44 protein-coding genes and 3 pseudogenes (2 of these 47 cut by a window edge) are annotated in these 57,671 nt (G+C 63.7%); 32 read left to right on the top strand and 15 right to left on the bottom strand.

Going from position 1 to position 57,671, the window contains the following annotated elements; all coding sequences use genetic code 11:
* Window positions 1-1,159, bottom strand: the 5' portion of a protein-coding gene (locus OXH74_RS11955) for an MFS transporter (protein ID WP_375741365.1). 101 nt of this gene lie to the left of the window's left edge; only the first 1,159 of its 1,260 coding nucleotides appear in the window; the start codon lies at window positions 1,157-1,159; the stop codon falls past the left edge of the window.
* 283 nt (window positions 1,160-1,442) lie between these two features.
* Here OXH74_RS11955 and OXH74_RS11960 point away from each other — a divergent pair, with 283 nt between their 5' ends.
* Entirely contained in the window at window positions 1,443-2,240 is a 798-nt protein-coding gene (locus tag OXH74_RS11960; RefSeq protein WP_375741366.1) for an SDR family oxidoreductase, read from the top strand.
* A 154-nt stretch (window positions 2,241-2,394) separates the two neighbouring features.
* Here OXH74_RS11960 and OXH74_RS11965 read toward each other — a convergent pair whose 3' ends face one another.
* From OXH74_RS11965 to OXH74_RS11980, 4 genes are all read right to left on the bottom strand, one after another.
* The gene (locus OXH74_RS11965) at window positions 2,395-3,177 is read right to left on the bottom strand and encodes an SDR family NAD(P)-dependent oxidoreductase (protein ID WP_375741367.1); all 783 of its coding nucleotides are present in this window, start codon (window positions 3,175-3,177) and stop codon (window positions 2,395-2,397) included.
* A complete protein-coding gene (locus tag OXH74_RS11970) occupies window positions 3,174-3,995 on the bottom strand; it encodes a molybdenum cofactor biosynthesis F family protein (protein ID WP_375741368.1) in 822 nt (273 codons plus the stop codon). The genes OXH74_RS11965 and OXH74_RS11970 overlap by 4 nt, the downstream gene beginning before the upstream one ends.
* A 147-nt stretch (window positions 3,996-4,142) precedes the next feature.
* Window positions 4,143-4,802, bottom strand: a complete 660-nt coding sequence (locus tag OXH74_RS11975) for a LuxR C-terminal-related transcriptional regulator (protein WP_375741369.1) — start codon at window positions 4,800-4,802, stop codon at window positions 4,143-4,145.
* 52 nt (window positions 4,803-4,854) lie between these two features.
* Window positions 4,855-6,192: an aspartate aminotransferase family protein gene (locus tag OXH74_RS11980; RefSeq protein ID WP_375741370.1), complete on the bottom strand. Its 1,338-nt coding sequence runs from the start codon at window positions 6,190-6,192 to the stop codon at window positions 4,855-4,857.
* 259 nt (window positions 6,193-6,451) lie between these two features.
* On the opposite strand from OXH74_RS11980, the gene OXH74_RS11985 reads away from it, so the two are divergent.
* The 3 genes from OXH74_RS11985 to feaR all read left to right on the top strand — a co-directional run bounded on the left by OXH74_RS11985 (window position 6,452) and on the right by feaR (window position 10,513).
* Window positions 6,452-7,939, top strand: coding sequence for an aldehyde dehydrogenase family protein (locus tag OXH74_RS11985; RefSeq protein WP_375741371.1), 1,488 nt, complete (start codon window positions 6,452-6,454; stop codon window positions 7,937-7,939).
* A 38-nt stretch (window positions 7,940-7,977) separates the two neighbouring features.
* Entirely contained in the window at window positions 7,978-9,387 is a 1,410-nt protein-coding gene (locus tag OXH74_RS11990) for an APC family permease (protein WP_375741372.1), read from the top strand.
* A 175-nt stretch (window positions 9,388-9,562) separates the two neighbouring features.
* Entirely contained in the window at window positions 9,563-10,513 is a 951-nt protein-coding gene (gene feaR, locus OXH74_RS11995) for a transcriptional regulator FeaR (RefSeq protein WP_375741373.1), read from the top strand.
* A 159-nt stretch (window positions 10,514-10,672) separates the two neighbouring features.
* Here the strand turns inward: feaR and cra are convergent, their stop codons facing one another.
* Complete coding sequence (gene cra / locus OXH74_RS12000; protein WP_215379623.1) at window positions 10,673-11,665, bottom strand: catabolite repressor/activator; 993 nt, start codon at window positions 11,663-11,665, stop codon at window positions 10,673-10,675.
* Window positions 11,666-11,873: 208 nt separating this feature from the next.
* On the opposite strand from cra, the gene ptsP reads away from it, so the two are divergent.
* From ptsP to OXH74_RS12015, 3 genes are read left to right on the top strand one after another with little or no spacing between them, the layout of a single operon-like run.
* The gene (ptsP, locus tag OXH74_RS12005; RefSeq protein WP_375741374.1) at window positions 11,874-14,735 is read left to right on the top strand and encodes a phosphoenolpyruvate--protein phosphotransferase; all 2,862 of its coding nucleotides are present in this window, start codon (window positions 11,874-11,876) and stop codon (window positions 14,733-14,735) included.
* Window positions 14,735-15,691 carry a 1-phosphofructokinase gene (gene pfkB / locus OXH74_RS12010; RefSeq protein ID WP_375741375.1) on the top strand — a complete coding sequence of 319 codons (957 nt, stop codon included), beginning with the start codon at window positions 14,735-14,737 and terminating at the stop codon, window positions 15,689-15,691. Before ptsP ends, pfkB begins: the two co-directional genes overlap by 1 nt.
* Window positions 15,688-17,442 (top strand): PTS fructose-like transporter subunit IIB, encoded by a 1,755-nt coding sequence (locus OXH74_RS12015; protein ID WP_375741376.1) that lies wholly within the window; start codon window positions 15,688-15,690, stop codon window positions 17,440-17,442. Before pfkB ends, OXH74_RS12015 begins: the two co-directional genes overlap by 4 nt.
* Window positions 17,443-17,534: 92 nt before the next feature.
* On the opposite strand, the gene OXH74_RS12020 is transcribed toward OXH74_RS12015, so the two are convergent.
* From OXH74_RS12020 to OXH74_RS12045, 6 genes are all read right to left on the bottom strand, one after another.
* Window positions 17,535-18,464, bottom strand: a complete 930-nt coding sequence (locus OXH74_RS12020) for a MurR/RpiR family transcriptional regulator (RefSeq protein ID WP_375741377.1) — start codon at window positions 18,462-18,464, stop codon at window positions 17,535-17,537.
* Between the two features lie 227 nt (window positions 18,465-18,691).
* On the bottom strand, window positions 18,692-19,456 hold the full coding sequence (locus OXH74_RS12025) for an ABC transporter ATP-binding protein (protein ID WP_375741378.1): 765 nt from the start codon (window positions 19,454-19,456) through the stop codon (window positions 18,692-18,694).
* Window positions 19,457-19,475: 19 nt separating this feature from the next.
* Window positions 19,476-20,588: a succinylglutamate desuccinylase/aspartoacylase family protein gene (locus OXH74_RS12030; protein WP_375741379.1), complete on the bottom strand. Its 1,113-nt coding sequence runs from the start codon at window positions 20,586-20,588 to the stop codon at window positions 19,476-19,478.
* Window positions 20,589-20,599: 11 nt separating this feature from the next.
* Window positions 20,600-21,298: an ABC transporter permease gene (locus OXH74_RS12035; protein WP_375741380.1), complete on the bottom strand. Its 699-nt coding sequence runs from the start codon at window positions 21,296-21,298 to the stop codon at window positions 20,600-20,602.
* Window positions 21,299-21,314: 16 nt separating this feature from the next.
* The gene (locus tag OXH74_RS12040; RefSeq protein WP_375741381.1) at window positions 21,315-22,004 is read right to left on the bottom strand and encodes an ABC transporter permease; all 690 of its coding nucleotides are present in this window, start codon (window positions 22,002-22,004) and stop codon (window positions 21,315-21,317) included.
* Window positions 22,005-22,093: 89 nt separating this feature from the next.
* Window positions 22,094-22,870, bottom strand: coding sequence for an ABC transporter substrate-binding protein (locus OXH74_RS12045; protein WP_375741382.1), 777 nt, complete (start codon window positions 22,868-22,870; stop codon window positions 22,094-22,096).
* Window positions 22,871-23,303: 433 nt separating this feature from the next.
* On the opposite strand from OXH74_RS12045, the gene OXH74_RS12050 reads away from it, so the two are divergent.
* Both OXH74_RS12050 and OXH74_RS12055 read left to right on the top strand, forming a co-directional pair.
* Entirely contained in the window at window positions 23,304-23,438 is a 135-nt protein-coding gene (locus OXH74_RS12050) for a hypothetical protein (RefSeq protein ID WP_375741383.1), read from the top strand.
* A gap of 339 nt (window positions 23,439-23,777) precedes the next feature.
* Entirely contained in the window at window positions 23,778-24,494 is a 717-nt protein-coding gene (locus OXH74_RS12055; RefSeq protein WP_375741384.1) for a response regulator transcription factor, read from the top strand.
* Window positions 24,495-24,780: 286 nt separating this feature from the next.
* On the opposite strand, the gene OXH74_RS12060 is transcribed toward OXH74_RS12055, so the two are convergent.
* From OXH74_RS12060 to OXH74_RS12070, 3 genes and pseudogenes are all read right to left on the bottom strand, one after another.
* A complete protein-coding gene (locus OXH74_RS12060) occupies window positions 24,781-29,133 on the bottom strand; it encodes a DUF5801 repeats-in-toxin domain-containing protein (RefSeq protein WP_375741385.1) in 4,353 nt (1,450 codons plus the stop codon).
* A gap of 558 nt (window positions 29,134-29,691) precedes the next feature.
* A pseudogene (locus OXH74_RS12065) lies at window positions 29,692-29,889 on the bottom strand (hypothetical protein); the annotation flags it as partial.
* A gap of 23 nt (window positions 29,890-29,912) precedes the next feature.
* Window positions 29,913-30,854 carry a carbon-nitrogen hydrolase family protein gene (locus tag OXH74_RS12070; protein WP_375741386.1) on the bottom strand — a complete coding sequence of 314 codons (942 nt, stop codon included), beginning with the start codon at window positions 30,852-30,854 and terminating at the stop codon, window positions 29,913-29,915.
* A 104-nt stretch (window positions 30,855-30,958) separates the two neighbouring features.
* On the opposite strand from OXH74_RS12070, the gene OXH74_RS12075 reads away from it, so the two are divergent.
* The 23 genes and pseudogenes from OXH74_RS12075 to iaaH all read left to right on the top strand — a co-directional run.
* Window positions 30,959-31,642: a winged helix-turn-helix transcriptional regulator gene (locus OXH74_RS12075; protein ID WP_375741387.1), complete on the top strand. Its 684-nt coding sequence runs from the start codon at window positions 30,959-30,961 to the stop codon at window positions 31,640-31,642.
* Between the two features lie 1,315 nt (window positions 31,643-32,957).
* Window positions 32,958-33,161, top strand: a pseudogene (locus OXH74_RS12080) (GTP 3',8-cyclase MoaA); the annotation flags it as partial.
* 359 nt (window positions 33,162-33,520) lie between these two features.
* Window positions 33,521-34,480: a 3-carboxyethylcatechol 2,3-dioxygenase gene (gene mhpB, locus OXH74_RS12085; protein WP_375741388.1), complete on the top strand. Its 960-nt coding sequence runs from the start codon at window positions 33,521-33,523 to the stop codon at window positions 34,478-34,480.
* A gap of 1 nt (window position 34,481) precedes the next feature.
* Complete coding sequence (locus OXH74_RS12090; RefSeq protein ID WP_375737662.1) at window positions 34,482-35,339, top strand: alpha/beta fold hydrolase; 858 nt, start codon at window positions 34,482-34,484, stop codon at window positions 35,337-35,339.
* A gap of 25 nt (window positions 35,340-35,364) precedes the next feature.
* Window positions 35,365-36,159 carry a 2-keto-4-pentenoate hydratase gene (mhpD, locus tag OXH74_RS12095; protein ID WP_375741389.1) on the top strand — a complete coding sequence of 265 codons (795 nt, stop codon included), beginning with the start codon at window positions 35,365-35,367 and terminating at the stop codon, window positions 36,157-36,159.
* A 31-nt stretch (window positions 36,160-36,190) separates the two neighbouring features.
* A complete protein-coding gene (locus OXH74_RS12100) occupies window positions 36,191-37,129 on the top strand; it encodes an acetaldehyde dehydrogenase (acetylating) (RefSeq protein ID WP_375737660.1) in 939 nt (312 codons plus the stop codon).
* 11 nt (window positions 37,130-37,140) lie between these two features.
* Window positions 37,141-38,160, top strand: a complete 1,020-nt coding sequence (dmpG, locus tag OXH74_RS12105; protein WP_375741390.1) for a 4-hydroxy-2-oxovalerate aldolase — start codon at window positions 37,141-37,143, stop codon at window positions 38,158-38,160.
* A 1,005-nt stretch (window positions 38,161-39,165) separates the two neighbouring features.
* Window positions 39,166-39,468: pseudogene (locus OXH74_RS12110) on the top strand (HAMP domain-containing protein); the annotation flags it as partial.
* Window positions 39,469-39,480: 12 nt separating this feature from the next.
* A complete protein-coding gene (locus OXH74_RS12115) occupies window positions 39,481-40,332 on the top strand; it encodes a methyl-accepting chemotaxis protein (RefSeq protein WP_375741605.1) in 852 nt (283 codons plus the stop codon).
* 223 nt (window positions 40,333-40,555) lie between these two features.
* Complete coding sequence (locus OXH74_RS12120; protein WP_375741391.1) at window positions 40,556-41,599, top strand: YCF48-related protein; 1,044 nt, start codon at window positions 40,556-40,558, stop codon at window positions 41,597-41,599.
* Window positions 41,600-41,634: 35 nt separating this feature from the next.
* Complete coding sequence (locus OXH74_RS12125) at window positions 41,635-44,010, top strand: RND family transporter (protein WP_375741392.1); 2,376 nt, start codon at window positions 41,635-41,637, stop codon at window positions 44,008-44,010.
* 57 nt (window positions 44,011-44,067) lie between these two features.
* The gene (locus OXH74_RS12130; protein WP_375741393.1) at window positions 44,068-45,675 is read left to right on the top strand and encodes a DUF1302 family protein; all 1,608 of its coding nucleotides are present in this window, start codon (window positions 44,068-44,070) and stop codon (window positions 45,673-45,675) included.
* A 20-nt stretch (window positions 45,676-45,695) separates the two neighbouring features.
* A complete protein-coding gene (locus OXH74_RS12135; protein WP_375741394.1) occupies window positions 45,696-46,964 on the top strand; it encodes a DUF1329 domain-containing protein in 1,269 nt (422 codons plus the stop codon).
* Between the two features lie 139 nt (window positions 46,965-47,103).
* Entirely contained in the window at window positions 47,104-48,210 is a 1,107-nt protein-coding gene (locus tag OXH74_RS12140) for an alcohol dehydrogenase catalytic domain-containing protein (protein ID WP_375741395.1), read from the top strand.
* A gap of 107 nt (window positions 48,211-48,317) precedes the next feature.
* Window positions 48,318-48,863 carry a cupin domain-containing protein gene (locus OXH74_RS12145; RefSeq protein WP_375741396.1) on the top strand — a complete coding sequence of 182 codons (546 nt, stop codon included), beginning with the start codon at window positions 48,318-48,320 and terminating at the stop codon, window positions 48,861-48,863.
* 469 nt (window positions 48,864-49,332) lie between these two features.
* Window positions 49,333-50,337, top strand: a complete 1,005-nt coding sequence (locus OXH74_RS12150; RefSeq protein WP_375741397.1) for an AraC family transcriptional regulator — start codon at window positions 49,333-49,335, stop codon at window positions 50,335-50,337.
* Between the two features lie 159 nt (window positions 50,338-50,496).
* Window positions 50,497-51,834, top strand: coding sequence for a Rieske 2Fe-2S domain-containing protein (locus OXH74_RS12155; RefSeq protein ID WP_375741398.1), 1,338 nt, complete (start codon window positions 50,497-50,499; stop codon window positions 51,832-51,834).
* 55 nt (window positions 51,835-51,889) lie between these two features.
* Window positions 51,890-52,753, top strand: coding sequence for an alpha/beta fold hydrolase (locus tag OXH74_RS12160; protein ID WP_375741399.1), 864 nt, complete (start codon window positions 51,890-51,892; stop codon window positions 52,751-52,753).
* Window positions 52,750-54,153, top strand: coding sequence for an amidase (locus OXH74_RS12165; protein ID WP_375741400.1), 1,404 nt, complete (start codon window positions 52,750-52,752; stop codon window positions 54,151-54,153). The genes OXH74_RS12160 and OXH74_RS12165 overlap by 4 nt, the downstream gene beginning before the upstream one ends.
* Window positions 54,154-54,447: 294 nt before the next feature.
* Window positions 54,448-55,476: an FAD-binding oxidoreductase gene (locus tag OXH74_RS12170; RefSeq protein ID WP_375741401.1), complete on the top strand. Its 1,029-nt coding sequence runs from the start codon at window positions 54,448-54,450 to the stop codon at window positions 55,474-55,476.
* A 10-nt stretch (window positions 55,477-55,486) separates the two neighbouring features.
* Window positions 55,487-56,812 carry an acetylornithine deacetylase gene (locus tag OXH74_RS12175; protein WP_375741402.1) on the top strand — a complete coding sequence of 442 codons (1,326 nt, stop codon included), beginning with the start codon at window positions 55,487-55,489 and terminating at the stop codon, window positions 56,810-56,812.
* Window positions 56,813-56,827: 15 nt separating this feature from the next.
* Window positions 56,828-57,565, top strand: coding sequence for an aspartate/glutamate racemase family protein (locus tag OXH74_RS12180; protein ID WP_375741403.1), 738 nt, complete (start codon window positions 56,828-56,830; stop codon window positions 57,563-57,565).
* 23 nt (window positions 57,566-57,588) lie between these two features.
* Window positions 57,589-57,671, top strand: the 5' portion of a protein-coding gene (iaaH, locus tag OXH74_RS12185) for an indoleacetamide hydrolase (protein ID WP_375741404.1). 1,363 nt of this gene lie beyond the right edge of the window; only the first 83 of its 1,446 coding nucleotides appear in the window; its start codon is at window positions 57,589-57,591; the stop codon falls past the right edge of the window.

The raw sequence follows: 57,671 nt of genomic DNA on the forward strand, positions 1-57,671 counted from the left end.
CCATGGCGATAGGGGCGCCGAAGTGTTCGGCGAGGATGCCGGCGAGCAAGCCGCCAATGGCGTCGAAGCCGAAGCGCGTCGAGGTATAGAGCGCCACCACGCGGCCGCGCAAGTGCTCCGGCGCGAGACTCTGCAGGAGGATGTTGGTGCCCACATTGCAGGTGGAAATACCGAAGCCGAGCACTGCCATAGCCAGCAGCGACAGGGCCAACTGGGTGCTGGCGGCAAACCCGAGCAACGCCGCACCGCTGGCCAGGGCGCAGGCCATGATGGCCTTGACCAGGCTGGGCAGGGCGTGGCGATTGGCGAGGAACAGGGTGCCCAGCAGCGAGCCCAGGCCTGCCGCACCCCAGAGCCAGCCGAGGGTGCGCGCGTCGCCGGCGAAGATGTCCTTGGCGAAGACGGGTAGCAGAACCGCGTAGCTGGACGCGGTGAGATTGATCACCAGCACGCTGACCATCATCAGGCGGATTACCGGCCGGCTGGCAATGTAGCTCAATCCTTCGCGGAACACATGACTGGTGGAGCCTTGGGCGCGCGGTGTTGGCGCCATGCGGATTACCAGCAGCCCAGCGGCCAAGCCCAGGTAGGAGAGGGCGTTGAGGGCGAAGCAGGCGGCCTCGGTGGTAAAGCCCAGCAGCAGCCCGGCCAGCGGCGGGCCGATGAAGCGCGACGAGTTGAACAGCATGGCGTTGAGCGCCAGGGCGTTGGGCAGGTCCTCCTTGCCGCTGACGAACTGGCTGAGCAGGGATTGGCGCAGCGGAGTGTCGAAGGCATTGAGGATGCCCAGTAACGCTGCCATGGCGACGATCAGCGTCGGGCCGATCAACTCGGTCGCTGTGAGTACGGCCAGGCCGATGGCCTGCAAGCCGAGCAGGCCCTGCACGCCGATCAGCAGGCGGCGCTTGTCATGTCGGTCGATCCAGGCACCGGCCAGCGGACCCACCAGCAATTGCGGCAGCAGTGCGGCAAAGGTGGTGACGCCGAGCAGCGCGGCCGAGCCCGTGAGGCGGTAGATCAACCAAGCGAGGGCCACCTGTTGCAGCCAACTGCCCAGGGTGGAAATTGCCTGGCCAGCAAAGTACAGACGGAAGTTGCGATGGCGCAGGGCGCGGATAGCGGGCGGCCAGGCGCGGGAGTCGGACGTCGAGGATTGCACGGGACGGTTCACTGATCGAGGAATGGTTAATATCTTAACGTGATTTATTTGCCGTGGTTCTTTGTAGGGGCGAATTCATTGGCCCTGCAGCCCTCGTAGGGTGCCCGGCGCGCACCTGAGATTGGGCGAGACATACCTCACCGCAGGCCTTGGCATCGGCTGTGGTGAGCACTCTGCGCACTCTAGGGCATGGCAGCCACGTGCAAGGCGCTGGCAGCGGGGGGCAAGCAAGGGGTACGAGCCGAGCGCAAGCTTGGACTTTCGCCTTCTGGGGAGTTAGCCCATGCCGAGTGTTCCTTCGTCTGTTTGTTGCAATTTCAATGACCGCGTGGTGCTGGTCACCGGCGGTGCCCAGGGCATTGGCCAGGCCATCGTCCAGCAGTTCGCGGCTGCTGGTGCCCAGGTGGTGATCGCCGACCTGCGCGGCGAGCAGGCCGAGGCCCTGGCGGCGGAATTGCGAGCGCGGGGCTGGCAGGCCAGTGCCGAGGCAGTGGATCTGGCCCAGCCGGAAGCCATTGCTGCACTGATGCGGCACCTCGAAGCGACCCATGGGCGGCTGGATGTACTGGTGCACAACGCCGGCTACTTCCCGCTGACCGACTTTGCCGAGATCACCCCGACGGTGCTCCAGCGCACGCTGGATGTGAATCTCTCGGCACTGTTCTGGCTGACCCAGGGCGCGCTACCGCTCTTCACCCGGCAGGGGCATGGCTGCCTGCTGGTGACGTCGTCGGTGACTGGCCCGCGCGTCGCCTATCCGGGGCTGACCCATTACGCGGCGGCCAAGGCTGGGGTGAATGGCTTTATTCGTGCGGCGGCGCTGGAGCTGGCGCCGCTGAAGGTGCGCGTGAACGGTGTGGAGCCGGGCATGATCCGCACGCCCGCCATGGACAATCTGGGCGACGCCGTACTGAGCGCGCGCATTGCCGCCGCCGTGCCGCTTGGGCGCCTGGGAGAACCCGATGACATTGCCTCGGCGATGCTCTTTCTCGCCTCGGATGCGGCGGGATACATCACCGGTCAGACGATAGTGGTCGATGGCGGGGCGACCTTGCCGGAGGTGACAGTGGGGTTGGGCTGAGGCTCGTGGCATTGGGGGCATGGATTCACTCGCGAAAAATGCTGAAGGCCTACCTTTCACGGTCCGATCGAAGGGCCGCACCCCTCACCTCCGCCCCTCTCTCAAGGGGAGAGGGGCGTAGTCCGTGGAATCTGGCTTAACCTCCTTGTGGACTCTAGATCCGCTCGAAAGCCAGTGTCGGCACATCGACGATGCTCGAGCCGCCATCGGCTACCAGGGTGGCACCGGTGATGATCGAGGCGTCGTCCGAGAGCAGGAAGCGGCAAGCGCTGGCGATCTCGGCGGGATTGGCGGGGCGACGCAACGGCACCTCGGCGGTGACACGGGCGTAGGCCGCGTCGAGGCTTTCACCGTGATGCACCATCAGAGGCTGCATCTCCGCATCGGCCATCGGCGTGCGCACCCAGCCAGGGCAGATGGCATTCACCCTGACACCTTGCGGGCCATAGTCCCGCGCCAGGGAACGGCTCAGGCCGAGCAGGGCGTGCTTGGCGGTGGTGTAGCCGCACACGCCGGCGCCCGCTGCCAAGGAGGCGATGGACGCCATCAGCACGATGCTGCCGCGTCGTTCGACCAAGGCTGGCAGGCAGGCTCGAGCGCTGTGGAAGGCGCTGTCGAGGTTGCTGCGAAGCGCGGCCTGCCAGGTGTCGTCAGAGGTTTCCGTAGCGCTGCCCAAACCATGGCCGCCGGCACTGGCGACCAGTCCGTCTATGCCGCCGAAGCGGTCGATGATCTGCCTGATGAAACCTCGCCAGTCGGAGCTGCTGGCAGCGTCCCCGGCCAGCACCAGGCCAGCGCATTCGGCGGCGACCTGTTCCAACGGTTCGCGGCGTCGGCCGACCAGCACCAGGTTGGCGCCCTCCGCCGCCAGGCGGCGCACACACGCCGCGCCGATGCCGCTGCCGGCACCGGTTATGACGATAGTCCGGCCCTTCATGGCTGCGGGTACTCGGTGCGGTTGAGCACGCTGCAATACGAGCTGACCGGGAAATTCGACAGCTGGCCGAAGTCGCCGCCGGCGTAACCGCAGATCTTGCCGTCGCTGCGGTGCTGCTGCAGGTCGATGAGCAGCACGCCGAGGGTGGGGATGATCTTTTCGCGCCAGACGAACAGGTAGAGCTCATCGGCGATCTTCAGGTAGTGGCAGCGATCGGTATCGGCCAGACCCTGTTCGACACCTTTCAGGCACTGCCAGCTGTAGAAGTTCTCGTTGAGATAGAGGTGTTCATAGACCTCGCTGGGGCTGTAGCGGTAAAGGTTGCGCAGGCCCACCAGCTCGCGGGTCGGGGCGTGCGGGCAGCAGCCTTCGCTGTATGGGCGGTCGAGGCTGCCGTGGAGGAACTCGGCTTTCACGCAGGTCAGCTCGCGGCCGGAGAGCGCCTTGCTGAACAGGTCGCCACGGCTTTCCGCTTCACTGGGCATCTGGCCGATTACGGCCGTGAAGGCCGCGTGGGCGATATCCAGCACCAAGCTGACGGACAACGTGCGCCCGTCTTCCTGCTTGAGGAAGTCCACCAGGTACAGACCGTCGCGTATCGAGGTGGCGCGGTAGGGAGCCTTTCCGCTGGCGCTGCCATCTTGCATGGTCCAGGCCAGACGCTCGGCGCCAAAGTGGTGTTCGATCTGCCAGCCATTGGCGAAGTGCAAAGTGAAGGCCTTGTCGGCGAGATCGGCCAGGTTCGGCAGTATGAAGGCATCGGGCGCAAAGCCATCAGCCAGGGCGCCTACGGTGATCCATTCGGGTTGGGTGGTCATGGGGCATCTCCGGGTGGGTGGGGGGATGGCCCATGCTCGCTGGTGCGGGGTGGGCGGGGTATCAACCGGATGGTTGATGGGCGAGGTATCCATAGAAGCGAGCTTGTTCGCAAACACATATTGGGCATTTCGCGAGCAAGCTCGCTCCTACGGAAACAGGCGTCGCACCAACTCCGTACGGCTGCGTGCCCCCGTCTTGCGGAACAGGTGGATGAGGTGGGTTTTCACCGTCGCCAGGCTGAGGTCGAGCTGGCGGGCGAGGTCCTTGTTGGTCTGGCCTTCGCGCAGCAACAGAGCGATTTCCTGTTCGCGCGCGGTGAGGTTGGCGAGAGGGTTGGCGACCGTCTCCCTCGCTCCAGGTGCATGCCGTGCAGCCAGTTCCAGCAGGCCCTGCAGCCCTTGCAGGCAGTCCAGTTCACGTGTGGCAAAACGGCCGAGCTCAACAGTACGCAACAGGGAGACGCCAGCCACCGGACGGCCCTGGTCGCGGGCGATCACTTCCACCACATCGCAGATGCCGTGGCGCTGCAGGAAACCTTGATAGACCTGGCGCTGCTCACGCGGCTGGCGGGTCATGGCGTCGTGCAGGGGGAGCACCGGGCGACCGCTGTCGACGCAGAGAGCGGGTTGCAGGGGGTCGAATTCGCGGTAGTGGCAGAGGTAGTCGCGGTGGGTGCGGGCATCCATCCGCAGGAGCCGGAAGTCTCGGGCCTGGAGGCGGCTGTCGACCTGGTAGAAGGCGAGGAAGGATGCCGGGACCACCCGGCTGAAAGCCAACAGGCACTGCAGGCCGAAGTCATTGTCCACGGCATGCTCCCTGAGAAGGCCGGAGCGCAGTAGGCTGCGCTCCGGGAGTCGGTTACAAGCGCGCTTCCTGGAAGCCTATGGCCAGCGCGTTGACGATGGTGTCGACCTGCTCCTGCTGGATCACCAGCGGTGGCGACAGGATGATCTTGGTGCCCACCGGGCGGACCATCACACCATTGTTGCGGGCGATTTCGGCGACGCGGTTGGCGTAACCGCCCATGGGGTCGATTGGCTCGCGGGTGGTCCTGTCGCTGACCAGGTCCAGTGCCACCATCAGGCCCTTGCCGCGCACCTCACCGACCGCAGCGAAGCGCTCGGGGAAGGAAGCAAGGCTGCGCATCAGGTAATCGCCCTGTTTGGCGGCGTTGGCCGGCAGGTTTTCCTTCTGCACGATGTCCAGGTTGGCCAGGGCGGCGGCGCAGGCCACCGGGTGCCCGGAGTAGGTGTAGCCGTGCATGATCGCGCCGGTGAAGTTGCCATTGGCGGCGAAGGCCCGCTCGATGCGCTCGTTGACCACGGTGGCGCCCAGCGGGATGTAGCCTGAGGAGATGCCCTTGGCCAGGCACATGATGTCCGGCTTCACGCCCCACAGGCGGCTACCGAACATCGAGCCGGAGCGGCCGAAGCCGGTGACGATTTCGTCGGCGATCAGCAGCACGCCGTACTTGTCGCAGACCTTGCGGATCAGCGGCCAGTAGTTCTCCGGTGGGACGATCACACCGCCCGCGCCCTGGATCGGTTCGGCAATGAAGGCGGCCACGGTGTCCGGGCTCTGGAACTGGATCTCGCGCTCGAGCAGGTCGGCGCAGATCTGGCCGAGCTCTTCCGGGTCCTGGCTGTAGGGGTTGCGGTAGAGCCACGGCGTGTCGACGTGGAAGCAGCCCGGCAGCAGCGGCTCGTAGTTGCGACGGAAAACCGTATTGCCGTTCACCGAAGCGCCGCCGAAGTGGGTGCCATGGTAGCCCTGGCGCAGGGAGATGAACTTGGTGCGGTCGGCCTGGCCTTGCAGCTTCCAGTATTGGCGGGCCAGCTTCAGCGCGGTTTCCACGGCGTCCGAGCCGCCGGAGCTGAAGGCCACACGGCGCATGCCTTCCGGCTCCAGCATGTCGACCACCAGGCGCGATAGCTCTTCGGCGCGCGGATGGCTGACGCCGTCGAACAGCTGGAAGTACTCCAGCTCGTCCAGTTGGGCGGTGATGGCGGCCTTGATCTCGGGGCGGCCGTGCCCGACGTTGACGTTCCACAGGCCGGCGACGCCATCCACCAGGCGGTTGCCCTTGTCATCGATCACGAAGCAGCCGTCGCCACGGACGATGCGGATGGGTTCGCGTTGCTTCATCTCATTCGGGTGAAGCATGGGGTGCCAGAAGGCGTTGTCTTTAGTGCTCATGGTGAATTCTCCTCCGATGCACATACGGCGACTGCGTGGTGCCATTAGTGCCGCAACGGCCCATGGCTGTCTTGACTCTGCCTGCCAGGGATATTGCCCCACGCTGCCGTGGCCGGGGCGGAATGCCGAGCGGCTGGCAGCCAGTGGCAAGTGGCCCGGCAGGCTCGGTCAAGAATGCCCACTGGGTTTGGCGCAGAGTGCTCTCGACTATCCGTAATACCCGGCTGCCCAGACGGCCGAGCGACATAGAGGAATCGAGATGACCGTTGCCCTAGACCCCCGCGTTGCTTCCTTTCTTCAGGCTCGTCATGGCCTGTTGATCGACGGCAAGTCACGCCCTGCGCTTTCCGGTGCCGAGATGCCGGTGTTCAACCCCGCCACGGGTGAAGAGCTGGCGCGTGTTGCCGTGGCTGGCCAGAAGGATGTTGACCTGGCCGTGGCTGCTGCCCGCAGTGCCTTCGAGGGCAGCTGGGCTGCGCAACGACCGGCTGACCGTGAGCGGCTGCTGCTGAAACTGGCCGAGCTACTGGAGGCCTACGGCGAAGAGCTGGCGCAGCTGGAAACCCTGAACAACGGCAAGTCGATCAACCTGTCGCGGGCCATCGAGGTCGGCGCGGGCGTCGAGTACACCCGCTACATGGCCGGCTGGGCAACCAAGATCGAAGGCAAGAGCCTGGATGTGTCGATCGGCGCCATTCCCGGCGGCAAGTTCCGCGCCTACACGGTGCCGGAACCGGTGGGCGTGGTCGGCGCCATCGTGCCCTGGAACTTCCCGCTGATGATGGCGCTGTGGAAGGTCGTCCCGGCGCTGGCCTGTGGCTGCACCGTGGTCCTCAAGCCCGCCGACGAAACACCGCTCACCGCCCTGCGCCTGGGCCAGCTGTGCCTCGAGGCGGGCATCCCCGCCGGGGTGGTGAACATTGTCACCGGTGTGGGCGCCGAAGCTGGTGCGGCGCTGGCCGCGCATCCGGGCATCGACAAAGTGGCGTTCACCGGCTCGACCCAGATCGGCAAGTTGATCGGCCATGCCGCCGTGGAAAACATGACGCGCTTTACCCTGGAGCTGGGCGGCAAATCGCCGGTGATCGTGCTCGACGACACTGCCCTCGATAACGCTGCGGCTGGCGCAGCCGGGGCCATCTTCTTCAACAATGGTCAGGTCTGCACCGCTGGTTCGCGCCTGTATGTGCAGCGCAAGTCCTTCGACCAGGTGCTGGAACGCCTGCATGGCATCGCCAGCAGCCTCAGCATTGGCCCGGGCCTGGATCCGGCCGCACAGATCAACCCGCTGATCTCCGCCAAGCAGCAGCGCCGCGTGCTGGGGATGATCGACAGCGCACGCGCTCAGGGTGCCAGCGTCATCTGTGGCGGCGAGCAGCACGGTGAGCAGGGCTTCTTCGTCAAGCCGACAGTGATTGCCAACGTGCGCCCGGACATGCAGGTGGTGCGCGAGGAAATCTTCGGTCCGGTGCTGGTGGCCACCGCCTTCGACGAGATCGACGAAGTGGTGAACCTGGCCAATGACAGCCCCTACGGCCTGGCCGCGAGCATCTGGTCCAACGATCTCAAGCAGGTCATGGGCCTGATCCCGCGCCTCAAGGCCGGCACCGTGTGGGTCAACGCGCACAACCTGTTGGACCCTTCCATGCCCTTCGGCGGTTTCAAGCAGTCCGGCATCGGCCGTGAGATGGGCCATGCGGCCATCGAGGCCTTCACCGAAAACAAGTCCGTGTGCATCGCCTACTGACGGCGTGAGCCCGACCATTCACCTCGAGGAAAACAACAATGAACAAGAGCTCCCCGAACACCGTCGGTGTAGCGCTGCCGGCAGCAGGCAGCGAGTCTGCACGCCCGGCGAGGAAGACCATCGGCTTCGCCACCATGATCGCCATCTGCATCGGTGTCGTGGTGGTCCAGGGTGCGATGATGTCGGCGCTGCAAGGCATGGGCTTTGGTGGCTTGGGCTTCCTGGCCGCCTTCGCGGTGGCCTTCATCCTGGCCCAGTGCTACGTGCTGACCTTTTCCGAGCTGTCGCTGATGTTTCCCCAGGCTGGCACGCTGGCCACCTACACGCAGAAAGCCATCGGTCATTTCCCGGCCATAGTCGCGGTATTCGCAGGCTATGTGATCGTCGCGATGTTCGGCCTCTCCGCCGAGTTGCTGCTGGTGGACGCCATTCTCGACAAGCTGTTCCCCGGCGTCTTCCCGACGACCCTGGTGCCGCTGAGCATCCTGGTGGTGCTGGCGGTGCTGAACATCCTTGGTACCGACGTCTTCGCGCGCATGCAGAACGTCTTCACCTTCGCCATGGTGGCGGCGTTGCTGTTGGTCGGCGTCAGCGCCCTGGGCGGTCTGGCCGAGCCAGCGCCGACAGGTTTCGTCTCTGATGTGGACTGGAGCTTCGCCGGCATCCTCGACGGCAGCTTCATCGGCCTGGTGACCCTGGCCATGTGGCTGATGGTGGGCGCCGAGTTCATCTGCCCGCTGATCGGCGAAGTGCGTCGTCCGGAGCGCAATATCCCGCGCTCGATGATGCTGTCACTGACCCTGACCTTCACCATCTTCGTGATCTTCTGCATCGGTGCCAGCCGCTACCTGTCGGTGGCAACTCTGACCACCTCGCCGCTGCCGTATCTGGACTACGTGTTCGCGGTGTTCGGCAAGGGCGCGGTGATCATTGCCACGGTGATGGCGCTGACCGCCACCTGCAGCACCGTCAACACTGTGCTAGCCGCTGTGCCGCGGATGCTCAGCGGCATGGCCGAGAACGGCCAGGCCTTCCCGCAGATGAAGGTGCTGCACAAGCGCTTCGGCACGCCGTGGATCGCCATCGTTTTCGTCGCGGTGATCATCGCCCTGCCGTTCCTGCTGATGGGGCCGGACTCGATCATCACCCTGTTGATTGCGGCCTCCACCAGTTGGCTGCTGGCGTACATCATTGCCCACATCAATGTGATCGTGCTGCGCCGCCGCCACCCGGAGCTGCCGCGTCCGTTCAAGACGCCGTTTTACCCGTTGCCGCAGATCGTCGGCATCCTTGGCATGGGGTACGTCGCGCTGAACAACTCGCCGTCGCCGGAGATGACCCAGACCGTCTACCTGCTCACCGGCGTGGTGTTGGCGGTGGTCGGCCTGATTGCGCTGGTGTGGGTCAAGCTGGTCATGAAGCGCAAGCTGTTCGAGCCGGACATCTGAGTTAACTGATGCAGGTTGGGCTCCGTCGCACGGAACGCCAACCGAAAAGGGCCGTTCAGCGGCCCTTTTTTTCGTCTGCAGTTGCACTGACGGGGCGGGCTTGCCGGATAAACATTAACATGTTAATTATGTGGCCATAACGACAAACCGGCCCGAGCCGATTCGGAGGTGCCCCATGGCTACGCACGTCTCCTGTTCGCACAGTTTCGATTCCTGGGTCCGCGCCCTGCAGGGTGTATGCGGACGCTTCGAATCGCGTCGCGCGCTCAATCACGGCTTGTTCATCGGTGACATCGCCCGGCAGGACCTGGCCGGTCTCGAAGTGGCGCAGATCCGCACCAACGCCGGAATGATCAGCCGACAGCGCACCTCGGCCGACCACGAAGATGATCGCTTCTGTTTCCTTGTCGTCCAGCGCAGCGGTCGCGCCCAGTTGCGCCAGGCCGGGACAAGCATAGAACTGGCGCCTGGCGACATGGCGCTGATGGATTCGGCCAAGAGTTGCGAGATTCTGCCGCATGGGCTGATCGAGCATGCCTCCTTCCACCTCTCACGCGAGGAGGTCTGTCGCCACCTGCCGGACGGTCAGCCGAAGTTCGGCAAGCTCTCGCAGCACTGTGCCAGCGGCCGCATCCTGCGCACGCTCGTGGAGCAACTCTGTGGCGGGGAACTGGATAATTGCGCCGGCCTGGAGGAGGGCGGTGCCTTGCAGGAAGCGCTGATCGCCCTGCTGGCGCCGACCCTGAAGCAACAGCCGGGCTATGCCGGTAGTGAGTTTGACGGTTCGCACAACGCTGGCCTGCGTAGCTTGGCGCAGCGGCTGATCGACCAGTCCCTGTCCGAACCCAACCTCACCCCGCTGTCCCTGGCCAGGCAGTTGAATATCTCGGTGCGCCAGCTTTATCGGCTGTTCGAGGAGCAGGGCGACAGCGTCTGCCGCTTCATTCAGCGCTCACGCCTTAAGCGCAGTGCCGCTGACTTGTGCAATCCGCGCCTGCGTAACGAGTCCATCACCGATATCGCGTTTCGCTGGGGCTTCACCGATTCGGCGCACTTCAGCCGCACCTTCAAGAAGCACTTCGAACAATCACCACGGGAATACCGAGCGAGTGCGATCAATGGGTGAGGGCTTGGCGCTTTCTGCGTGAGTGGTTGTTAGCCTGTAACCGGCACGCTCAGCACCTTTGTAGGAGCGAGCTAGCTCGCGAAGCTCTTGAGCGGTGCCGTTCGCCAGCGAGCTGGCTCCTACAGACCGAGCAGCCCCCTCCGGGAAGGGGGAGACACGCTACTGCGCAATCCGCTCCTTGAGCATCCGCGGTACCGCCCGCACGCCGGGCTGGTAGCGCTCCTGCTCTACCGCCGCCAGGGCCAGGCGCAGGACCTGATCGGCGATCAGTTCGTGCTGCTGGTACATGGAGTTCACCGGTAGCGGCAGGAAATCCAGCAACTGCGTATCGCCGAAGGTGCCCACCCGCAGTTGGTTCGGCCAGTCTCCGCGTTCACGCAGCACATCCAGCACGCCTGCCAGCAGCACGTAGGCCGTGGTGATCAGCACATCCGGCAGCTGATCCATGCGCTCCAACAGGTCATGCATCAGCCGGCGGCCGCACTCACGGCTGAACTCTTCACCATGCTCCATCGTCACCTTGCAATCGAGTCCGGCAACCGCCTCGCGGAAGCCGGCGCTGCGCTCGGCGCTGGTGACCAGTTCGGGCCGCGCGCCGAGCAGGGCGATATGCCGAGGCGCCGGGTGCAGCAGGCTGCGGGTCAGTTGCAGGCAGGCCTCGCGGTCGTCGCTGACCACCGAGCTGAAATGCTGCGGGTCCAATTCGCGGTCGACAGCGATCACCGGCAGTCCTTCGTCCTGCAGTCGGCGAATACTGTCGTCATCAGGCGGCAGGCAGCTGGCGACGATCAGCGCATCGCAGCGGCGCGAGCGGAACAGCTTGAGCAGCTGGCGCTCGCTTTCCGGCTCGTCGTCCGAGCTGGCGATCAGCAGTTGATAGCCGCGGGCTCGGGCGCCCTGTTCGAGCAGCTTGGCCAGGCGCGCATAACTGGGGTTTTCCAGGTCCGGCAGGATGAAGCCGAGGGTGCGTGTCTGTCGGCTGCGCAGCCCGGCCGCCTGGGGGTTTGGCTTGAAACCGTGCTCGTCGACCACTGCTTGCACACGCTCCACGGTCGCCGGGCTGATGCGCTTCTGCTCGGCCTTGCCGTTGATCACGTAGCTGGCCGTGGTCACCGAGACGCCGGCCAGGCGAGCGATATCGCTGAGTTTCAAGTTCGCGGCTCCTGTTATGCGTATGTGTTTCATCGGGCGGGCTTCAAGAAACGAAGATTATCGAGTAACGTGCCCATTGAGTTTAGTGAAACGATTCAGCAGGTGTTCTGTCTACGCTTTAATCGATCGCCGCGACGATTGGTGATGACACTGCTGAAGGCTTGGCGATAACGACAAGAAGGGCTCAAGGCCCGTGTGAGGTGATGCAATGCTCGAACTGACCGCAGGACAGGTCTCCATGGGACTGTCGGCGCCGGACAAGGCCGCTGCGCTGCAAATGCTGGCCGGACAGCTCGAGGGGGATGGGCTGGTCGCGCCCGGATACCTGGCCGGGCTGCAAGCTCGCGAGGGGCAGGGCTCCACCTACCTGGGCCAGGGCATCGCCATCCCCCATGGCACCCCGCAGACCCGCGACCTGGTCCATCGTACCGGCGTGCGCCTGATGCAATTCCCCGAAGGCGTGGATTGGGGCGATGGCCAGATTGTCTACCTGGCCATTGGCATCGCCGCCAAATCCGACGAACACCTGCGCCTCCTGCAGATCCTTACCCGCGCCTTGGGCGAGGCCGACCTCGGCAGCGAACTGCGCCGCGCGCAGGGCCCGGAAGAAGTGCTCAAACTGCTGCAGAGTGCCCCTCAGGAACTGGCCCTGGACGACCAACTGATTGGCCTTGGCGTGCCAGCCGAGGATTACGACGAACTGGTGCTGCAAGGTGCCCGCCTGCTGCGTCGGGCCGATTGCGTTGGCAGTGGCTTTGCCGCCGCCTTGCTGCAGGGTGATCCATTACCCCTGGGCGAGGGCCTGTGGTGGCTGCACAGCGACCAGGCCGTACAGCGCCCTGGTCTTGCCTATCTGACGCCCGACAAACCATTGCGCTACCTGGACCAGCCGCTCAACGGCCTGTTCTGCCTGGCCAGCCTGGGTGACGCACACCTGGCGTTGCTGGAGCGCCTCTGCGCTTTGCTGATCGAAGGCCGTGGCCGCGAACTGGCGCGCGCCACGCAGCGTCGCGCGGTGCTTGAAGCCCTCGGCGGCGAGGTCCAGCCCGACTGGCCGAGCTTGCGCCTGCCACTGGCCAATGCTCATGGCCTGCACGCCCGCCCCGCGAAAGAACTGGTTCAGCTAGCCAAGGCTTTCGAAGGCGACATTCGCGTGCGGGTAGCTGATAGCGGCGTGCCTGCGGTGTCGGCCAAGAGCCTGAGTAAGCTACTGAGCCTCGGCGTTCGCCGTGGCCAGGTGCTCGAGATCCTCGCCGATCCCGGTATCGCCGAGCAGGCGCTGCCGGCCTTGAAGGCCGCCATCGAACAAGGCTTGGGTGAGGAGGTGGAGCCGCTGCCCGTGGGTGAGGCGCAGGCCCAGGAGCCCGAGCCGGAATCCGTGCCGGTGCAGGCGCCCCCGGCAGGCAGCCAGTTGCAAGCCGTACCGGCCGCACCAGGCATCGCCATCGGCCCGGCCCATATTCATGTGCGCAAGGAACTGGACTACCCGCTGCGCGGCGAATCGCCGACCGTCGAGCGTGAGCGCCTGCAGCAGGCCTTGGCGCATGTACGCGCGGATATCGAGGCGCTGGTGCTGCGCAGCGAGGCCAAGGCCATCCGCGAAATCTTCATCACCCACCTGGAAATGCTCGCCGACCCTGACCTCGGCGACGAGGTGGAGACCCGCCTGAAGCAGGGTGAAAGTGCGGCCGCCGCCTGGATGACGGTGATCGAAAGCGCTGCCGCCCAACAGGAAAGCCTGCACGATGCGCTGCTCGCCGAACGCGCCGCCGACCTGCGTGACATCGGTCGCCGGGTGCTTGGCCAACTCTGCGGCGTGGAGGAACTGGCGGAGCCGGACGAGCCCTACATCCTGATCATGGACGAGATGGCTCCGTCCGACGTGGCGCGGCTGGACCGCAACCGCGTCGCCGGCATCCTCACCGCCCGTGGTGGCGCCACCTCCCACAGTGCTATCGTCGCCCGCGCCCTGGGCATTCCGGCGCTGGTTGGTGCCGGCGCTGGCGTACTGCTGCTGGCGCCGCAGACCCCGTTGCTGCTCGACGGCCAACGCGGTCGTCTGGTGGTCGCGCCAGATGCGGAACAGCGTGAGCGCGCACAGCAGGAACAGGAAAACCGCCAGCGGCGCCTGCACCTGGCCGAGGCCCACAAGCTGGAGCCGGCCACCACCCGCGATGGTCACGTGGTGGAGATCTGCGCCAACCTGGGCGACAGCAACGGCGCCGCCAAGGCCGTGGCCCATGGCGCCGAAGGTGTCGGCCTGCTGCGCACCGAATTCATCTTCATGGCCCATCCGCAGGCGCCGGACCTGGCGACCCAGGAGGCTGAGTACCGTCGCGTATTCGACGCCCTCGACGGCCGCCCGCTGGTGGCCCGTACCCTGGATGTGGGTGGTGACAAACCCTTGCCCTACTGGCCGGTGCCGGACGAGGAAAACCCTTTCCTTGGTGTGCGTGGCGTGCGCCTCACCCTGCAACGCCCGCATCTGATGGAAACCCAGCTGCGGGCGCTACTGCGCGCCAGTGATGGGCGGCCGCTGCGCATCATGTTCCCAATGGTCGGCAACATCGATGAGTGGCGCCAGGCCCGCGACATGACCCTGGCCCTGGTCGCGGAGATTCCCCAGGCCGATCTGCAGCTGGGCATCATGGTCGAGGTGCCCTCGGCGGCACTCATCGCCCCGGCGCTGGCCCGCGAGGTGGATTTCTTCAGCATTGGCACCAACGACCTGACCCAATACTGCCTGGCCATCGACCGTGGCCATCCGACCCTTTCCGCCCAGGCCGACGGCTTGCATCCGGCGGTGCTGCACCTGATCGACATGACCGTGCGCGCCGCCCATAACCAAGGCAAATGGGTGGGCGTGTGCGGCGAGCTGGCGGGCGACCCGCTGGCCGTGCCCTTGTTGGTGGGCCTTGGCGTGAATGAGCTGAGCCTGTCTGCTGGCGGTATCGCCGAGGTCAAGGCGCGGGTGCGCGAGATCAGCCGCTCCGCCGCCCGGGAACTGGCCGCCAGCGCCCTGGCCCTGGACAGCGCAGCAGCCGTGCGCGCCCTGGCGGAGCGCTTCTGATGGCACGCATCCTCACCCTTACCCTGAATCCGGCGCTTGATCTGACCCTGCGCCTGGTGCGTCTCGAACCTGGCCAGGTCAATCGCAGCCTGGCCCAGGTCAGCCATGCCGCCGGCAAGGGCCTGAATGTCGCCCAGGTGCTGGCGGACCTCGGCCACCGCCTCAGCGTGACGGGCTTCCTCGGCGCGGATAACCCGGAAGCCTTCGAGGCGCTGTTCGCTCGCCGTGGCTTCGTCGATGGCTTCGTCCGCGTCCCCGGCGAGACCCGCAGCAACATCAAGCTCGCCGAGCGCGATGGCCGCATCACCGATATCAACGGACCCGGACCGCAAGTGAACGAGCGGGCCCAGGTCGAACTGCTCGACCGTCTGGACCAACTCGCCCCTGGCCATGACGTCGCCGTGGTGGCGGGGAGCCTGCCGGGCGGCGTCGACCCCGCCTGGTTCGGCGAGTTGTTGCGCCGACTCAAGCGGCACGGATTGAAAGTCGCCCTGGACAGCAGCGGCGAGGCCTTGCGAGCCGGCCTGCTGGCGACGCCCTGGCTGGTCAAGCCGAATACCGACGAGCTGGCCGAAATCTGTGGCCGTCCGCTGGAGGCCGGCGATGCGTTGGCCGCCGAGGCTGCGCACCTGCGGGCGCTGGGCATCGATCAGGTGGTGATCTCCCAAGGCGCCCGGGGCGTGTCCTGGTTCGGCCCCGATCTGGCGCTCCAGGCGCTGCCGCCCAAGGTCACCGTGGTCAGCACCGTCGGGGCCGGCGACACGCTGCTGGCGGGCATGGTCCATGGACTGCTCAGCAGCTGGTCGGCCACGCACACCCTGCGCCACGCCACCGCCATCGCTGCCCAGGCGGTCACCCAGGTCGGCTTCGGCCTGGGCGACGCGGTGCAACTGCAACAGCTCGAAAGCGCCGTGCAGGTCCAGGCGCTCGCAGAACAACAAGAGGTGCCTCGATGAAACTTGCCATTGTCACTGCCTGCCCCAACGGCATGGTCACCAGCGTGCTCTGCGCGCGGTTGCTGGATGCAGCCGCCCAGCGCCTGGGCTGGAGCACCAGCGTCGAAGTCTTCGATCCGCAGCATCCGGAGAACCGGCTTCCCGCTGCCACCCTCGAAGCGGCGGACTGGATCCTCGTCGTACGAAGCGGTGACATCGATCTCAGCCGCTTCAGCGGCAAACGGATATTCCTTGCGACGCCATCCGAGGCGCTGCGCGACAGCGAGGCCTTCTTGCTGCGCGGTGCTGTCGAGGCGCGGGTGCAACGAGTTGAGCCCTTACCCGTACAGGCAGTCAGCACGCCGGCCGATGCCACGCCCAAGGTGGTGGCGGTGACGGCCTGTCCAACTGGTGTGGCGCATACCTTCATGGCAGCCGAAGCGCTTAAGCAGGCTGCCCAGCGCCTGGGTTACGAGCTCAAGGTGGAAACCCAGGGCTCGGTGGGCGCCCGCGACCCGCTTGCACCGGAGGCCATCGCTGCCGCTGACGTCGTGCTCCTGGCGACCGATATCGAAGTCGACACCGCACGCTTCGTCGGCAAGCGCGTGTTCCGTTGCGGCACTGGCGTGGCCCTCAAACAGGCCGAAGCCACGCTCAAGCGCGCACTGGCCGAAGGCCAGGTGCTGGAAGGCAAGGCGAGTGCAGAGGGTTCGACCGGCAAGGCCAAGGCTGAACCGAAAGGCGCCTACAAGCACCTGCTCACCGGCGTGTCCTACATGCTGCCGATGGTGGTGGCGGGCGGCTTGCTGATCGCACTGTCATTCGTATTCGGCATCGAGGCGTTCAAGGAAGAAGGCACCCTGGCCGCTGTGCTGATGCAGATCGGCGGCGACGCCGCGTTCAAACTGATGGTGCCTTTGCTGGCGGGCTACATTGCCTATTCGATCGCCGACCGCCCGGGCTTGGCACCGGGCATGATCGGCGGGCTGCTTGCCAGCACCCTCGGCGCCGGTTTCATCGGTGGCATCATCGCCGGCTTCCTCGCTGGCTACTCGGCGCGGGCGATCAACCGCTGGGCCAAGCTGCCGCCGAGTGTCGAGGCGCTCAAGCCGATCCTCATCATCCCGTTGCTGTCGAGCCTCTTCACTGGGCTGGTGATGATCTACGTGGTCGGCAAGCCGGTAGCCGGGATGCTCGCCAGCCTGACGGCGTTCCTCGACAACATGGGCACCTCCAACGCGATTCTCCTCGGCCTGCTGCTGGGTGGGATGATGTGCGTCGACCTTGGCGGGCCGATCAACAAGGCCGCCTATGCCTTCTCCGTCGGTCTGCTCGCCTCGCAAAGCTACGCGCCGATGGCCGCCACCATGGCGGCGGGCATGGTGCCGCCCATCGGCATGGGCATTGCCACGCTGCTGATGCGCCGCAAGTTCGCCCAAAGCGAGCGGGAGGCCGGCAAGGCGGCGCTGGTGCTGGGGTTGTGTTTCATCTCCGAGGGCGCCATTCCCTTCGCCGCCAAGGACCCGCTGCGCGTGATCCCGGCCGCGATTGCCGGTGGTGCGCTGACCGGGGCACTGTCAATGTACTTCGGTTGCAAACTGATGGCGCCCCACGGCGGGCTGTTCGTCATGCTCATCCCCAACGCCATCAACCACGCGCTGTATTACCTGCTGGCGATAGTCGCCGGCAGCCTGCTCACCGGGCTGCTCTATGCCGTGCTCAAACGCGGGGCTGAACAGGAGATGGTGCTGGAGGGTGGACGGGTGGCCTGACTTCACTTGCCAAAGAAACCCCCGCGGTCAGGAACCATTGGGGGTTATGGGGTAAATGGTGCCGAGGCTGCCGATCTATCTGGGCCGTCCGTTCACTGCTTCTCCACCTTTTTCGTGCGCTTGCCCACCTGCCCAGCGGTGGGTAGATGCAGGTACGCCATTACGCTTTCGGTCAGCTCCTGGGCCAGTTTCACTGCCTCCTTGTTGCGCGCCATGACGCCTGCCACCAAGCCTTCGATCAAGGCGAGCACGGCGATATTGGAGCTGGTCAGTACCGGGTGATCGGCTGGGGCGAACAGTACGTGTTCGGCAATGTTGCTCAGTGGCGATGCGGGTGAGTCGGTGATCGCCAGCACCTTGGCGCCACGCTCCTTGGCGAAGCGCGCCAGCTGCAGGGTGTCGAGCGAATAGCGCGGCAGCGAGATGGCCAGCAGTACGTCCTGGTCGGTAATTGCGGCCAGGCGGTAGGCGGCGTTTTCGTTGCCGCCTTCCATGCTGATGGCGGTTGCATCGGCACAGAATGGCATCAGCGTGCCGGCGGCCAGACCGGCCATATAAGCGCTGTTGCCAAAGCCGAGGACGTAGATCCTGCGTGCGGTGATCAGGCTGGCGACGAACGCCTCGAAGGTCGCTGCGGGGTTGTTGGCGCCGGCGGTGCCGAGGTTGCGGCTGGCGATCTGAATCTGCTCATGCAACCCGAATTCGCCACCGGCGCGTTGCTCCAGTTCGTTGCGCAGTTTGTCGATCGGGGAAACCATCTGCTGCAGGGTGGTCACCAGTTCGGTCTTCAAGCCGGTATAGCCACCCAAGTTCATCACTTTGGCCAGGCGATTGACCGCCGAAGGCGAAGTGGCGGTTTGCTGGGCCAGCTCCTCGATCGTCAGGGTCGCCGCCTTCAGCGGATGGCGCAGGATGAAATCGGCGACCTTGCGTAGTGACGGCTGCAAGTTCGGCGCCATTTCCGTCAGTTTGCGCATCACAGGTGCGGCGTAGACCGTTGCATTCTTGGGTGCTGTAGGCATGGTATTCAGCGCTTCTTCAAGTGTCTGGGAGGCGCAAGCGTCCGGCTTGGCTGGCCTGCATGAGTCTGGCTGAAGTGTATCCGAAGCCGGCCGTGCAGATCCCGGCAAAGCCAGCGTGGCTGCTTGGCCGTTCACGCAACGCCCGGGGTTCGGAGCCTGCTTGCCGACGATCGGCAGATCATCCCCGGCAAGCAGGTTGCCGCGCGTCAGTCACGTCCGGCCTAGCGCTACTTCAGGCTGCCGGCGAGAAACTGCTGCAGGCGTTCGGACTGAGGGTTGGCCAGTATCTGGCGCGGGCAGCCGCTTTCTTCGACGCGGCCTTGATGGAGGAACATCAGCTGATTGGAGACCTCGCGCGCGAAACCCATCTCATGGGTCACAACGACCATGGTGCGGCCCTCCTGCGCCAGGTCCTGCATCACTTTTAGCACTTCGCCGACCAGCTCCGGGTCCAGCGCCGACGTCGGCTCGTCGAACAACATCACCTCCGGCTCCATGGCCAGGGCTCGGGCAATGGCCACGCGCTGCTGCTCGCCGCCGGACATGTGCGCCGGGTAGGCATCCTTGCGATGGGAGACGCCGACCTTGGCCAGGTAGTGCTCGGCCTTCTCGATGGCCTCCTTCTTCGGCACGCCGAGCACGTGGACCGGCGCTTCAATGACGTTCTCCAGGGCATTCATGTGCGACCACAGGTTGAAGTGCTGGAACACCATCGCCAGGCGCGAGCGCATGCGCTGCAGCTGTTTGGGATTGACGGCTTTCAGGTCACCGTCCTTGTTGGTCACCAGTTCGAGCAATTCGCTGTTGAGCTTGATTGTGCCGTCGTGGGGCTGTTCCAGCAGGTTGATGCAGCGCAGGAAGGTGCTCTTGCCGGAGCCACTCGAGCCGATGATGCTGATGACGTCACCAGCCTTGGCCGCCAGGGACACGCCCTTGAGCACTTGGTGGTTGCCATAGCGTTTGTGCAGGTTGTCGATTTCGAGTCTGTACATCGGTGCATACCTCGTGAAGTCAGTCGCTGAGCAGGCGACCGTGGCGAATCGGAATGGAGCCGGCGACTTTGGCCAGCCATAGGCCGGGCTGGGCAAAACGCAGACGCTCTCGGGCGTAGAGGATGCCGTCGGTGCTGGCCCTCACCACGCTGTGGCGATCACTCAGCGGATCGATCACTTCGAACAAGGGGTCGCCCACCTTGACGCGCGCACCCACCGGCTGCAGGAAACTCACCACCCCCGGATGCGGGGCATAGGCGTACTGCGCACCGGCAAATGGTGTGGCTTCGCAGCAGATATCCGGCGCGGCAGGCCAGTCGCCGTCGATCAGTCCCTGTTCGGCGAGGAAGGCGAGGATGGCTTCGGCGCTGGCCTCGGCCTGTGCCCGGTCGGTATCGGCCATGCCGCGCAATTCGAGGGTGGTGGCCACGCAGGCCAGCGGAATCGGCGCCTGCGGAAAGCGTTCGGCCAGGCGTAGCCAGGGCACCGCGCAGGCTTCATCGAAGGGGTTGCCGCCGTATCCTTCGGCCAGCAGCGCGGCACCGGCATGCAGGCGTGCGGCCAGGCTCCGCAGGCTTGGCCAGTGCTGGGGCAGGGCATAGAGCAGCATGATCGACTCGAAGTCGCAGTGCAGGTCGAGGACCAGATCAGCGTCACAGGCGTGTTGTAGCAACAGGCGGTGAAGTCCTTCGAGTGGCGATGCGGCGGCCGGCATCGCAGCGATGGCCTCGCGCATCAGGCGGCGAATGGTCGCCACATTGGCGCCTGCGTCGGTACTGAGCTGGCCTTCGAGCTGGGGCGTAATCCTCTCGGCCAATTCCGGGAAGTCGCGATTGAAGTTCCTGCCGCTGCCGAACTCGAAGCGGCCTTGCGAGGTCGCCTGGATCATCTGGCCGAGGCCGATGGGGTTGGCTACCGGCACCAGTTCGATCACCCCGCTCAGGCGGCCCTGTTCCTCCAGTTCGACCAGGCGGCGCTTGAGTTCCACAGCCACGCGCATGCCCGGCAACTCGTCGGCATGCAGCGCGGCCTGGATATAGGCCTTGCGTGGTCCGCTGCCAAAACGGAACAGCGACAGGCTCCGCTCGCTGCCCGGGCTGCTCCAGGGCAGGACGTATTGAATGTGCTTCATGCGGTTGCCCCTTAATGCTTGCGCGGTGCCAGATACGCCAGCCAGCGGCGCTCGGCCAGCTTGAACAGACGCACCAGGATGAAGGTCAGTGCCAGGTAGAAAACGCCGGCGGTGATGAAGGCCTCGAACGGCATATAGAAGCGCGCGTTGACTGTGCGCGCAGCGCCGGTGATATCGATCAGGGTGACGATCGACGCCAGGCTGGTGGTGTGCAGCATCATGATCGCTTCATTGCTGTACTGCGGCAGCGACCGGCGCAAGGCTGAGGGCAGGAGGATGCGGCGGTATAGGGTGAAGCGCGACATGCCAGTGGCCTTGGCCGCCTCGATCTCGCCATGGGGCGTGGCCCTGAGGCTGCCGGCGACGATTTCCGCGGTGTAGGCGCTGGTGTTGATGGCAAAGGCCAGGCAGGCGCAGAAGGTAGCGTTGGACAGGTAGGGCCACAGCGCACTTTCGCGTACGGACTCGAACTGCGCCAGGCCGTAGTAGATGAGAAACAACTGCACCAGCATCGGCGTGCCGCGGATCACATAGGTGTAGAGCCAGGCTGGGAAGTTCACCAGCGGCTGCCGGGACACCCGCATCAGCCCCAGCGGTATCGCCAGCGCCAGGCCGAACGCCAGGGAGATGAGGAGGATCGACAGGGTTACCCATACGCCACCGAAGTAGAGCGGCAGGCTTGCCCAGATCACGTTAAAGTCCAAGATCATGTGTTCGCCCCCGTGCTCACAGCTCAGCGGCTTTTACGCCGACCGAATAGTGCTTTTCCAGGCAGCGCAGGGCCAGCAGGGACACGCTGGTGAGCACCAGATAGAGCGCCGCGACCGCCAGGAACCAGGTAAAGGGTTGATGGGTTGCATCCGCCGCGTTCCTGGCCTTGAACATCATGTCCTGCAGGCCGATCACCGAGAGCAGCGCGGTGGACTTGATCAGCACCAGCCAGTTGTTGGTGAAGCCGGGAATTGCGAAACGGATCATCTGCGGCACCTGGATACGCAGGAACACCTGCATGGCCCCCATGCCGTATGCCGCGCCGGCTTCCCTCTGCCCTTTGGGGATCGCCATGAAGGCGCCGCGGAAGGTTTCCGAGAGGTAGGCGCCGAAGATGAAGCCCAGGGTGCAGACGCCGGCAATGAAGGGGTTGATGTCGACGTACTGGGAATGGCCGAGCAACGGCGCCACGCGATTCACCAGGTCCTGGCCGCCATAGAAGATCAGCAGGATCAGGACCAGGTCGGGGAGGCCGCGAACGACGGTGGCATAACCTTCGCCGAGCATTGCCAGCCACTTCAGCGGTGACAGGCGAAAGGCCGTGCCAACAAGGCCCAGGACAATTGCCAGGGCCATGGCGTTCATGGCCAGGCTCTGGGTAAGCCAGGCGCCATCGAGAATGGTCGAGCCGTAGCCTTGGAGCATGATGAGGTTCCTCACGCGATGCGCCGGGAGGCGCGCGAAAACGGGGAGGGCGCCTCCGATGAAGAGGCGCTGGCGTTGCCAGAGGGCAGTTACTTGCCGTAGATGTCGAACCCGAAGTACTTGGCTTGTACCTGCTGGTATTGGCCATTGGCGCGGATGGCATCGATGGCGGCGTTGAAGCGCGCGGCGGTATCGCTATCGCCTTTGCGCACGGCGATGCCGGCGCCTTTGCCGAAGTATTTCGGATCGTTGAAGTCCGGGCCGACCAGGGCGAACCCCTGACCGGCGGGGGTTTTGATAAAGCCTTCGTCAATATTGATGATGTCCGCCAGAAGGGCATCCAGGCGCCCGGAGGCGAGATCGAGGAAGGCTTCGTTCTGCGAGGCGTAGCGGACCACCTCGATACCGGCCGGTTCGAAGCGGTCGGTCGCGTAACGGTCGTAGGTGGAGGCGCGTTGCACGCCGACTTTCCTGCCTTTCAGGTCGACCAGCGGATCTTCGATCCGGCTGCCGGCCTTCATCGCCAGCTTGCCGGGGGTCTGGTAGTACTTCTTGCTGAAGTCCACGGACTTCAGGCGGTCTTCGGTGATCGACATGGACGACAGCACGGCATCGATCTTGCGCACTTTCAGCGAGGGAATCAGGCCATCGAATTCCTGTTCGACCCACTGGCACTTGACCTGCATTTCGGCGCACAGGGCGTTGCCGATGTCATAGTCGAAACCGCTGATATTGCCCTCCGGGGTCTTGAAGCCGAAGGGTGGGTAGGCGGCTTCGATACCGATGCGCAGGGTGTCCTGTCCGGAGAGGGCCAGGGTGCTGAAGGCGGAGAGCGCCAGGGCGCCTAGAAGTGCGATTTTGTTCATCTTGTTGACTCCTTGGAGGGGCGTTTGGGTGTCGCTGCCTGAAAAATGCCCTGAGTAGGGTTTTGCGGGGCAGTGTTGGCTCAAGCGCAGCGCTAGGCAGCGCAACCTCGTTCCCAAACTTGTGGGTACGTGATGCCCGGTCTGGAGAGGTTGGCTAGGCCGGTTGCTTGAACTGTGGATATAAATGACATGTTTTGTTTCGTTAAACAATATCGTGACATTAAATATGTCATTGCGGGGCTGGATCCAGCACGAAGCACGTTGCTCAGCTGTTGCGTATGCGAAGACCCCGGTGATGTCTGATAAGCAGTTGGCTGTCTCATGAAAGAAACGACACGCCAGGTCGCGCAGGGTTGCGCGGGTTTGGTTGCGGCCCAGGCGTTCAGTCGTCTGCTAATCGAGTTCCTGGCCTTGGCCAGAAGGAGGAGAGTGTATGAACCGCAAGAGCATTCAAGGACGCTGGCACATCCTGTCCTGGGAGCAGGCCTATGACGATGGCCGACTGGTGCATCCCATGGGCGCCGAGTTGGAGGGTTTCATCGAACACAGTGACTACGGGATGTTCTGAGTCATTGCCAAGGAAGGTCGTGAACCTCTGAGTGGTGGCCAGTGATCAGCCAGCGATGCCGAAAAGGCCAGCGCATACAACAGCGACTATCTGATCGCGAGAATGACAGTTGTCAGGTCGTCAGGGGCCTATTAATGGCCAGGTGCCTGCCTGGACTGCCACAGGACGGCCTGAACTTCTCCTGTTCTCCGCCTTGAACGGCTTGCCCAGTAGGAAAGAGGGACCGCCGCCTGTCCAGGCATTTCCGTTCTGTGTCCGAGGTTGCTGGAAAATTGACGAATGTTCGTCTATAAAAAAATAGCTTTCTATCTGTTTGATTTTTAAGGGGCTATAAATGTAATGCAAGCCCGCACAGAACCGATACGCGTCATGCTGATCGATTGTCGTCCCCTCGTTCTCATGGGGCTTCACGACTTGATCAATGCCAAGAAGCCCCGGATGGAAGTGTGCGCTCAGGCCACTACCTATACGAGGGCGCTGGATCTTGCCGATCAGTTGCGTCCTGACGTCATGTTTTTCAGCTTCTTTCCGGATGCGCTGGACCCGCTGGAGGTCATTACGGGACTCACCCGCAGTGCCGAAACGAAAGTGCTGGTGCTCAAGGGGCTGTACGAGGCCGTCCCGGTTGCCCAGGCGATAGAGGCGGGCGCACGCGGTATCGTGCTGGCCGAAGACCCGACGGAATCGATCATCCGGGCCATCATCAAGGTCCATCGTCGAGACATCGGGCTGGATCGAGCCTGGGCCGGTGGGCTTTCCGGCTATGCCGCAAGCGGGCACATCCCCTTGAAATGCAACCTGGAGCAGGCGAAACAGGCGCAGCTGACACTACGCGAGAGGGAGCTGATTTGCGCCATCGTGGGGGACCCATCCGCCAAGTACATGAGCATCGCCGGGCGCTTGGGTATAAGCGAGCACACCGTGCACAACCACCTCAGCAACATCTATCACAAGCTCAACCTCATCAATCGCATCGACTTGCTGATGTACGCGTTGAAGCACGGGCTGACCAACAACGACGAACCGCCCGAGTCCAGTTGGGTGGAGTTGGATTGAATATCCCGCCAAAACAAGACGATCTGGCACCCCTTTGGGGCGCACAGGTCGTCACTGTATCGCCGTCCTTGTCGGTGGTCTGTTGCAGGGTAATCAGGCTGATGGTGATGTCGTTCTAGTTGTTTCCTGCCGCGTGAATGTGTATGCACGCCACCGCGTTCTCCAAGCCTCGTGGTGCTCGATAGTTCGCAGCGGATGGATCGTGCGACACTCAGAGTGGAGTTTCAGGAAGCGATGCGAGGGTGGTTTCTACACCACCCGCGCATCCTTTCTCACGTGCGCTACCTCAGGCGCCAAGAACAATGTCGGTATTCAGAAGGTCGACCCCGACCACTGTGATGGTTGTTGTTTGCACGCCAGACTCGTCAACCGTCACGATGCTGTCGTCGCCGCTGTTGTCGATTTGGAAAGTGGCGTTCTGGTCGCCGATGAGCACCAGCGTGTCCCGAAGGCTTTGGCTCGTATCGAAGCCGGTGACCTGATACAGGTTCTCCTCAACGGACAGATCGACGTTGAAGGCATCCCGTTCACCGACCGTGCCAGCCAGCCTGAAGTCGAAGAGTGGGTCGGCTGGGTCGTTGGCGAACAGGGTGGCGTCAAAGGTACTTGTCGCCGAGTCACCATCCCCGTCCGTCACCGTCGCGCTGAACGCCAGCTGGATATCGCTGGCCAGGCTCTCGGTCTCCTGAATGAACTGGATCACCGGGATCTTGACCGTGCCCAGACCCATCGTGAGTTGAACGGCGTCGATCAGCTTCGTGCCCTCCCTCTCGACGAGGAAGGACTTCTGTCCGCCAGCTTCCGAGGTCAGATCAGCGGCAAGAACCTTGGTCGGCGAACCCGAGGTCGTGCCGTCCGAGTAGTAGATCGTGTAATACAACTCTTCAGTTGTCGGGTTGTACCCCTGCACCGAGTTGTCGATGAAAATTTTCATGCCAGTCAACAAGGTCTCGGGATTGATGACGAAGCTCTCGTCACCGACATTGATGCCCGCCGTCGTATTGCCTTCCAGGTTATTGTTGGCGATGCCGATGCCGGACGTGCTGACGTTCATGTTCGCCGTGCCGATGTAGGACGGCAAAGGGGTGGTCTGGAGCTGGGCTTCAGTGGGGTCGGTTTCGCCGAGCCCGATGCCTGTGAGGATGCTGTTATCACCCGTCTGCGGAGCCAGTGGATCCGCGGCGAAGAAGACGACATCTTCGGTCCCGATCGTCAGCGTGCGCACCGGGTCCGGACCACCGGCATCGAGCGAGCCGTCGGCGCTGCTGAGAACGATCGTCGAACTGAATCCTTGCACCAGGTCCAGCGCGTAGGTGCCATCGGCAAAGGCGGTCAGCGTGTAGTCGATGCTGGTATCCGCCGTTGCGGCGTTGTTGTCGAAATCGCCGGTCAAAGTCCCTGCGAACTGGTACGCACCATTGGCATCTGGTGAGGGCGTCTGCTCGGTGAGCGTACCGGTACCGGTCGTGGTCGTGTTGTCTGGCCGGACGAGCGTGAACTGACCGTTCACCAGCGAGATATCCAGACCGGCCGCACCCAGTCCATCAGTTCCGGCCGACATGTCCCAGAACCCGTATTGCGCAAGGACGGTACCAGTCCCGACCAGGTTGCCGAACGCGAGCGTTGGGCCATCGTCCTCGAACTTGAAGGCCTCACCGATGTTGCGCGTTGCCGTATCGGTGTCGCCATCGCCGTCGGTGATGGTTGCCGTCAGCGTCACCAGGGCAGCCGCCAGGCCTGCCGCGGAGGCGCCGGTCTCAGCCGGGTCGGTCGGATCGTTGTGCACCACCGAGCGGGTCTGTGCCAGCGTCACGTTGCCCGTATTGGTCACGACGGAGATTGTGAACGCCACGGCTCCGGCCGCATCGGCGAGGCCGCCGGCGGTGCCGACCCGGCCCACAACCGCGCCGCTTTGCAGGAACAGGTAAATCTTGCGACTAGACAGCGTGTCCACCAGGCCGCTGTCCACGCCACCCGTCGCGCTCACGCCGAGCGTGTAGGTGATCGCATCCGCGTCCTGAACGTTGTTGTCGTCGGTATCCTTGAAGCCGTCTTGGCCGAAGGCCGATGTGAACAGGCCCGCAAAGCTGGTCGGGCCGGCACTGTCCGGGATCTCGGTGTCGTCGGTGGTCAGCGTGGGTACCGCGACGGTGTTCGCATCGATCGACGGGCCATCGTCTTCGAACTTGAAGGCTTCACCGATGTTGCGCGTTGCCGTGTCGGTGTCGCCATCGCCGTCGGTGATGGTTGCCGTCAGCGTCACCAGGGCGGCCGCCAGGCCTGCCGCGGAAGGGCCGGTTTCAGCAGGGTCGGCCGGATCGTTGTGCACCACCGAGCGGGTCTGCGCCAATGTCACGTTGCCCGTATTGGTCACGACGGAGATCGTGAACGCCACGGCCCCGGCCGCATCGGCAAGGCCGCCGGCGGTGCCGACCCGGCCCACGACTGCGCCGCTTTCAAGGAACAGGTAGATCTTGTCGCCCGACAGCGTGTCCACCAGGCCGCTGTCTACGCCACCCGGCGCGCTCACGCCGAGCGTGTAGGTGATCGCATCCGCGTCCTGAACGTTGTTGTCGTCGGTATCCTTGAAGCCGTCCTGGCCGAAAGCCGATGTGAACACGCCCGCAAAGCTGGTCGGGCCGGCACTGTCCGGGATTTCGGTGTCGTCGGTGGTCAGCGTGGGTACCGCGACGGTGTTCGCATCGATCGACGGGCCATCGTCTTCGAACTTGAAGGCTCCGCCGATGTTGCGCGTTGCCGTGTCGGTGTCGCCATCGCCGTCGGTGATGGTTGCCGTCAGCGTCACCAGGGCGGCCGCCAGGCCTGCCGCGGAAGGGCCGGTTTCAGCAGGGTCGGCCGGATCGTTGTGCACAACCGAGCGGGTCTGCGCCAATGTCACGTTGCCCGTATTGGTCACGACGGAGATCGTGAACGCCACGGCCCCGGCCGCATCGGCAAGGCCGCCGGCGGTGCCGACCCGGCCCACGACTGCGCCGCTTTCAAGGAACAGGTAGATCTTGTCGCCCGACAGCGTGTCCACCAGGCCACTGTCTACACCACCCGGGGCGCTCACGCCAAGCGTATAGGTGATTGCATCCGCGTCCTGGATGTCGTTGTTGTCAGTATCCTTGAAGCCGTCCTCGCCGAAGGCCGGCGTCGTGAATAGGCCGGCAAAACTGGTCGGGCCGGCGCTGTCCGGGATCTCGGTGTCGTCGGTGGTCAGCGTGGGCACCGCGACCGCGTTTGCGTCGATTGACGGGCCATCGTCCTCGAAGATCATCGTGGAGCCGATTTCGGCGGACGCAGTATTGACCTGGCGCAGCTTGAAGCCGCCAATATCGAAGTCCGCGTGGTTATTGCCCTTGGCGTCAACGGCCGCGCCATTCTCGATGAGCACGCGGTTGTGATCCGACGTTGTGGTGTATTCAATCTTGTAGCCGGCTTTGACGCCGGTGATGGTTGCAACCCCATCAGCAAAGCTGATGACAATGCCTGGATCATTCACCGATCCGTCCGAGTTCTCGATCACCAGCCCGGTGCTGTTGTTGATGACGCGAATGTTAGTGATTGCAACCGACGTATCGTCTGCATACCCATCGATGAAATCATTCCCAGATTCAACATCGGTGAAGAATGCGCTGATTCTTACGACAGCACTCTTGCCGCTTTGCAATTGCACGACGTCGAAATCGGCCGACCTTGCATTGAACATGGCGGTAAAGTCGATGTTGGATTCGAGATCTGCTTCGTTCTGGTCCAGGTTGGGAATGGTCACATCCTGCCTGGCGCCCGTGACGAACGTAAAACGAATGCCTTCCTGTTCCACAATCATCTGATTGTTGGTGCCGAAGGTGGTCGGGCCACCCGCCTGGCTGGTATTGATCGTGTCACCAGTCGTTATATTGACGCCGGTTGACTGGTTTGCCGGGTCCTTCCCGGTGGCGATGATGGTCGGATCCGTGATCCGCACAACACCATCGACGGTTTCAGTTTCCGGGTTCGCCGTCGTGAACATCAGGAAGAGGTTCTGACCGGAGGGCGCATTGGCCAGATTGAATACCAGGTCCTCACTGGTTCCGACAAAAACCTTATTCAGCAGATTGACAGAGTCGTCGGGGTTGGTGCTGTCCGGGTGCAGCAGCGGTTGGTACTGCACGGTCCAGATCTTGCCGCCCGAGACCGGTGATCCGGTTTCCTCGATGTAGGCAGCGAACACGATGGCGCCAGTTGGACCCCCGGCTCGACCCAGAACGATATTGTTGTTGGTGGTATCCGTATAGAGAAGGATATTGGTGCCATCCAGAGTATCCAGTCCGCTGTCCAAGCCATTGAGCGGTGCACCAGAGCTGTCGGTGAAGCTGACATCGGTAATGCTTGCTCCCGGGTCCGGGGTGATGGTGAACGCATTGGTGCCCGTGTTGCCCGGGGCACCGGTATAACCACTCAAGGCCGCATCCAATGCCGATGCAGTACTTGCCCCAAGTGCTGTCAAACGCGTGGAGAAGGCCGAGGGCAGGGACGTCAGCAGAATATCGTTGTCGTCAGCGTCGCCCGTAGGGCTTGGAGTGGCGGTACCGTTCTGCAAACCATCTGTTTCATCAAGGGTAACTGTGCTGCCTGGGTTCAGCTCGATAGTCATGATTTCCTCCTGCGGAGTGCCGGTCATCCACACGTGGCCGATGACCGTTTTTTGTTACAGGCCGTAACTATGAACAGGCGTCGGGGGATGGCGCATCGACCGATACTCCCAGCCGGGGTAGGAGTTTCAGACTACGTAGGACGCGGAAGCGGGATCAGGAAGCTAAGAAGTGGCGCGGCTTATCTCATTTGTGAATGAGGGCATGGCGGCAGTGATTGAGATCGACTGGGCCGTGTCCGCCGCCGCATCGTGCTGAATGTGAGCAGGCTCAGGTCGTGAGATGCGGAGTCAGTTTTTTGATCAAGGTACCGGAGTCCTGCTTGCCTAAGCGCACGTCCGTCTTGCTAGTGGACGTCAGACCTCGGGGGGCATGTGGTCATGCCAGATTGCTCGCAGGCGCGAATTTTTTCGCCAGTGAACCAGCGACGCCCTGCATCCCCCGTTCGCCAGTCCCTCCATGTAGGCCATTTTTAGAAGCCGAAGCTTTGTGAGATTGGGCGAGGTGTGTTGGGAAGCTTCAGCCGGACAGGCGTTAGACTTCGACACTTTTTCGACAGATCACGACCACACAGAAAAAGCCCCTGAAGACCTGTGAATCTTCAGGGGCTTTGCTTTTGGGCCAGGGACATCCTTTAGTTTGGACAATCCATCCTTGATGCGCAGCAGGGTCTCCTGATAGTAGACGTGAACGCCTGGCGAGTACGCGAGAGCTGGGATGACCGCAGCATGCACATCGATGAGCCCCAGCCCTGCATGGATCGCCTGAACGTTGCCTACCTTCACTCGTCGATGTAGCGCACCGCTGTCGCCGGCGTGCGCCGCACCTGCAATTCGAAAATGTCAGGGCGCGCGTAATGCCCGGTGACGTCGAGCGTACGCCGCGCTGGCGCCACGAGGGCGACGTCGATGTCCGCATACAGAATGCCTGCCTCTTGGTGTAACGGACCGGCCACGAGCCGGCCTTGGGGATCGACCACTACCGAGTCGCCGTTGTTGATCCATTCGTCCGGATCAGGAAAAAGCTGCGTACGAGCCGGGAAGTCGTCGGGGATGTCGCTACCGCGCAGTAAGGTGCCGCTACCGAGCACCCAACAGCGGCCTTCGAGTGCAATATGGCGCATCGTGCTGATCCAGCCATCGCCACTGTCGTAGGTGGGTGCGATGTAGATCTCCACCCCTTGGGCATACAGTGAATAGCGTGCCAGCGGCATGTAGTTTTCCCAGCAGATGAGCGCGCCAACGCGGCCGACCGGTGTATCGACCGTGCGCAACCCGTTTGCATCACCGAAGCCATGCACCATGCGCTCGGGATTGGTTGGCATCAGCTTGCGGTGTCGGTTGAGCACTTCGCCGTTCGCGCCGATAACAACTACGCTGTTGAAGAGCGTGCCGCCGCCATGGAGCCGGTCGCATTCATTGATGCCGCACACGATCGTCACCGCGTGAACTCTGCAGGCCTCGCACAATTCGCTCAGGTCACCGTTCGCGATATCGACGGCGTTGGCCAGTAGCCGTGCATGCAGCTGGCCCATTAGCGCCCCGTCCTTTCCCGCCGCCAGCCGCCAGATCCATGACGGGTAACCTGGAATAAACAATTCGGGCAAAACGATCAGCAAGGCTCCCGCCGCCGCAGCCTCAGCGACCGATTGCACGGCCCGGGCGATCGTCGCGCTGCGATCGAGCAGCACTGGCGGTCGCTGAATGATGGCTATCATCGTCATGGCGTTCTCCTGTGGCGGTTGGCTTTCGAAGGCTTCAGCGTGCGCGTGGCCAAGTTGCGAGGCTAGTTCAGAATCTGAAGCGTTGTAGTTGCGGAGTTCAGGCGATGGAAGATAGCTACGGTCAGTTCTGCACGGTCGCGCGCGGTGCTGAAGCACTGTGTGAGCGTTGGACGCCTTTGGTCGTGCGCGAGCTGCTGTGCGGCAGTAAGCGCTTCAATGACCTGCACCGCGGCGTACCACGGATGTCCACCAGCCTGCTGGTACAGCGGCTGCGCCATCTGGAAGATATCGGTGTCGTGCAACGCACGGCTGCGGGCAAAGTCTGGGAGTACAGCCTGACCGAGGCGGGCGAGGATTTGCGCCCCATCATCATGGCGCTCGGCCATTGGGGTGCGCGCTGGATCGGCAGTCGCCTTCGCGATGACGAACTTGAGGCGGGCCTGCTCATGTGGGACGTGCGCCGGTTCGCGCGCATCGAGGAGTTCCCGTCCCGACCGGTGGTCATCCACTTCAGGTTCCGCGACGCGCGGCCCGGCGAGCAAGAGTGGTGGCTCGTGGTCGAACGTGGTGTGGCAGACCTGTGCCGCGACGACCCCGGACGCGACCTGACGCTCGTCGTGGACTCTAGCGTGCGCGCGTTGACCGAGGTGTGGACTGGCGACCGCACACCGCGGGAGGTCCTTCAGTCCAGAGAGCTGCGTGTGGACGGCGCAGTGCAGGATGCGGAAAGCCTGTGGCGCTGGCTTGGCACGAGCATGTTCGCCGGTACTCGGAGCGCTGCACTCTAGCCCTGGCGGCTGCCATCGCGAAACGTAAGCGTCCGCCCAATTCAACACCTTGCGTGATTAAACGGGCACCCAACTATGCCGCAGAAACTCTGTAATTTCGCTGGCCCACTGCGTGGGCAGACGCGTGAGCACGTCCTTTAGTTACGCATACGGACCATACCCGCTAAGCGTTCCGCCACAGTCGGTCGGCGCTAGCGGCCATCGCCTGCTGCTGGCACTACCCTTCGGTCACGCGCCAGTCGACCGGCTCCCGATATTCCGTGGTTTCCGGTTCCAAGCTGGTGAGCGCGGTATCGGCCAGCGGAGGACGCTTGATCTCGCTCCGCTTCATGCTTGTATCACCTGGGTTCATTTTTCCAGCGAGGACGCATGCAGGGATACACAGCGGGCAATGGTGTAGGGGAGCGTGTGGGGACGTGTAGACACAAGAAAGCCCGCACGGGGCGGGCTTTTCAGGGTGTTTCCGAGCATGTGGAAACTTGCGTTTGGGCCGGGGTCTCTTGAGCTAGGATCATAAGTTGTTTTTTTATTTTGCTTTATCGGTTTGAGAAGTTGTAGGGATACACAAGGGGATACATTTCCCTGCCTGCTGTGGTGCCTTCCGCAAGATTGACGATGCCGGCTATCCGCGTTTCCGTGGATACCTGGTTGGATACCACGCAAAATCCTGCTCTCGGTACCAGGTTGCTTGGCCTTACCTACGTCGAGGGAATCCGTTGTAACCACCTTGATAACCTTGGTTGGAAACGTGCTGATTCGCTGTTAAGCGGCCTAATTAATGCTGTCTGTTAACTGGCTGGATTCCAGCGCACCAACCTGCGTGCCGTATGTTGAATACCACCTAGTCATAGCGGCTCAGGCCCCCAGGGACTCAGTGCCAGGTCCCGCTCCGCGCAACCAAAAAAACAGCACCGAAAGCCAAGGCCGAACGCCTGGATGGCAAGCCAAGGTGGAGGTACTTCAGGCTATCGAGGTCCAGCTCGAGGCTACACCGGACTAGCAGATCTCCCTGTCCGAAGAGCTATTTCTTGATTTCAGCATCATGCTGAACCTGGCAGCGTCGGTTCTCCCGTCCGGCTAAGGAAGAGGGAAAGCACTTTATTGAGGGGCACACTCTCGACTGCCTCAGACAGATCGGTCGGGTTTCTCACGTCAGCAGATTTCGCCGAGAACTTGCGAGCTCTTCATGTATTTGACCTGTCATCTAGACGGATCCGTAAGGCATCTCTACTTGACCTACTTGGCTAGCCGTAGTGTGAGTCACATGGGTAGTTAATAGCTTAACTAGTGCATTACCGGCGGTATTGGAATATGCCTGACCGTCGAAGGGCGTTTGCTGCTGTGCCTAGGGCGCGAACACTCCATCGACTTGCGCAGTCTGCTGCGTCTCTATCCGGAAACCGACCAGCCATTAATCAGCGCCATTCAGGCCGGGCTGCAACAGAAGCCAATGTGCCATGAGTTCAGTTCGACCGGCGAAGTACAGATTCTGCGATTCATGAACGCTGCTGGCGGCTAGCCAGAGGCCAGGTGCAGCTGGCGGTGGTTGCGCTATCGATGGGCACATTTTTGGCGCTATAGGGATAACGCCGTACCCCATTGGAGCGCTGCGGGCAGGTTGGCTTCCTATTATCGGGCGTCACAGTGAAGCGCAGTTGGCGCTCCACCTTCCAAGGCAACCCCTGGAAGAAGGGTGGCCGATGCGGCTCCAGATCTGGCTGCCGACCGGCCAGGCACTCTTTCCGGCTGGGTTGATGTGCGATGCCTGATACGGAGTTGGCTGCCTCATGAAAGAAACGACGTACCAAGTCGGCCAGGGTTGCGTGGATTCGGTTGCGGTCCAGGTGATCTTTGATCGCTCTAGTGGGAAGGGCTGAAATGAGCGCCTACCTGCATTGCCAGTCGCACAGCCCGCTGGTCGGGCATGTCGACCCGGCACCCGCGGTCCTGCGCGAGATCGACGCGGTGGTGGCGGGCGCCCGTGCGCGCATCGCCCACTTCGATCCCGAGTTGGTGATCCTCTTCGCCCCGGACCACTACAACGGCTTTTTCTATGACCTGATGCCGTCGTTCTGCATCGGTACCGCCGCCCACGCCATCGGCGACTTCGGCACCCTGGCCGGCCCGCTGCCGGTGCCCAAGGCGTTGGCCGAGGCCTGTGCCGAGGCGGTTTTGGCCGACGGCGTGGACACCGCCGTGTCCTACCGCATGCAGGTCGACCATGGTTTCGCCCAGCCGCTGGAACAGCTGCTCGGCGGTCTCGGTGAGTGCCCGGTGATCCCGGTCTTCATCAACTCGGTGGCCACCCCGCTGCCGAGCTTCCAGCGCGCCCGCCTGCTCGGCGAGGCCATCGGGCGCTTCGCCCGGACGCTGGACCAACGGGTCCTGTTCCTCGGCTCCGGCGGCCTGTCGCACCAGCCGCCGGTGCCGGAACTGGCCCACGTCGACGCCCGCATGGCCGACCGGCTGTTGGGCAGTGGCCGCCACCTGCCGGCCGATGAACGTGAAGCGCGGCAGCAGCGGGTGATCCTCGCGGCGCAGCGCTTCGTCGAGGATCAACACTCGTTGCACCCGCTGAACCCGGACTGGGACCAGCACTTCCTCGACCTGCTCGCCAGCGGTCGTATGGCCGAACTGGACGGCCTCGGCAATGCCGAGCTGTCCGCCCTGGCGGGCAAATCCACCCACGAAGTGAAGACCTGGGTGGCGGCCTTCGCCGCGCTTTCGGCCTTCGGCCCGTACCTGGCCAGTGACCGTTATTACCGGCCGATCCCCGAGTGGATCGCCGGCTTCGGCTCGCTCAGCGCCGAGCCCCAATCCCTATCGAAGGAGTCCTGAGATGACCGCATTGACCGAAGCCGCCACCAGCCGCTTCGCCCGCATCCGCGAAGGCGAGCGGGAACTCAATATCCACTACAACGATTGCGGCCAGGGCGAGCAGACCGTGGTCATGCTGCACGGCTCCGGCCCCGGCGCCAGCGGCTGGGCCAACTTCAACCGCAATATCGACCCCCTGCTGGCCGCCGGTTACCGGGTGATCCTGCTGGACTGCCCGGGCTGGAGCAAAAGCGATTCCATCGTCTGCGACGGCTCGCGCTCGGATCTCAATGCCCGCATCCTCAAGGGCCTGGTGGACCAGCTGGACCTGGACCGCGTGCACCTCCTGGGCAACTCCATGGGCGGCCACAGCGCGGTGGCCTTCGCCCTGAGCTGGCCCGAGCGGGTCGGCAAACTGGTGCTGATGGGCGGCGGTACCGGCGGCGCCAGCCCCTTTGCGCCCATGCCCACCGAGGGCATCAAGCTGCTCAATGGCCTGTACCGCGAGCCGAGCCTCGACAACCTGAAGCGGATGATGGACGTCTTCGTCTACGACAGCCGCGACCTCACCGAGGAGCTGTTCCAGGCGCGCCTGGACAACATGCTAGCGCGTCGCGACCACCTGGCTAACTTCGTCCAGAGCCTGACCGCCAACCCCAGGCAGTTCCCCGACTTCGGCCCGCGCCTGGCCGAAATCAAGGCCGAGACCCTGGTGATCTGGGGCCGCAACGACCGCTTCGTGCCGATGGACACCGGCCTGCGCCTGATCGCCGGCATCCCCAACTCCGAACTCCATGTGTTCAACAACTGCGGCCACTGGGCGCAGTGGGAGCACGCCGACAAGTTCAACCGCCTGGTGCTGGATTTCCTCAGCCATTGATCGAGCCCCGGCTCCGAGGTGACTCATGAGCGTGACCCAACAAACCCTGGAACAACTGGCCGCCGCCCTGCGCGGCGCCGAAGCGAGCGGCGAGGCCATTGCCCCACTGCGTGCCCAGATCGGCGAAGGCAATGCCGAGGCGGCCTACGCCATCCAGCGCCTGAACACCGCCCATGGCGTGGCCGAGGGCCGGCGCGTGGTGGGCCGCAAGATCGGCCTGACCAATCCCAAGGTGCAGGCGCAACTGGGCGTCGGCCAGCCGGACTTCGGCACCCTGTTCGCCGACATGGCCTACGGCGACAACGAGGTGGTGCCGATCGGCCGCGTGCTGCAGCCGAAGATCGAGGCGGAGATCGCCCTGCTCCTCGAGCGCGACCTGCCGCGCGCTGACACCAGCTTCGCCGACCTGCTCGCCGCCACCGGCTGGGTGCTGCCTGCGCTGGAAGTCGTCGGCAGCCGCGTGCAGGGCTGGAACATCCGCTTCGTCGACACCGTGGCCGACAACGCCTCCAGCGGCTGCTTCGTCCTCGGTGGTCCGGCCCGCCGCCTGGACGGCCTGGACCTGCGCCAGGCGGCCATGCGCATGACCCGCAATGGCGAGCTGGTCTCCAGCGGCAGCGGTGCCGAATGCCTCGGCCACCCGCTGAACGCGGCGGTCTGGCTGGCGCGCACCTTGGCCCAGTTGGGCGAGCCCTTGCGCGCCGGCGACCTGATCCTCACCGGCGCCCTCGGCCCGATGTCCGCCGTGGCGGCTGGTGATCGCTTCGAAGCGGTGATCGACGGCATCGGTCAGGTGGCCGTCGACTTCTCGGCCGAGTGATCGGCGACCTCCTGCACACGAGACAGAACCCATGAGCAAAAAACGCAAAGTCGCCATCGTCGGCTCCGGCAACATCGGCACCGACCTGATGATCAAGGTGCTGCGCAACGCGCAGCATCTGGAAATGGGCGCCATGGTCGGCATCGACCCGGCCTCCGACGGCCTCGCCCGCGCCGCGCGCCTGGGTGTGGCCACCACCCATGAAGGCGTGGAGGGCCTGACCCGCCTGCCGATCTTTTCCGAGATCGACTTCGTCTTCGACGCCACCTCGGCGGGCGCCCATGTGCGGAACGACGCCTTCCTGCGCAGCGTCAAACCGGGCATCCGCCTGATCGACCTGACCCCGGCGGCCATTGGCCCCTACTGCGTGCCGGTGGTCAATCTGGAGCAGCACCTCGCTGCGACCAACGTGAATATGGTCACCTGCGGCGGCCAGGCCACCATCCCGATGGTCGCCGCGGTGTCGCGCGTGGCCAAGGTGCACTACGCCGAGATCATCGCCTCGATCGCCAGCAAGTCTGCCGGCCCCGGCACCCGCGCCAATATCGACGAGTTCACCGAGACCACCAGCAAGGCCATCGAAGTGATCGGCGGCGCGGCCAAGGGCAAGGCGATCATCATCATGAACCCGGCCGAGCCACCGCTGATGATGCGCGACACCGTGTTCGTCCTCAGTGAAGCGGCCGACCAGGCGAAAGTGGAGGCCAGCGTCGAAGAGATGGCCGCCGCGGTGCAGGCCTACGTGCCGGGCTACCGCCTCAAGCAGCGCGTGCAGTTCGATGTGATCCCCGAGTCCGCGCCGCTGCACATCCCCGGCCACGGCCGCTTCTCCGGGCTGAAGACCTCGGTGTTCCTCGAAGTGGAAGGCGCCGCCCATTACCTGCCGAGCTATGCCGGCAACCTCGACATCATGACCTCCGCCGCGCTGGCCACCGCCGAGCGCATGGCGCAGTCGATGCTCAAGGCCTGAGGAGACCGACCATGAACGGCAAGAAGCTCTACATCTCCGACGTGACCCTGCGCGACGGCAGCCACGCGATCCGCCATCAGTATTCGATCGAGCAGGTGCAGGCCATCGCCCGCGCGCTGGACCAGGCGAAGGTCGACTCCATCGAAGTCACCCATGGCGACGGCCTGCAAGGCTCGTCCTTCAACTACGGCTTCGGCGCCCACACTGACCTGGAATGGATCGAAGCGGCGGCCGACGTCATCGAGCATGCCACCCTGACCGTGCTGCTGCTGCCGGGCATCGGCACCGTGCACGACCTCAAGGCCGCCTATGACGCCGGTGCCCGTTGCGTGCGCGTCGCCACCCACTGCACCGAGGCGGACGTGTCGAAGCAGCACATCGAATACGCCCGTTCGCTCGGCATGGACACCGTCGGTTTCCTGATGATGAGCCACATGATCCCGGCGGAAGAACTCGCCCGGCAGGGCCAGCTGATGGAAAGCTACGGCGCCCAGTGCATCTACATGGCCGACTCCGGTGGCGCCATGAGCATGCAGGACATCCGCGAGCGCATGCGCGCCTTCAAGGCGATCCTCAAGCCGGAGACCCAGACCGGCATGCACGCCCACCACAACCTCAGCCTCGGCGTGGCCAACTCCATCGCCGCGGTGGAGGAGGGCTGCGACCGCATCGACGCCAGCCTGGCCGGCATGGGCGCCGGCGCCGGCAATGCGCCGCTGGAGGTGTTCATCGCCGCCGCCGAGCGTCTGGGCTGGAACCACGGCACCGACCTCTACCGCCTGATGGACGCCGCCGACGACCTGGTGCGGCCGCTGCAGGACCGCCCGGTGCGCGTCGACCGGGAAACCCTGGGGCTGGGCTATGCCGGGGTGTACTCCAGCTTCCTGCGCCATGCCGAGGTGGCCGCGGCCAAGTACGGGCTGAAGACCCTCGACATTCTCGTCGAGCTGGGCCGGCGCCGCATGGTCGGCGGCCAGGAAGACATGATCGTCGACGTGGCCCTGGACCTGCTGGCTGCGCGTCGGGCCTGATCATTCGCCACGGGCAGTGCAGCTGCCGCGAAGGCAGCTCCCCAAGGCAGACCTGCGGTCTGCATCGCGATTGAAACCGCCCCCACGGAAAACGTGCGCCGGGGGGCGAGTTCCAATGCTCGACGCAGACATAACCATCGAATCCGCGGGGCCAGGGATGTGCCGCCGGCCGCCCGCGACCAGGAGTTCGTCATGCTGGCCAATCTTTCCCTGAAGAACAAACTGCTGTCGACCATCCTGCCGCTGACCATGCTGGTCTACCTGGCCACGGTGTTGCTGGTCTATCAATCGAGCAAGTCATCGACCGAGGCGCTCGCCGAAGTGGCGGTGGAGGCGATCGTCCGTCAACAGGCTACCGAGATCGGGGGTTATTTCGATGGTGCCCTCTACTCGGCGAGGACGACGGCGGAGCTCCTCGGTCGAGAGCTGGCCAATGGCGAACTGCTGGACAGGCGGATCGCCGACCAGATGCTCGAAACCGTGTTGCACACCAGTCCGCAGGCAACCGCCGCCTGGTGGTTGCCGCTGCAGGGCGTCGAACGCACTCCGGTGTATTGGCTGCGTGCCCAGGCCGGTGTCCAGATGGCGTCCCCCGAACAACGCGCCGCCTTGCTCGACGTGGTCGGCCGTGATGCAGTCGAGCGCGAGCGGGTCACGCCGCCCCGTTCATTGCCCGGTCTTGGCACCGTGCAGCCTGCCATTCTCATGCTCATACCGGTGCATCAGGAGGGGCGGGTGGTCGGCAGCCTGGGCATCGGGCTGGATGCGCAACAGCTGCAGGCCAAGGTGGCCCAGCTGCGTCCGTTGGGTGTCGGCCTGGCGGCATTGACAGCCCATGACTCCACGTTGGTGGCGCATCCTGACCCGGCGCGGATCGGACGCAAGAATGCGGAGACCGAGGCGGATTTCCTCGGCGACCACCTGCAATCGATGATCGACGCGGTGACCCAGGGCAAGTCCCTGACGCTGCGGTTCGTATCGCCGGCCATGCAGGAAGAGATCTTCATGCTCGCGGTACCGGTGGCAATCGGCGATACCGCGACGCCTTGGTCCTTTGGCGTCGCCCTGCCCAGTTCAGCTGTCCTGGGGGGGGTCAAGGCCCTGGCCCTCAAGCTGCTGTTGCTTGGCGGTGTCGCGCTGCTGCTGGCCGCAGGATTGATCCTGCTGCTTGGCCAAGCCCTGGCGCGGCCGTTGAATACCGTGGTGCAGGCGGTCAGGCAGTTGGCCGCCGGCGAGGCCGATTTGTGCGCGCGTCTGCCCGTTCAGGGGCGTGACGAGCTGGCGACGCTGGCCCAGGAGTTCAATCGATTCATCAGCTCGATGGCCGAACTGGTGGGCGAAATCAAAAGGACTAGCCAGACCCTGCACACGACGTCCGAGTCCCTCCAGCGAGACAGCGAGGTCGCGGGAACCGGCGTGGATGCCCAGCGCGACGAGATCGGCCAACTGGCCGCCGCTATGCAGCAGATGGCTGCAACGGTTGAAGAAGTGGCCGGCAATGCCGGACTCGCCGCGCATGCCACAAGTGAAGGCGACCAGGCGGTGGCCCGGGGGCAGGGCACGGTGGCGGCGCTGGCCACTGCGATCAGCCAGAACGCTGCCCTGCTGGGGGATATATCCGCCCTTACCGAGCAGCTCGACGATGCCAGTCGGACCATCGGCAGTGTGGTGGCGGTGATCCGTGACATTGCCGATCAAACCAACCTGCTGGCACTCAATGCTGCGATTGAATCGGCGCGCGCGGGCGAGCAGGGGCGCGGTTTCGCGGTAGTGGCCGATGAGGTGCGCGCCTTGGCGCGGCGCACCCACAGCTCTACCGAAGAGGTGCGCATCAGCATCGGGACGATCCAGGAGCGCACGCAGACCGTGGTTGGCATGGTCGAGCGGAGCCGACACAGCTCGCAGGCCAGCGTCGCCTCTGCGCAGGAGGCCAGCGAGGCGTTGCAGCGGATCACCCTGATGATTAGCCAGGTACGCGACATGAGCCAGCAGATCGCCGCCGCGACCGGCCAGCAGGCCGCCACCAGCGAGCAGCTGTCGCGCAGCCTGGTGAGCATTGCCGACTCAGCGGAAAACGCTTCGCAGAGCGCTGGCCGGGTGCGTCAGCGAAGCCATGACCTACAGGCGCTGGCAGGGCGGCTGAACGCCCTGGTGAGCCGCTTCCGGCTCTGACCGGACGATGGAGTCGAGCCACCCACGCTGGAGCGATCGCTTCCCTGCCGGAGCGTTCGGTTATCCCGTGGCTGCACAGGGCGGGGCGGCAATATGTGCGCCTGCGGGACAAGCCGTGCAGTGTCGGGATAGTTCACCACCCGGGGCATACCTAGAGTTGAGTTGCCTGCGTTATCAGCCAGACCACCACAAAAAGATGTCGTCAACCGTGTGGACTCGACCTATGTCAAAGCTCATCAACATCGATCAATCTTCATCCCTGCGGGTACCGCGCCATAGCCCCGGGCAGCGTGTCCTGAAGGCCCTGATGGCGGTGCTGCCCTGGTCGATCATCGTCGGCCTGTTATGGGCCGGGCTGTTCATCAAGCCGCAGCCTGTCGGTGGCACGGTCTCGCCGCCAGCCCTGGAGCGGCGTGATCATTTCTATGGCCTGGCGCTGGCGCCCAATGGCGAGGTCTGGGCCAGCGGCTCCAACGGCAAGATCCTGGCGATCGGCGTGGACGGCCAGGTTCGTCGCGAGCCCACGCCGACCGAGCGGACGCTGCAGGACATCGCCATCTGGGACGACAGCCATGCTGTGGCAGTGGGCAACGATGGAGTGATTCTCCATAGCCAGGATGCCGGGCGGCATTGGCGTGCGGCGGAGGGAGTGCCGCGTTCGGAAGTCGCCAACAAGCTCAACCGCGTGCGCATCGCTTCTGGCGGCCTGGCCATCGCCACCGGCGAAATGGGCGCGCTGCTGATCAGCCGCGACTACGGCCAGAGCTGGCAGCGCCTGCGCGATGAAGAGGATGTGGCCTGGAACGACGTCGCGATCCTCGATGGCGGCCGCCTGGTGGTGGTGGGCGAATTCGGTCGGATTCTGCTCAGCGATGACCTCGGCGAGCATTGGGAAGAGCCTGAAGCGCCGATTCCCGGGTCGTTGATGTCGGTGCAGTTCCGTGATGCACAGAACGGTGTGGCGGTTGGCCTGGAGGGCGCTCTGCTGGTCACCCGCGATGGCGGCCGGCAGTGGCAGAGCGTCGATCTGGGCGTGAGCGACCACCTGTTCGACATCCTCTGGATTCCACAGCAAGGCCGCTGGTTCGCCAGTGGAGCACTGGGCCGCTGGATCGGTGGTGGCGAAGAGGGCTGGCAAACCGGAACCCTGGATGAGCGCAACCTGTCCTGGCATACCCGCGCCCTGGCGGTTGGCTCGAACGTCTGGCTGGCTGGCGCCGACATTGGCCGCTGGGACGGCCGCAAGTGGTCGGAGCTGCAGCCGTGAAGCCCCTCCTGGTCCCTTTTAGTCGAGAACAATCCATGATCGAACGCATAGCCGATTTCTGCATTCGTCAGCGTGCCTGGGTGGCCGGCGGACTCCTGTTCCTCACCCTGGTCCTGAGCTGGTTCGCTCTGCATATCGAGGTCCGCACGGTCTTCGAGGACATGCTGCCGTCGCGTCACGAGTACGTGCAGACCCACGAAAAATTCAAGGACACCTTCGGCGGCTCGAACATGGTCACCATCATGTTCGAGGTGGACCAGGGCGATATCTTCCAGACCGCTGTGCTGGACAAGGTTCGCACCGTCACCCTTGGCCTGCGCGAAGTGTCGGCGGTCAACCAGTACCAGATCACTTCGCTGGCTTCCAAGAAACTGAAGGAAGTGCGTGCCTCCACGGCCGGCATCGAAAGCCGCCCGTTGATGTGGCCTGACCTGCCGGCCAATGCCGAGGCGATGGCCGAGCTCAAGCAGGCCGTACTGCGCAACCCGCTGGTCTATGGACCTTACGTTTCCAAGGATCTGCAGGCGACGCTGATCACCGTGGATTTCATCGACCAGCAGGTCGACTACACCAAGGTGTTCCACGAAATCCGCACGCTGATCGACGGCGTCGACGACGGCAGCGTGAAAATCCGTGTCGTGGGCGATCCAATCCTCTACGGCTGGGTGGGCCACTACCTGCCCGAGACGATCCAGCTGGTGTTCGCGGCATTGCTGGTCACCCTTGTCATGCTATTCGTCCTGCTGCGGACCTGGCGTGGCCTGACCCTGCCACTGCTGGCAGGCCTGGTCAGTGCGCTATGGGCACTGGGGATCTGCCAACTGCTGAACATCAGTTTCGAGCCGCTGGTGATTGTGGTCGCGATGCTGATCACCTCGCGAGCGGTGTCGCACTCGGTGCAGATCGTCAATCGTTTCGATGACGAGTTGGAGTTGTTGCCGCCCGGTGCCGATACCGCGCGGATCGCTGCGCGGATCGCCCTGGCCGACCTGTTCCGTCCCGGCATGCTGGGCGTGATCGCCGATGCCGCGTGCATGGCGGTGGTGGCCTTGAGTCCGATCCCGATGCTGCAGAAGCTCACCGTTCTGGCGGTGGTCTGGGTGTCGACCCTGACGGTCAGCGCCGTGATCCTCACACCGGTGATGCTGTCGTTCATCCGCAAGCCGCATGGTATGGCCCACCCCATCGATTGCCTGCCGGTGCTGCGCAAGGTGCTCGACCTTGCGGTTCGAGTCAGCCTGTCGCGGGCCCGTTATGCGGTATTGGGCACCAGTTTGCTGGTGGTGATTGGTGCCAGTCTCTACTCGCTGAACCTGAAGATCGGTGATGCCAATCCGGGCTCGCCGATTCTTTGGCCGGAGTCGCCGTACAACCGTGACTCCGCCGCGATCAACGCTCGCTTCGAAGGTGTCGACCGGATGTTCGTGGTGCTCGGTGATGACCAGCATCCCGGCCTGATCAAGGGCAACGAGGCGTTGCATGCGATGAACAGCTTCCAGCGTTTCATCGAGGCACAGCCGGAAGTGGGCGGTTCACTGTCCATCGCCGATGTGCTGCCTCATGTGAACAGCAGCCTGCGTGAAGGCAATCCGCGTTACCTGGAGCTGGGCGACAGCGGGGCGATCAATGGCAGCCTCATGGCGATGCTCGATTCGGTTTCCGAGCCGGGCGATATCTCGCGCTTCGCCGACGATCAGTACGCCAACGGCTCGGTCACCCTGATGTTTCGTGATCGGCAGGGCGAGACCATCCGTACGGCGGTGGCGCGGATCAAGCAGTTCATTGCCGAGCACCCCTTGGCCGATGGCCAGTGGCATCTGGCAGGGGGGCTGATCGGGGTCATGGCGGCGGTCAACGAGATCATCCTGTCCAGCCAGATCGAGGCGATTGCCCTCGCCCTGCTGGTGCTCGCGGTGCTCTGCACCCTGGTCTACCGCTCCAGCGTCGCCGGCATGGTGTTCATGGTGCCGGTGATCATCTCCAACATGCTGACCTTCGCCTTCATGACCTGGATGGGCATCGGCATGAACATCAACACTGTGCCGGTGGCGGCGCTCGGCATCGGCCTGGGAGTCGACTACGCCTTCTACATCGCCGACCGCGTGAAGGAGGAAATCGCCGCCGGCCGCACGGCAGAAGAGTCGATTCGCCTGGCGCTGCACTCCTCCGGCATGGGCGTGATCGTCACCGCCAGCGTGCTGATCGTCAGCACCCTGCTGTGGTGGGTGTCGTCGCTGCGCTTCCAGGCCGAGATGGGCCTGCTGATGGCCATCTGGCTGAGCGTATCGGCGTTCTCCGCCCTTTTTGTCATGCCGTCGCTGCTCTACGTGTTCCGCCCCCGCTTCATCTTCGGAGAGCGGGGCGAGGCAACCCTCGCCAGTGCGGCCTCTCCATCGTTTCAACAAGTTTGAGACGAGATAACAACAAGAACCATAGCTTCCTCGCTGCCATCACACTCGGGAGACAACATGAACAAGAAGCGCATCCCGGCCGCGCGTGCGCGCGTGCCGCTCGACAAGCTCGCCCTGGCAATTGCCCTGGGAACACTCGCGACGCCCTTGCTGGCTGGCGACAGTTTCAAATACGACGGCTACCTGCGCGAAGAGCTGTCCTGGAACGCGAAAGACTGGGACGACACGCCCGGCTACGACGACAAGGGCAAGTTGTCGATGGCACGCAGCACCGCACGCCTCAATCTGGACTGGCAAGCCACTGACAGCATTTCGGTCGTGGCCAAGTTGCGTGCAGTCCGCGAGATCGAGACCGACTTCCTCGAGCACCTGGAGGAAATGGGGGCCAACAACTACCACGAGGCGGATGGCCGCGGCGACATCATGGACCTCTATAACGAGGGCGAGATTCGCGAGCTCTACATCGACTTCCCGGCTGGCGAGCGCACCTCGTTCCGCATCGGCAAGCAGCAGCTGGCCTGGGGCGAGACGGACTTCTTCGCCGCCAACGACCTGGTCCACGGCTTCGACTACACCTGGCGCAACTTCCTGGAACCCGCCAACGAAGAGCTGCGCAAGACCAACAACATCATCAAGATGAACGTGGACGTGCCGGAACTGGCGGGCGGCCTTGAAGCCTTCATCCGGCCTGGACTGGACAGCAAGGATGACATCGGCACCGAACTCGACATCTATGGGGGGCGCTGGTCGGGCAAGCCGTATGCCGGCGTCGACTTCCGCAACATCGATCCCTACAACTTCGAGAACGACGAGGGCGACTACCACGATGTCACTGGCGGCCTGCGCTGGAGCGGCATGTACGGCGACCTCAATTACTCGCTGTCGTACCTGAAGACCTTCTACAACTCACCGATCCTCAACGCCTCGGACAACCTCGCGCTGCTCGGTCTGCCGAACGTGCCGTCCGGGGCCGAAACCCAGGGTACCGACCAGACCCGTGGATTGGCTGGCGAGGTCATTTACCCGATCGTCGATATCTTCGGCTTCACGGCCAGCGGCTACTCCGAAGCGGCCGATGCGGTGTTCAGCACCGAGATGGCCTACATCAAGGACGCGCCCTACCAGATCGAACTGCCCAACCCGACCCTCCTCAGCCAGTTCATCGCGCCCGGCTTCGACGGCTTCACGCGCAAGGATGTGGTCGCCCTGATGCTGCGCATGGACAAGAACATCGCGGCCACCCAGACCTGGCTCGGCACCGAGAAACCGATGTTTTTCTCCGTGCAGCTGTTCGACAAATGGGTACAGAACTTCGATGACGACGACAACCTGCTCTACAGCGTCGGCTGGGGTGGCAAGGTCAAGGAGCACTCGGTTCTGGCGACCACCATCTTCGACCTCAGCTACGACAGCGGGCGGGTTCGTCCGCAGCTGGTGGTGGGCGCCGACCTGAGCAACGGCGGCGGCTTCGCCGTGCCGTCGGTGACTTTCGAGCTGTCCAGCAAGTGGCGCTGGAAGGTCGAGTACGACGCCTTCTGGGATGACGCCCACCGTGACGCTTCGAAGTGCGTTCCCGGACAGATGAACAACTGCGACAGCACCACCCTGTTCGGTTATTTCCATGACCGTGATCAGGTTTACACCAGCCTCACTTACCTGTTCTGACCCCCTTCGGAGACCTCACCATGAGCGCATCCCGTTTCGCCCTGCGACACACCCTGGCCGTTGGCCTCGTCGCTGCTGCCGGCAGCCTCTCGTCCCTGGCTCTCGCGGCAGAACTGCCGGCTGGTACCGTGATTTCCGCCGCCAATATTGACCAGATCAAGAACGACACGTTCGAGGGGCACAGCATTGCCAGCCTGCTGACCGAGAAGATGGAGTGGCGGATCCGCAACAACGGCTGGAAGCTGCCGTTGGCAAAGTCCCAGGAGGTTCCGCTCGACGCGCGCTGGGTCAAGGCCTCGCAGGCCAACGCGGGCAAGGCCACGATCAACAAGGAGGCCTGCCGGGTCGATAACTGGGGCGCCGGCGAGCCCTTCCCGAACATCGACATGAAGGACCCGCAGGCCGCAGAAAAACTCATGTGGAACTGGCATCTGGGCCAATTGGTGGGCGACGTCTCCCAGGTGCCGCAGTTCACCCAGTTGCTGATCGATGGCAAGAAGGGCGTACATGCCGAGCCGGTAGCGGAATTCAGCCGCTACTCCATGAAGGGCAGGCTGACCGGTGACCAGACCGTCGAAGGCGATGGCAGCGAGCGGGGCCGCCAGCTGCTCTACTTCAAGGCACCTTCCGACATGAAGGGGCTCGGCACCTACACCCAGATGTATGACTCGGAAAAGGTCAACGACGTATGGGCCTACATTCCTGCCGTGCGCCGCATCCGCCGGCTTTCCGGTGGCGCCTGGATGGACCCGGTGGGTTCCTCCGACCAGTTGCAGGACGACCTGGATGCATTCAACGCGCGTCCCTGCTGGTATCCGGAGTACAAGTTGGCCGGCAAGCGTTGGGTACTCGCAGCCGCCCATAGCAAGACGGGCCTGTGGAATCCGGATGGCAAGAGCTTCGCGGAGAAGTACCCGGTGCTCGATGACCAGGCGCCCTACTGGAACATGAACAACAACGACTTCGAGCCACGGGAAGTCTATGTGATCGAAGCGATTACCCCGTCCGTTCACCCCTACAGCAAGAAGGTGCTGTACATGGACGTGAAGTACCCTCGCTTCTACTACGCGGAGGCCTACAACCGCAAAGGTGAGTTCTGGAAGTTCATGGAGTTTCACTCCTACGCCAATACCGCCGATGGCGATGTCCGTACCACCGCCAGCGCGGTCATCGACTTCCAGCGCAACCACGCCACGCTGTCGCTGATCGATACCGCGAGCTGGAAGACCAACTTCGATGCCAAGGCCAGCAACTTCTCCCTGCAGACCCTGCAGTCGGCGGGGCGCTGAGTCACGCACCCGGCCTGGCACGTCCGGGGTCGCGGCTCGCCGCAGCCCTGGTCGTTCGCCCGGGTTGACGTATCCCTACGACAACCATTAAACGGCGCCGGCGGCGCGAAGCGGTTGCCGACAGCCGGAGGACAGCAACATGTTGACCATGAAAGCAGCGCGCCTGCATGAAATTGGCGCCACATTCATCCTGGATGAAGTTCCCCGACCGGAGCCCGGCGCGCATGACGTGTTGGTCAAGGTCGAGGCCAGCGGAGTGATCCCGAACCTGAAGAACGTCACCACGCACTTCCCCGAGTGGTATCCCTTCCTGCCGCTGCCATCGCTGCCAGCGATCTTCGGTCTCGACTCGGCCGGCACGATCGCCGCGGTCGGGTCGGCCGTCACCTCGTTCAAACCCGGTGATCGCGTCTATGTGAATCCCGGCGTCGGCTGTGGGGAGTGCCGTCACTGCAAGCAGGGCGAGACGCCCCGCTGCGAGGCCTATACCTTCATGGGCTATTTCGGTTTTGGCCCGGGTTCGAAGGTGGTCTTCGAAAAATATCCCTATGCTGGTTATGGCCAGTACATGACTGCGCCGGCGACCAACCTGGTTCGGCTGCCGCAGCGCCTGAGCTTTTCCCAGGCAACTCGCTTCGGCTACCTCGGTACGGCCTACTCGGCAATCCGCAAGGCGGCATTGTGTCCGGGGCAGAGCATCCTCATCCTTGGTGCGAGCGGCACCCTCGGCGTTGGCGCAACGCTGCTCGCGCTCGCCTTCGGCGCGGCTCGGGTGATCGTCGCTGCTCGCGACGGCGCGGCGCTGGATCGGCTCAGGGCGCTGGCGCCGCAGCGTGTCGAGACCGTGCGGATCGGCGACCGTTCGATCCAGGAACAGGTGCTCGAAAAGGTGCCCGGTGGCGTCGATGCCATGCTCGATACCCTGGGGGCGAAAGCCCCCGCAGCGCTGTCGGTGGACGCCATGGGCGCGGTCGGTCGCGGTGGCCGCATCGTCCAGATCGGTGGCGTCGCCGGGCCGATCCCGATCGACCCGCACCCCTTCATGTGCGCGCAGCTGCAGTACATCGGCTCCTTGTGGTTCACCACCGCCGAAGGTGACGAGATGGCGAGCATGGTCGAGTCCGGCACGCTGGATCTGTCTCTGCTGGAGGAACGCGCCTACCCGCTGGAGCAACTCAACCAGGCGCTGGAGGACATCCAGACCCAGGCGAATGGCTTCAACAACTTCCATATCCGTCACCAGTGACCTGAACGGCAGGTTGGGATCGCCACGTCCGCTTGAGGAGCGTGGCGATGACGACTTTCTCCGTGCGGGTGTTGTCCGCACGGCAATCTTCCTGCGGAGAACCGACCATGAATGCAAACCGAATCATTACCGGCCACGACAGTCGCGGACTCTCGGAAATCGTCAGCGAAGGCCCGCTTCCTGGCGCTGACGAGTTCGTCCACTCGCCGGGATTTTCCGCCGCGCTGATCTGGCGGACCGACCCGAACCCTGACATTGCCACGCGTGCCAGCGGCGCTGCCTCGCTGCCTGAATCGGTAATTCCAGGCGTTGGCGGCACGAGCGCGATGCTTGTCACGTTTCCGCCCGAGAGCCAGCCCCTGCCGCTGGACTTCGACCCGCTTGCCGCCGCAGCTGAACTCTGTGCCCGACTGCCGGGACTAGGCGAGCGCTTCGAGGCTGAGAACCCCGGCTTCCACCGTACCGATACGATCGACTATGGCGTGCTGCTGGAAGGCGAAATCTCCCTCGAACTGGATGAGGGGCGCAGCACCCGGTTGCGGCAGGGGGATGTCGTGGTGCAACTGGGAACCCGCCACGCCTGGCGTAACACAAGTAACAAACCGGCACGGATGCTGTTCGTGCTGGTCGGTGCCTACCGCTCGCAGGCCTAGGCGTCAAGCACCGATGGCGCCTGCTGACGAACGTTACGGGCGCCTTCGGCCATGTCCGGAATTAGCGTTCTAGAGCGGTTGCACAGTGAACGAGAAAACCGTCGATCAAGCCCTTTCTCCATTGGTCGGTCTGCTTTCTGCAGGTTTTCATGATGTGCGTCCGGGGCACGCTTCTTGCTGCTGATTCCCGGTTGTCCGGAGTGTCCGGGTGACGAATGTGTGGAACCTGCGGTTACTGACCTCTGAACGGGTCGGAATGCTGCTTCGGCGACCCAGTTGCACCGCCCTGAGGCGGTGTTGCTGGGAGATGGTGCCCAAGGCTTCGGCTACCAAGCTGATGCTGGTGGCAGCCTCGGATGGTGCAAATAGAACAACAATATTGCTCGGAGCGTTCCGCGTCCGGGCTGCAAATGCGATCTGCTGATCCGTGAGTCTGCTCGCCCAAAGCCTGGGCGGAGGAGGTTGCTGTATGGAATGCCTTTCCTTTTCCACCGCTGTACCACCGGACGCCGTCCTGTCGCGCTTCGAACTGTGCCGCACACGGGATCTCGATGAGGCTCGACTGTGGGGCGAGCGCATCTTCTGCGAAAACCGCTTGCGTAGCCTGAGTGCCAAGGGCTCGATCAACACGCGCATCTATTATCGGAAGCTCGGCGGTGTCGGCATCGGCCGGATGAGCTATGGCGGCGACATCTCGATAGAACCCGTGGTGCTGGATACCTTCGCCCTGATCCAGATGCCGATCCGCGGCCAGGAGCTGATCGAGTCCGGCGGCCAGCGCGTGCTGTCGAACCCGGGCACGGGGTCGATCCTCAACGCCCTCACACCCACCTCTATCTATCACAGCGACAGCACGGAAAAGCTGATCATCCGAGTCGACCGTGCCCTGCTCGAACGCCACTGTCAGCAGCACCTGGGACGCACCCTGCGCAAGGGCATTGAATTCCAGCCATCCATGCCGTTGGCTACGCCCGAGGGGCGGCGCTGGATGCGCATGGTCGGATGGGTGTATGACAGCCTGTCCGCTGACGAAGGGGACCTGCCGCCACTTCTGGCCAGTCAGCTGGAAAACACCCTGGTGACCATGCTGCTAGCCTGCCAGCCGCATACCTACAGTGCGGAGATGGCTTGCGATGATGGGCCATCCATCGCCCCGTCCTTCGTCAAGCGGGTGGAACGCTACATCGAGGAACATGCCCACGAACCCATCACGATCGTCGACATGGCCGAGCATGCCGGCGTCAGCAGTCGATCCCTTTTCACGGGCTTCCGCCGCTACCGCAACACGTCACCCATGCTGTACCTCAAGGAAGTACGCCTGCGCAATGTCCATGAAGAGCTGCGGCGGCAATCCGCCGGCAGCACCACGGTGACTGCGGTGGCCTTCTGTTGGGGCTTCAGCCACCTTGGTCATTTCACCACTGATTACAAGCGCCGCTTCGGCGAGAGTCCTTCGGAAACCCTGGCACGCTGAGGGTCGTGGACAGGGATGTCGGTCACCGCGCATTTTCTGCGCTGGAGGGATAAGTCCCTCAGTCAAGGGAGCGTCAGCCCGAGCGTTGCTTTCTAGGATGGCTTGCAAGCGCGCCGCATCAAGCGGTGCCTGTCCGTCAGCCTATCGGGAGATTCCCCCATGTCCGAACAACCCATCATCCGTCGCCGTGTGGTCAAGACCGGCATCAGCGATGCACGTGCCAACAACGCCAAGACCCAGAGCCAGTACCAGCCCTACAAGGACGCTGCCTGGGGCTTCATCAACCACTGGTACCCGGCGCTTTTCAGCAACGAGCTGGCCGAGGACCAGGTGGAGGGGATTCAGATCTGTGGCGTGCCGATCGTCCTGCGCCGGGTCAACGGCCAGGTCTATGCGCTCAAGGACCAGTGCCTGCACCGCGGCGTTCGGCTGTCGGAAAAGCCCACGTGCTTCAACAAGAGCACCATCTCCTGCTGGTACCACGGCTTCACCTTCGACTTGGAGAGCGGCAAGCTGGTGACCATCGTCGCCAACCCGGATGACAAGCTGATCGGCACTACTGGGATCACCACCTACCCGGTGCACGAAATCAACGGGATGATCTTTGTCTTTGTCCGCGAGGATGACTTCGCGGATGAGGATGTGCCGCCGCTGGCCCACGACCTGCCGTTCCGTTTCCCGGAGCGCAGCGAACAGTTCCCGCATCCGCTGTGGCCGGCTTCGCCGAGTGTGCTCGACGACAACGCCGTTGTGCTGGGCATGCACCGCACCGGCTACGGCAACTGGCGGATCGCCTGCGAGAACGGTTTCGACAATGCCCACATCCTGGTGCACAAGGACAATACCATCGTCCACGCCATGGACTGGGTGCTGCCGCTGGGCCTGCTGCCCAACAGCGACGACTGCATCGAAGTGGTCGAGGATGAAAATGGTCCCAAGGGCATGATGCAGTGGTTGTTCACTGACAAGTGGTCGCCAGTGCTGGAGAACGAGGAGCTCGGGCTGAAGGTTGAAGGTGTCAACGGGCGCCACTACCGCACTTCGGTGGTGCTGCCCGGCGTACTGATGGTAGAAAACTGGCCCGGCGATCACATGACCCAGTACGAGTGGTATGTGCCGATCACCGATGACACGCACGAATACTGGGAAATCATTGTGCGCGTCTGCGACACCCCGGAAGACCGCAAGAAGCATCAGTACCGTTACGACCACGTGTACAAACCGCTCTGCCTGCACGGTTTCAACGATTGTGACATCTATGCCCGCGAAGCCATGCAGAACTTTTACACCGACGGTACGGGCTGGGACGACGAGCAGCTGGTGGCCACCGATATTTCACCGATCACCTGGCGCAAGCTGGCGTCGCGCTGGAATCGCGGCATCGCCAAGCCTGGTCGCGGGGTCGCGGGTGCGGTGAAGGACACCAGCCTGATCTTCAAGGAAACCGCCGACGGCAACCGCCCTGGCTACAAGGTTCGCCAAATCGAAGACCATTGATCCCGGTACCTGTCCGGCGCCTGGCGCCGGACAGCCTTCGGCAAGGACCTTCCCGATGACAAGCCAATTCGATTCCACCAGCCGTTTCGTCACGGTCGACGGCGTGCGCCTGCACTACTGTGAGGTCGACGGACCGGCCGATCACCTGCCGGTGATCTTCACCCATGGCGGCGGCCCCGGCAGCACCGGCTGGAGCAACTTCCGGCAAAGCGCAGCGGCTTTTGCCGCCCGGCACCGCTGTTACTTTCTCGATTTTCCTCAGTTCGGTCATTCCGACCGGGTTCCGGTGGAGGGGCCGGTATTTGGTTGGCACGCGCGCAAGCTGCTGGGGTTCATGGACGCCCTGGGCATTCGTCAGGCCCACCTGGTCAATCAATCCTTCGGTGGCTGCGTGGCGATCCGCTTCGCCGCTGACCATCCCGAGCGGGTCGCCAGCCTGGTGCTGATTGGTTCGCAACCGGTGGAGCGGGGCGTGATGAGCCCGCTGCCCATGTTCAGCAAGCACGCCGCCAGCCTCATGACTGACTACTACCTGGCCGATGGCGGGCCGAGCCTGGAAAAGATGCGGACCTTGATCCGGTGTTTCGAGCTCCACGATGACAACCGCCTCGACGAGGAGAGCCTGCGCCTGCGCTACGAGGCCAGTTGCCATCCGGATCACATCGAACTGCTGCGCACGCCAGGAGCATTCGGTGAGTGGGAGAACCTGATGCCGGTATTCGCTCAGGTAACGGCACCGACCTTGATCTTCTGGGGGCTGCACGATTGGTTCGGCGGTATCGACGTGCCGATGCTGATGCTCAACCAGTTCGCGGACGCGCGCCTGCACGTCATGGGCAATGCCGCGCACCACCTGCAGAGCGAATGCCCGGATGAATTCAACGCGGTCGCACTGACCTTTATCGGGGACTATCAATGAGCAGCCAAACTGACCTGCATTATCTGGAGATGCACGAGCTGTCCTTGCTCATCCGCACGGGCAAGTTGTCTCCCGTTGAAGTGACCGAAGCGCAGTTGGCGCGGATCGACAGGCTCGACTGTGATCTGCACAGCTACGCCTGCGTTACCCCTGAACTGGCTCTGGAACAGGCTCGCTTGGCCGAGCGGGAGTTGGCCAAGGGCATCTGCCGTGGTCCGCTGCACGGCATTCCGATCGCGGTGAAGGACCTGTTGCACACGGCGGGCATTCCCTCGTCCGCGGGGATGCCGATCCATCGCGAATTCATTCCGCAGGAGGACGCCACGGTGGTGGCGCGTCTGCGCGAGGCCGGCGCGGTGTTGCTGGGCAAGTTGCAGATGACCGAAGGGGCGTTCGCCATCCATCATCCGGACTACACGCCGCCGAACAACCCCTGGCACGCGGGCCATTGGGCCGGTGCCTCTTCCAGCGGTTGCGGCGTGGCGACCGCCGCAGGGCTCTGCTATGGCTCGATCGGCAGCGATACCGGTGGTTCGATCCGCTTCCCCAGTGCGGCCAACGGCCTGACCGGCCTCAAGCCGACCTGGGGCCGGGTCAGCCGGTATGGCTGTTTCGAGCTGGCGGCCAGCCTCGACCATATCGGCCCGATGACCCGCAGCGCGAAGGATGCCCTGTTCCTGTTGTCGACGATTGCCGGGCACGATCCTCGCGACCCCACGTCGTTGCCCTGCGTCTGCCTGGAAATTCCGGGCATCGATGAGTCGTTCCATGGCTTGCGCGTTGGCGTCGACGAGGCCTGGCTCAGTGATGGCGTTGACCCGGTGATCCAGAGCGCGCTGCAACAGGTGCTGGGCGTGATGGCGGCGGGTGGCGCAACGCTGCAGCGCGTGTGTGTACCCGACCCCCGTGCGGTGAGCGCCAACTGGGAAAACCATTGCGGCGTGCAGACCGCTGTCGCGCATTCATCGACCTACCCACAATTTGCGGCGGAGTACGGTCCGGCGCTGAGCCGGTTGATCGATGGCGGGAGGGCGCTCAGTGGTATGGACTACCAGCGTGTACTGCTCGATGCGCAGCGCTTCAACGGGGAGCTGGAAGCGCTGCTGAACCAGGTCGACCTGCTGATCGCTCCGGTTCAGCCCATTGCGGCGCCGACGCACGAACAACTGGCGAACCTGGCGCAGGACCCGGAAGCGAACCGACGACTGATCCAGTTCACCGCGCCGTTCAACGTCAGCGGGCATCCCTGCCTGAGCCTGCCATGCGGTTTTACCGACAGCGGCCTGCCGATCGGCGTGCAGTTCATCGCCGGCAAAGGCGAGGAGGGCCTGCTGTGCCGTGCCGGCATGGCGCTGCAGAAAGTGACCGATTGGCACAAGGCGCGTCCTGCCAGCTTATGAAGGCTCCTTTGTACCCGTGCCGCGTTGGCACGGGTTTTTTTCGCTGTCTCCTCAATTCCTCTCCGTTTGCGCCTCTGCTGGCGCTGGAAGATTTCGTCGGCCTCGCGCCTCGGTCGCAGGAAGTTGCGCTGCCGGGATAACGCCGTAACCCACGGGAGCGCGAGCCCTGAGGCGGCTTCCTAAGATCGGGCCATGTCAGTGAAATCCAGAGGCCTTCCGGCCACTGGGTCGAGCCATGAATCCAGCCAGCACGCGGAAGCTGGCAACCGATGCCCGCTATGGAGCAAACCGCTCATGAAAGACCTCCAGCACCAAGTCACTGTGAACTTCTCCGATGGCGTCAGCCGCAGCTTCAACGTTGGCGCCGAGACGAGCATTCTGGATGCCGCCATCGAGGCGGAAATTCCTCTGCTCTACCAGTGCCGCTCAGGGAGTTGTTCGAGTTGTATCGCCCAGCTCGCGGTGGGCGTGGCGCATACCCGTCCCGGCGCCAGTTCCACGCTGCTGGCCAGCGAATACAACGCTGGCCAGCGCCTGCTGTGCTTGTGCCAGGCACAGTCCGACTGCACGTTCGATCTGCCCTACGGCAGCGAGGTCGGTTCCAGCGCGGCCCGTGAGGTGCACGTCTTTATCGATTCGGTCGAACGCATCGCCAGCAATGTGGTTCGCCTGACCCTGGAACTGGCGGACGGGCAGTACCTGGAGTTCCGTCCTGGCCAGTTCATGCAGATCCACGTGCCAGGCTTCGGCGTACTGCGCAGCTACTCGCCCTCCAGCACCATGAGCAGTCTGCCAAAGCTGGAGTTTCTGATCCGTCTGCTGCCGGGTGGGGCCATGTCCAGCTATCTGGAAGAACAGGCCAAGCCCGACGAGGTCCTGACGCTGGGCGGCCCTTACGGTGCGTTTTTCCTGCGTGAGGAGAAGAAGCGCGCGCCGCACATCTTCGTCGCGGGCGGGACGGGCCTTGCACCGATCATGTCGATGATCGACACCCTCCGTCAGGGTGGCGGTCGCAAGCCACCGATGCTGCTGACCTTTGGCTGTGCCACGCCGGACGCGTTGTTCTGCCTCGACGATATCGAGTTGCGCCAGCAGTGGCTGCCAACGCTGGAGGCACGCATCTGCGTGGATCGCGAGCCGAGCGGCGATCTGTATCACGGCAGCCCGGTCAGTGCCCTGCGCGAAGGCGACGTGGTCAGCCCCGATACTGTCGCCTACCTGTGCGGTCCGCAGCCGATGATCGATGCCGCCACCACGCGGTTGATCGAACTGGGCGTCACCCCCTCGAATATTTTTAGCGAACAGTTCGTTGCCAGCCATTAAGGAGCCCGCCATGCAACCCACCACGCCCGTACCTTTTTCGGCCGAGCAGATGAAGTGGTACGAACAGGCCTGCGCGAAGATCGATCCGAAGCGCCTGCAGGAACTGCTGTTCGCCATCACCGATATCCATAGCCCGACCGGCGCCGCCCGGGCGGCCAGCGAGTTCATGGTCAGCCATCTGAACAACATTGGAATGTCGGCGCGTTACCAGCCGATGGGGTTCGGCAGTGGCAACGTGTTGGCCGAGATGCGTGGCAGTGGCGGCGGTGCCAGCGTCCTGTTGTATTCGCCCATCGATACCCATCTGGAGTGTGACGACGCCGAGAAGGTGCTCACCGGGGACGCGGGGGAGGTCGACATGCAGCCCGCTGCCCGCATGATCGATGACTGGGTTTTCGGTCTGGGTTCTTCCAACCCCAAGGGCATGGTCGCCACGCTCACCGAGGTGGCCACTGCGCTGATCGAGGCGGAGGTGCCCCTGGTCGGCGATCTGATGGTGGGCATGGCGGACGGCGGCATGCCTGTGGATATTTCTGCCCGTGGTCATGCGGGGATGTCCAACGGCGTAGCGCACCTGCTCAACCGTGGCGGCGCCCCTGATTTTGCCATCGTGATGAAACCCTGGAACTGGGTTTACCACGAAGAGCCGGGCATGGGCTGGTTCAAATTGCGCGTTTACGGAACCCTCGGCTATGCCGGCGTCCCCCGTGGCACGCCTGGCTTCCGCAGCTCGGTGGTACCAGCGGCAACGGTGATCCAGGAACTGGAGCAGTGGATCATCGATTACGCCGAGCGCAATACGTCCGGTGTGATCAAGCCCCATGGCTGGATCGCCGGTGTGCGCAGTGGCGATCCGGAGCGACCGGCTTTTCCCTCGGCGGTGACGGAGATTTTCTTCGATGTGCGGATCAATCCGCGCACCACTCCGGCCGACGTCAGGGCGCAGTTCGCCAGCTTCGTCCGCAATCTGCAGGCCGAGCGCCCAGAGCTGGACCTGGACTGGGAGATGTACGGCTCGGTGTCTGGCGGTACCACGGATCCGCAGAACTGGATCATCCAGTCGTGTAAACGCGGTTGGGAACATCTCGAACGGCGTCCCCATGGCACGCCTGACCTGCTGGGCGGGCAGACCGACGGTGCAGCCCTGCGCCGCCTGGGGATACCCACCGCACGCATCGGCTGGCCGTGGCCGGCACAGGGGGCGCCGCTGCCCGTGGCCGAAGGCCTGGGCGGGATGGGCGCGACCTATATCCCCGACCTGATCCCCTGCGCGAAGAAGATCATGTACGCGCTGATCGACACCCTGACCCGGCCGCGCCACGAGATGGGCCTTTGAGCCCGAGGAGGAGCCATGCGCAAGCGCATAAAGATGATCTTCCCGGTGCCGATGAGCGAAGCGACCCGTCCCATGGTGGAGTCGCAACTGCCGGCATCGCTGCTACGAGCGGATATCGAGGTGTGCTTCGTCGGTGCCGGCCAGGTGACCACCCTGGCTGACAGCTACTACGACATGGCGCTGATGGAACAGGCGGTGATCGAAGCCGGCATCAAGGCCGAGGACGAGGGCTTCGACGCATTGTGCATCAACACCGTCAGCGACTCCGGCCTGGCCGCCCTGCGCTCGCGCCTCTCGATCCCCGTCCTGGCGCCGGGACAGAGCGCGTTCCACATGGCCTGCGCGCTGGGCCACACGTTCAGCATCCTGACCATGTGGCCGCGCTGGTTTCCCCTGTACCGCAAGACTCTGCGGGAATACGGCCTGGAGTCGCGGCTGGCGTCCATTCGCTCGATCGACGTACGCCCGGACACCGCCGCACTGTTGCAAGGCAAGGAAGAACTGGTGTTCGGCAAGCTGCTGGAAGCCGCGCAACGCGCCATCGAGGAGGATGGAGCCGACGTGCTGGTGCTCGGCTCGACCACCATGCACCAGGCCCACGCCTATCTCGCGGAGCATCTCCCGGTACCGGTGCTCAATCCCGGAGTGATCGCTTACAAGCTCTGCGAGGTACTCCTCGACCTGGGGCTGAGCCACAGCAAGCGTGCCTACCCCATCCCGGAACAGATCAAGGACGCGGCGTTCATTCGTTGAGCGCTTTCGTCAGGAGTCACAGCATGAAACTCTTCCACTCCCCGGAAACCCCGGTCACCGACCAGACCATAGGCCAGGCGTTGGCGGCCTTTCGCGATGGCGTCCT

The sequence above is a fragment of the Metapseudomonas boanensis genome (assembly GCF_042232855.1).
Classification (GTDB): domain Bacteria; phylum Pseudomonadota; class Gammaproteobacteria; order Pseudomonadales; family Pseudomonadaceae; genus Metapseudomonas; species Metapseudomonas boanensis.

What these genes read in the sequence shown, in the direction of transcription:
- OXH74_RS11960 (WP_375741366.1), top strand. Translation starts at nt 1,443, where the DNA reads ATGCCGAGTGTTCCTTCGTCTGTTTGTTGCAATTTCAATGACCGCGTG.
- OXH74_RS11965 (WP_375741367.1), bottom strand. Translation starts at nt 3,177, where the DNA reads ATGAAGGGCCGGACTATCGTCATAACCGGTGCCGGCAGCGGCATCGGC.
- OXH74_RS11970 (WP_375741368.1), bottom strand. Translation starts at nt 3,995, where the DNA reads ATGACCACCCAACCCGAATGGATCACCGTAGGCGCCCTGGCTGATGGC.
- OXH74_RS11980 (WP_375741370.1), bottom strand. Translation starts at nt 6,192, where the DNA reads ATGAGCACTAAAGACAACGCCTTCTGGCACCCCATGCTTCACCCGAAT.
- OXH74_RS11985 (WP_375741371.1), top strand. Translation starts at nt 6,452, where the DNA reads ATGACCGTTGCCCTAGACCCCCGCGTTGCTTCCTTTCTTCAGGCTCGT.
- OXH74_RS11990 (WP_375741372.1), top strand. Translation starts at nt 7,978, where the DNA reads ATGAACAAGAGCTCCCCGAACACCGTCGGTGTAGCGCTGCCGGCAGCA.
- feaR (WP_375741373.1), top strand. Translation starts at nt 9,563, where the DNA reads ATGGCTACGCACGTCTCCTGTTCGCACAGTTTCGATTCCTGGGTCCGC.
- ptsP (WP_375741374.1), top strand. Translation starts at nt 11,874, where the DNA reads ATGCTCGAACTGACCGCAGGACAGGTCTCCATGGGACTGTCGGCGCCG.
- pfkB (WP_375741375.1), top strand. Translation starts at nt 14,735, where the DNA reads ATGGCACGCATCCTCACCCTTACCCTGAATCCGGCGCTTGATCTGACC.
- OXH74_RS12015 (WP_375741376.1), top strand. Translation starts at nt 15,688, where the DNA reads ATGAAACTTGCCATTGTCACTGCCTGCCCCAACGGCATGGTCACCAGC.
- OXH74_RS12020 (WP_375741377.1), bottom strand. Translation starts at nt 18,464, where the DNA reads ATGCCTACAGCACCCAAGAATGCAACGGTCTACGCCGCACCTGTGATG.
- OXH74_RS12025 (WP_375741378.1), bottom strand. Translation starts at nt 19,456, where the DNA reads ATGTACAGACTCGAAATCGACAACCTGCACAAACGCTATGGCAACCAC.
- OXH74_RS12030 (WP_375741379.1), bottom strand. Translation starts at nt 20,588, where the DNA reads ATGAAGCACATTCAATACGTCCTGCCCTGGAGCAGCCCGGGCAGCGAG.
- OXH74_RS12035 (WP_375741380.1), bottom strand. Translation starts at nt 21,298, where the DNA reads ATGATCTTGGACTTTAACGTGATCTGGGCAAGCCTGCCGCTCTACTTC.
- OXH74_RS12040 (WP_375741381.1), bottom strand. Translation starts at nt 22,004, where the DNA reads ATGCTCCAAGGCTACGGCTCGACCATTCTCGATGGCGCCTGGCTTACC.
- OXH74_RS12045 (WP_375741382.1), bottom strand. Translation starts at nt 22,870, where the DNA reads ATGAACAAAATCGCACTTCTAGGCGCCCTGGCGCTCTCCGCCTTCAGC.
- OXH74_RS12050 (WP_375741383.1), top strand. Translation starts at nt 23,304, where the DNA reads ATGAACCGCAAGAGCATTCAAGGACGCTGGCACATCCTGTCCTGGGAG.
- OXH74_RS12055 (WP_375741384.1), top strand. Translation starts at nt 23,778, where the DNA reads ATGCAAGCCCGCACAGAACCGATACGCGTCATGCTGATCGATTGTCGT.
- OXH74_RS12060 (WP_375741385.1), bottom strand. Translation starts at nt 29,133, where the DNA reads ATGACTATCGAGCTGAACCCAGGCAGCACAGTTACCCTTGATGAAACA.
- OXH74_RS12070 (WP_375741386.1), bottom strand. Translation starts at nt 30,854, where the DNA reads ATGACGATGATAGCCATCATTCAGCGACCGCCAGTGCTGCTCGATCGC.
- OXH74_RS12075 (WP_375741387.1), top strand. Translation starts at nt 30,959, where the DNA reads ATGGAAGATAGCTACGGTCAGTTCTGCACGGTCGCGCGCGGTGCTGAA.
- mhpB (WP_375741388.1), top strand. Translation starts at nt 33,521, where the DNA reads ATGAGCGCCTACCTGCATTGCCAGTCGCACAGCCCGCTGGTCGGGCAT.
- OXH74_RS12090 (WP_375737662.1), top strand. Translation starts at nt 34,482, where the DNA reads ATGACCGCATTGACCGAAGCCGCCACCAGCCGCTTCGCCCGCATCCGC.
- mhpD (WP_375741389.1), top strand. Translation starts at nt 35,365, where the DNA reads ATGAGCGTGACCCAACAAACCCTGGAACAACTGGCCGCCGCCCTGCGC.
- OXH74_RS12100 (WP_375737660.1), top strand. Translation starts at nt 36,191, where the DNA reads ATGAGCAAAAAACGCAAAGTCGCCATCGTCGGCTCCGGCAACATCGGC.
- dmpG (WP_375741390.1), top strand. Translation starts at nt 37,141, where the DNA reads ATGAACGGCAAGAAGCTCTACATCTCCGACGTGACCCTGCGCGACGGC.
- OXH74_RS12115 (WP_375741605.1), top strand. Translation starts at nt 39,481, where the DNA reads ATGGCCGAACTGGTGGGCGAAATCAAAAGGACTAGCCAGACCCTGCAC.
- OXH74_RS12120 (WP_375741391.1), top strand. Translation starts at nt 40,556, where the DNA reads ATGTCAAAGCTCATCAACATCGATCAATCTTCATCCCTGCGGGTACCG.
- OXH74_RS12125 (WP_375741392.1), top strand. Translation starts at nt 41,635, where the DNA reads ATGATCGAACGCATAGCCGATTTCTGCATTCGTCAGCGTGCCTGGGTG.
- OXH74_RS12130 (WP_375741393.1), top strand. Translation starts at nt 44,068, where the DNA reads ATGAACAAGAAGCGCATCCCGGCCGCGCGTGCGCGCGTGCCGCTCGAC.
- OXH74_RS12135 (WP_375741394.1), top strand. Translation starts at nt 45,696, where the DNA reads ATGAGCGCATCCCGTTTCGCCCTGCGACACACCCTGGCCGTTGGCCTC.
- OXH74_RS12140 (WP_375741395.1), top strand. Translation starts at nt 47,104, where the DNA reads ATGTTGACCATGAAAGCAGCGCGCCTGCATGAAATTGGCGCCACATTC.
- OXH74_RS12145 (WP_375741396.1), top strand. Translation starts at nt 48,318, where the DNA reads ATGAATGCAAACCGAATCATTACCGGCCACGACAGTCGCGGACTCTCG.
- OXH74_RS12150 (WP_375741397.1), top strand. Translation starts at nt 49,333, where the DNA reads ATGGAATGCCTTTCCTTTTCCACCGCTGTACCACCGGACGCCGTCCTG.
- OXH74_RS12155 (WP_375741398.1), top strand. Translation starts at nt 50,497, where the DNA reads ATGTCCGAACAACCCATCATCCGTCGCCGTGTGGTCAAGACCGGCATC.
- OXH74_RS12160 (WP_375741399.1), top strand. Translation starts at nt 51,890, where the DNA reads ATGACAAGCCAATTCGATTCCACCAGCCGTTTCGTCACGGTCGACGGC.
- OXH74_RS12165 (WP_375741400.1), top strand. Translation starts at nt 52,750, where the DNA reads ATGAGCAGCCAAACTGACCTGCATTATCTGGAGATGCACGAGCTGTCC.
- OXH74_RS12170 (WP_375741401.1), top strand. Translation starts at nt 54,448, where the DNA reads ATGAAAGACCTCCAGCACCAAGTCACTGTGAACTTCTCCGATGGCGTC.
- OXH74_RS12175 (WP_375741402.1), top strand. Translation starts at nt 55,487, where the DNA reads ATGCAACCCACCACGCCCGTACCTTTTTCGGCCGAGCAGATGAAGTGG.
- OXH74_RS12180 (WP_375741403.1), top strand. Translation starts at nt 56,828, where the DNA reads ATGCGCAAGCGCATAAAGATGATCTTCCCGGTGCCGATGAGCGAAGCG.